This window comes from Streptomyces sp. NPDC037410, assembly GCF_055602235.1.
Genome location: NZ_JBVJWR010000015.1, coordinates 103,036 through 159,382, shown reverse-complemented (window position 1 = coordinate 159,382; position 56,347 = coordinate 103,036). Strand labels below are relative to the sequence as shown.

At 73.2% G+C, this 56,347-nt stretch carries 49 protein-coding genes and 1 pseudogene (1 of these 50 cut by a window edge); 33 read left to right on the top strand and 17 right to left on the bottom strand.

Annotation, left to right across the window (positions count from 1 at the left end; genetic code table 11):
* Positions 1-13 carry the 5' end (the start) of a hypothetical protein gene (locus tag ACZ7HT_RS24780; RefSeq protein ID WP_471169736.1) on the bottom strand. The gene continues 386 nt to the left of window position 1, outside the view, so 13 of the gene's 399 nt are visible here — the first part of the coding sequence; it begins with the start codon at positions 11-13; the stop codon falls past the left edge of the window.
* Between the two features lie 99 nt (positions 14-112).
* Here ACZ7HT_RS24780 and ACZ7HT_RS24775 point away from each other — a divergent pair, with 99 nt between their 5' ends.
* The 3 genes from ACZ7HT_RS24775 to ACZ7HT_RS24765 all read left to right on the top strand — a co-directional run bounded on the left by ACZ7HT_RS24775 (position 113) and on the right by ACZ7HT_RS24765 (position 3,250).
* Complete coding sequence (locus ACZ7HT_RS24775; protein ID WP_471169733.1) at positions 113-631, top strand: MTB12 C-terminal domain-containing protein; 519 nt, start codon at positions 113-115, stop codon at positions 629-631.
* Positions 609-1,901 carry an ABC transporter substrate-binding protein gene (locus ACZ7HT_RS24770; RefSeq protein WP_471169731.1) on the top strand — a complete coding sequence of 431 codons (1,293 nt, stop codon included), beginning with the start codon at positions 609-611 and terminating at the stop codon, positions 1,899-1,901. The genes ACZ7HT_RS24775 and ACZ7HT_RS24770 overlap by 23 nt, the downstream gene beginning before the upstream one ends.
* 74 nt (positions 1,902-1,975) lie before the next feature.
* On the top strand, positions 1,976-3,250 hold the full coding sequence (locus ACZ7HT_RS24765; RefSeq protein ID WP_471169728.1) for a glycosyltransferase family 4 protein: 1,275 nt from the start codon (positions 1,976-1,978) through the stop codon (positions 3,248-3,250).
* 78 nt (positions 3,251-3,328) lie between these two features.
* Here ACZ7HT_RS24765 and ctaD read toward each other — a convergent pair whose 3' ends face one another.
* Positions 3,329-5,002, bottom strand: a complete 1,674-nt coding sequence (gene ctaD / locus ACZ7HT_RS24760; RefSeq protein WP_471169725.1) for an aa3-type cytochrome oxidase subunit I — start codon at positions 5,000-5,002, stop codon at positions 3,329-3,331.
* A gap of 308 nt (positions 5,003-5,310) precedes the next feature.
* Here ctaD and ACZ7HT_RS24755 point away from each other — a divergent pair, with 308 nt between their 5' ends.
* Positions 5,311-5,526, top strand: a complete 216-nt coding sequence (locus ACZ7HT_RS24755; protein WP_471169722.1) for an I78 family peptidase inhibitor — start codon at positions 5,311-5,313, stop codon at positions 5,524-5,526.
* Between the two features lie 62 nt (positions 5,527-5,588).
* On the opposite strand, the gene ACZ7HT_RS24750 is transcribed toward ACZ7HT_RS24755, so the two are convergent.
* A complete protein-coding gene (locus tag ACZ7HT_RS24750) occupies positions 5,589-6,458 on the bottom strand; it encodes a phosphatase PAP2 family protein (protein WP_471169720.1) in 870 nt (289 codons plus the stop codon).
* Between the two features lie 406 nt (positions 6,459-6,864).
* On the opposite strand from ACZ7HT_RS24750, the gene ACZ7HT_RS24745 reads away from it, so the two are divergent.
* Complete coding sequence (locus ACZ7HT_RS24745; RefSeq protein WP_471169717.1) at positions 6,865-8,727, top strand: MFS transporter; 1,863 nt, start codon at positions 6,865-6,867, stop codon at positions 8,725-8,727.
* 43 nt (positions 8,728-8,770) lie between these two features.
* Here the strand turns inward: ACZ7HT_RS24745 and ACZ7HT_RS24740 are convergent, their stop codons facing one another.
* Positions 8,771-9,205 carry a cell division protein SepF gene (locus tag ACZ7HT_RS24740; protein WP_030315727.1) on the bottom strand — a complete coding sequence of 145 codons (435 nt, stop codon included), beginning with the start codon at positions 9,203-9,205 and terminating at the stop codon, positions 8,771-8,773.
* Positions 9,206-9,527: 322 nt separating this feature from the next.
* Here ACZ7HT_RS24740 and ACZ7HT_RS24735 point away from each other — a divergent pair, with 322 nt between their 5' ends.
* A complete protein-coding gene (locus ACZ7HT_RS24735) occupies positions 9,528-10,805 on the top strand; it encodes a DUF5685 family protein (protein WP_471169714.1) in 1,278 nt (425 codons plus the stop codon).
* 72 nt (positions 10,806-10,877) lie between these two features.
* Here the strand turns inward: ACZ7HT_RS24735 and ACZ7HT_RS24730 are convergent, their stop codons facing one another.
* On the bottom strand, positions 10,878-11,843 hold the full coding sequence (locus ACZ7HT_RS24730; protein ID WP_471169711.1) for an ABC transporter substrate-binding protein: 966 nt from the start codon (positions 11,841-11,843) through the stop codon (positions 10,878-10,880).
* A 554-nt stretch (positions 11,844-12,397) separates the two neighbouring features.
* Here ACZ7HT_RS24730 and ACZ7HT_RS24725 point away from each other — a divergent pair.
* From ACZ7HT_RS24725 to ACZ7HT_RS24700, 6 genes and pseudogenes are all read left to right on the top strand, one after another.
* Positions 12,398-13,246: an amino acid ABC transporter permease gene (locus ACZ7HT_RS24725; protein WP_471169709.1), complete on the top strand. Its 849-nt coding sequence runs from the start codon at positions 12,398-12,400 to the stop codon at positions 13,244-13,246.
* Positions 13,243-15,048, top strand: coding sequence for an FAD/NAD(P)-binding protein (locus tag ACZ7HT_RS24720; protein WP_471169706.1), 1,806 nt, complete (start codon positions 13,243-13,245; stop codon positions 15,046-15,048). Before ACZ7HT_RS24725 ends, ACZ7HT_RS24720 begins: the two co-directional genes overlap by 4 nt.
* Before the next feature lie 34 nt (positions 15,049-15,082).
* Positions 15,083-15,924, top strand: a pseudogene (locus ACZ7HT_RS24715) (amino acid ABC transporter ATP-binding protein).
* A gap of 47 nt (positions 15,925-15,971) precedes the next feature.
* Positions 15,972-16,760, top strand: coding sequence for a DUF1684 domain-containing protein (locus ACZ7HT_RS24710; protein WP_471169703.1), 789 nt, complete (start codon positions 15,972-15,974; stop codon positions 16,758-16,760).
* 202 nt (positions 16,761-16,962) lie between these two features.
* Positions 16,963-17,817, top strand: a complete 855-nt coding sequence (locus ACZ7HT_RS24705; protein ID WP_471169700.1) for a S1 family peptidase — start codon at positions 16,963-16,965, stop codon at positions 17,815-17,817.
* Between the two features lie 47 nt (positions 17,818-17,864).
* Positions 17,865-18,746, top strand: coding sequence for a S1 family peptidase (locus ACZ7HT_RS24700; RefSeq protein ID WP_471169697.1), 882 nt, complete (start codon positions 17,865-17,867; stop codon positions 18,744-18,746).
* A gap of 62 nt (positions 18,747-18,808) precedes the next feature.
* Here the strand turns inward: ACZ7HT_RS24700 and ACZ7HT_RS24695 are convergent, their stop codons facing one another.
* Positions 18,809-19,843 (bottom strand): DUF3533 domain-containing protein, encoded by a 1,035-nt coding sequence (locus tag ACZ7HT_RS24695; protein WP_471169694.1) that lies wholly within the window; start codon positions 19,841-19,843, stop codon positions 18,809-18,811.
* A gap of 149 nt (positions 19,844-19,992) precedes the next feature.
* Here ACZ7HT_RS24695 and ACZ7HT_RS24690 point away from each other — a divergent pair, with 149 nt between their 5' ends.
* The 3 genes from ACZ7HT_RS24690 to ACZ7HT_RS24680 all read left to right on the top strand — a co-directional run bounded on the left by ACZ7HT_RS24690 (position 19,993) and on the right by ACZ7HT_RS24680 (position 25,465).
* Positions 19,993-23,460, top strand: coding sequence for a DNA polymerase III subunit alpha (locus ACZ7HT_RS24690; protein WP_471169691.1), 3,468 nt, complete (start codon positions 19,993-19,995; stop codon positions 23,458-23,460).
* Positions 23,457-24,416: a DNA polymerase Y family protein gene (locus ACZ7HT_RS24685; RefSeq protein WP_471169688.1), complete on the top strand. Its 960-nt coding sequence runs from the start codon at positions 23,457-23,459 to the stop codon at positions 24,414-24,416. Before ACZ7HT_RS24690 ends, ACZ7HT_RS24685 begins: the two co-directional genes overlap by 4 nt.
* 155 nt (positions 24,417-24,571) lie before the next feature.
* On the top strand, positions 24,572-25,465 hold the full coding sequence (locus ACZ7HT_RS24680) for an esterase/lipase family protein (protein ID WP_471169685.1): 894 nt from the start codon (positions 24,572-24,574) through the stop codon (positions 25,463-25,465).
* Between the two features lie 29 nt (positions 25,466-25,494).
* On the opposite strand, the gene ACZ7HT_RS24675 is transcribed toward ACZ7HT_RS24680, so the two are convergent.
* Positions 25,495-26,163, bottom strand: a complete 669-nt coding sequence (locus ACZ7HT_RS24675; RefSeq protein ID WP_471169682.1) for a response regulator — start codon at positions 26,161-26,163, stop codon at positions 25,495-25,497.
* 133 nt (positions 26,164-26,296) lie between these two features.
* Between ACZ7HT_RS24675 and ACZ7HT_RS24670 the strand changes: the two genes are divergently transcribed.
* From ACZ7HT_RS24670 to ACZ7HT_RS24655, 4 genes are all read left to right on the top strand, one after another.
* Positions 26,297-27,280, top strand: a complete 984-nt coding sequence (locus ACZ7HT_RS24670; RefSeq protein WP_471169679.1) for a Bug family tripartite tricarboxylate transporter substrate binding protein — start codon at positions 26,297-26,299, stop codon at positions 27,278-27,280.
* Positions 27,277-27,813: a tripartite tricarboxylate transporter TctB family protein gene (locus ACZ7HT_RS24665; RefSeq protein WP_471169676.1), complete on the top strand. Its 537-nt coding sequence runs from the start codon at positions 27,277-27,279 to the stop codon at positions 27,811-27,813. Before ACZ7HT_RS24670 ends, ACZ7HT_RS24665 begins: the two co-directional genes overlap by 4 nt.
* 3 nt (positions 27,814-27,816) lie before the next feature.
* Entirely contained in the window at positions 27,817-29,343 is a 1,527-nt protein-coding gene (locus tag ACZ7HT_RS24660; RefSeq protein ID WP_471169673.1) for a tripartite tricarboxylate transporter permease, read from the top strand.
* 77 nt (positions 29,344-29,420) lie between these two features.
* Positions 29,421-29,834, top strand: a complete 414-nt coding sequence (locus tag ACZ7HT_RS24655; protein WP_471169670.1) for a DUF6299 family protein — start codon at positions 29,421-29,423, stop codon at positions 29,832-29,834.
* A 33-nt stretch (positions 29,835-29,867) separates the two neighbouring features.
* Here the strand turns inward: ACZ7HT_RS24655 and ACZ7HT_RS24650 are convergent, their stop codons facing one another.
* Positions 29,868-30,353 carry a ribonuclease FAU-1 family protein gene (locus ACZ7HT_RS24650; RefSeq protein ID WP_471169667.1) on the bottom strand — a complete coding sequence of 162 codons (486 nt, stop codon included), beginning with the start codon at positions 30,351-30,353 and terminating at the stop codon, positions 29,868-29,870.
* A complete protein-coding gene (locus ACZ7HT_RS24645; protein WP_471169664.1) occupies positions 30,334-31,257 on the bottom strand; it encodes a GNAT family N-acetyltransferase in 924 nt (307 codons plus the stop codon). Before ACZ7HT_RS24645 ends, ACZ7HT_RS24650 begins: the two co-directional genes overlap by 20 nt.
* A gap of 74 nt (positions 31,258-31,331) precedes the next feature.
* Between ACZ7HT_RS24645 and ACZ7HT_RS24640 the strand changes: the two genes are divergently transcribed.
* Positions 31,332-31,706 carry a GntR family transcriptional regulator gene (locus tag ACZ7HT_RS24640; protein WP_116161798.1) on the top strand — a complete coding sequence of 125 codons (375 nt, stop codon included), beginning with the start codon at positions 31,332-31,334 and terminating at the stop codon, positions 31,704-31,706.
* Between the two features lie 33 nt (positions 31,707-31,739).
* Here ACZ7HT_RS24640 and ACZ7HT_RS24635 read toward each other — a convergent pair whose 3' ends face one another.
* Positions 31,740-32,840: a DUF5925 domain-containing protein gene (locus ACZ7HT_RS24635; RefSeq protein WP_471169660.1), complete on the bottom strand. Its 1,101-nt coding sequence runs from the start codon at positions 32,838-32,840 to the stop codon at positions 31,740-31,742.
* Between the two features lie 208 nt (positions 32,841-33,048).
* Here ACZ7HT_RS24635 and ACZ7HT_RS24630 point away from each other — a divergent pair, with 208 nt between their 5' ends.
* On the top strand, positions 33,049-33,855 hold the full coding sequence (locus ACZ7HT_RS24630) for an SGNH/GDSL hydrolase family protein (RefSeq protein ID WP_471169657.1): 807 nt from the start codon (positions 33,049-33,051) through the stop codon (positions 33,853-33,855).
* On the opposite strand, the gene ACZ7HT_RS24625 is transcribed toward ACZ7HT_RS24630, so the two are convergent.
* The gene (locus ACZ7HT_RS24625; RefSeq protein WP_471169654.1) at positions 33,839-34,777 is read right to left on the bottom strand and encodes a protein kinase domain-containing protein; all 939 of its coding nucleotides are present in this window, start codon (positions 34,775-34,777) and stop codon (positions 33,839-33,841) included. The genes ACZ7HT_RS24630 and ACZ7HT_RS24625 overlap by 17 nt on opposite strands.
* A gap of 312 nt (positions 34,778-35,089) precedes the next feature.
* Here ACZ7HT_RS24625 and ACZ7HT_RS24620 point away from each other — a divergent pair, with 312 nt between their 5' ends.
* Positions 35,090-35,362: a hypothetical protein gene (locus ACZ7HT_RS24620; protein ID WP_116161802.1), complete on the top strand. Its 273-nt coding sequence runs from the start codon at positions 35,090-35,092 to the stop codon at positions 35,360-35,362.
* A 170-nt stretch (positions 35,363-35,532) separates the two neighbouring features.
* Here the strand turns inward: ACZ7HT_RS24620 and ACZ7HT_RS24615 are convergent, their stop codons facing one another.
* From ACZ7HT_RS24615 to ACZ7HT_RS24605, 3 genes are all read right to left on the bottom strand, one after another.
* A complete protein-coding gene (locus tag ACZ7HT_RS24615) occupies positions 35,533-36,729 on the bottom strand; it encodes a CaiB/BaiF CoA transferase family protein (protein WP_471169652.1) in 1,197 nt (398 codons plus the stop codon).
* Positions 36,730-36,806: 77 nt separating this feature from the next.
* On the bottom strand, positions 36,807-37,583 hold the full coding sequence (locus tag ACZ7HT_RS24610; protein ID WP_471169649.1) for an ABC transporter permease: 777 nt from the start codon (positions 37,581-37,583) through the stop codon (positions 36,807-36,809).
* On the bottom strand, positions 37,580-38,518 hold the full coding sequence (locus ACZ7HT_RS24605) for an ATP-binding cassette domain-containing protein (RefSeq protein ID WP_471169646.1): 939 nt from the start codon (positions 38,516-38,518) through the stop codon (positions 37,580-37,582). Before ACZ7HT_RS24605 ends, ACZ7HT_RS24610 begins: the two co-directional genes overlap by 4 nt.
* Positions 38,519-38,581: 63 nt before the next feature.
* Between ACZ7HT_RS24605 and ACZ7HT_RS24600 the strand changes: the two genes are divergently transcribed.
* Positions 38,582-39,340, top strand: a complete 759-nt coding sequence (locus ACZ7HT_RS24600; RefSeq protein WP_471169644.1) for a TetR/AcrR family transcriptional regulator — start codon at positions 38,582-38,584, stop codon at positions 39,338-39,340.
* 45 nt (positions 39,341-39,385) lie between these two features.
* On the opposite strand, the gene ACZ7HT_RS24595 is transcribed toward ACZ7HT_RS24600, so the two are convergent.
* The 3 genes from ACZ7HT_RS24595 to hmgA are packed head-to-tail and all read right to left on the bottom strand — an operon-like array spanning position 39,386 to position 42,746.
* Positions 39,386-40,594, bottom strand: coding sequence for a type ISP restriction/modification enzyme (locus ACZ7HT_RS24595; protein ID WP_471169641.1), 1,209 nt, complete (start codon positions 40,592-40,594; stop codon positions 39,386-39,388).
* Between the two features lie 48 nt (positions 40,595-40,642).
* Positions 40,643-41,392, bottom strand: a complete 750-nt coding sequence (locus ACZ7HT_RS24590) for a GntR family transcriptional regulator (RefSeq protein ID WP_471169638.1) — start codon at positions 41,390-41,392, stop codon at positions 40,643-40,645.
* A 40-nt stretch (positions 41,393-41,432) separates the two neighbouring features.
* Entirely contained in the window at positions 41,433-42,746 is a 1,314-nt protein-coding gene (gene hmgA, locus ACZ7HT_RS24585; protein ID WP_471169635.1) for a homogentisate 1,2-dioxygenase, read from the bottom strand.
* Positions 42,747-42,910: 164 nt separating this feature from the next.
* Here hmgA and ACZ7HT_RS24580 point away from each other — a divergent pair, with 164 nt between their 5' ends.
* From ACZ7HT_RS24580 to ACZ7HT_RS24535, 10 genes are all read left to right on the top strand, one after another.
* Positions 42,911-44,998, top strand: a complete 2,088-nt coding sequence (locus ACZ7HT_RS24580) for a right-handed parallel beta-helix repeat-containing protein (protein ID WP_471169632.1) — start codon at positions 42,911-42,913, stop codon at positions 44,996-44,998.
* Positions 44,995-45,870: a cupredoxin domain-containing protein gene (locus tag ACZ7HT_RS24575; RefSeq protein ID WP_471169629.1), complete on the top strand. Its 876-nt coding sequence runs from the start codon at positions 44,995-44,997 to the stop codon at positions 45,868-45,870. The genes ACZ7HT_RS24580 and ACZ7HT_RS24575 overlap by 4 nt, the downstream gene beginning before the upstream one ends.
* The gene (locus ACZ7HT_RS24570; RefSeq protein ID WP_471169626.1) at positions 45,867-47,201 is read left to right on the top strand and encodes a hypothetical protein; all 1,335 of its coding nucleotides are present in this window, start codon (positions 45,867-45,869) and stop codon (positions 47,199-47,201) included. The genes ACZ7HT_RS24575 and ACZ7HT_RS24570 overlap by 4 nt, the downstream gene beginning before the upstream one ends.
* A 128-nt stretch (positions 47,202-47,329) precedes the next feature.
* On the top strand, positions 47,330-47,992 hold the full coding sequence (locus ACZ7HT_RS24565) for a TetR/AcrR family transcriptional regulator (protein WP_471169623.1): 663 nt from the start codon (positions 47,330-47,332) through the stop codon (positions 47,990-47,992).
* A gap of 74 nt (positions 47,993-48,066) precedes the next feature.
* Positions 48,067-50,268, top strand: a complete 2,202-nt coding sequence (locus ACZ7HT_RS24560) for a molybdopterin-dependent oxidoreductase (RefSeq protein ID WP_471169619.1) — start codon at positions 48,067-48,069, stop codon at positions 50,266-50,268.
* A 132-nt stretch (positions 50,269-50,400) separates the two neighbouring features.
* Positions 50,401-51,813: a CitMHS family transporter gene (locus ACZ7HT_RS24555; RefSeq protein WP_471169617.1), complete on the top strand. Its 1,413-nt coding sequence runs from the start codon at positions 50,401-50,403 to the stop codon at positions 51,811-51,813.
* Positions 51,814-51,979: 166 nt separating this feature from the next.
* Positions 51,980-52,708 (top strand): hypothetical protein, encoded by a 729-nt coding sequence (locus tag ACZ7HT_RS24550; protein ID WP_471169614.1) that lies wholly within the window; start codon positions 51,980-51,982, stop codon positions 52,706-52,708.
* Complete coding sequence (locus ACZ7HT_RS24545; RefSeq protein WP_471169611.1) at positions 52,695-53,432, top strand: class F sortase; 738 nt, start codon at positions 52,695-52,697, stop codon at positions 53,430-53,432. Before ACZ7HT_RS24550 ends, ACZ7HT_RS24545 begins: the two co-directional genes overlap by 14 nt.
* 327 nt (positions 53,433-53,759) lie before the next feature.
* Positions 53,760-55,151, top strand: coding sequence for an aldehyde dehydrogenase family protein (locus tag ACZ7HT_RS24540; protein WP_471169608.1), 1,392 nt, complete (start codon positions 53,760-53,762; stop codon positions 55,149-55,151).
* Between the two features lie 20 nt (positions 55,152-55,171).
* Positions 55,172-56,251 carry a Zn-dependent alcohol dehydrogenase gene (locus ACZ7HT_RS24535; protein WP_471169605.1) on the top strand — a complete coding sequence of 360 codons (1,080 nt, stop codon included), beginning with the start codon at positions 55,172-55,174 and terminating at the stop codon, positions 56,249-56,251.
* Positions 56,252-56,347: the final 96 nt, after the last annotated feature.

Genomic DNA, 56,347 nt, shown 5'->3' with positions numbered 1-56,347 from the left:
GGGCTGTCGGCACGCGGGCCTCCCTCGTCTCTTCCTTGCACTATGCCCCGATCCGTCCCACCCTGGAAACACCAGCCGCTCCGGACTGGCGGGACACCCGGTGGTGAGCCAGATGGTCGATGTACGACGCGGTGGACGCTCCCGTCTCGCGGTCCTGGGGGCCGTCGCCGTCCTCGCCCTGGCGCCCGCCGTCGCGGCCTGTTCCGACAACGGCGGCGGAAAGAGCGGCGGCACGGTCTCGTCCTCCCCGTCCTCCCCGCCGACGGCCGACCGGCCCACCGACCCGGCCGCCGCCAAAGCCCAGATCACCAGGAACTGGACGGCGTTCTTCGACCCGAAGACCCCCGTCGCCGAGAAGGTGAAGCTCCTGGAGAACGGCGAGCAGATGCGGCCGGTGCTGGGCGCCTTCGCCGGCGACAAGAACGCGGCGATGACCTCCGCGAAGGTCACCGGCATCGCGTTCACCTCGGCCACCGGTGCCGACGTCACCTACGACCTGCTGGTCGGCGGCGCCCCCGCCCTGCCCGGCGCCCACGGCACCTCCGTCCTGCAGGACGACACCTGGAAGGTCTCCGTGAAGACCCTGTGCGGCCTGGTCGAGCTGAGCGGTGTCACCGTTCCGGGCTGCTGAGGCGGTCGCGGCGCTGCTCCTGGCCGTGCTGCTCACCCTCCTCACGGGCTGCGGCAGCCGGCTCCCGGAGCGCGCCTTCGAGACGCGGCCCACCGTCACCCCCTCCGGCGGTGAGCCGCTCCGCGTCGGGATCATCACCAGCACCACCAGCCCCGTCGGCGGACAGACCTTCACCGGCCCGCGCGACGGAGCCCGCGCCTGGTTCGACGCCCTCAACGCGCGCGGTGGCCTCGACGGACGCCGCGTCGAGGTCGAGACCTGCGACGACGGCGGCAGCGGCGTCGGCAACAACGCGTGCGTGCACCGTCTGATCGACGAGCGCGGCGTCTTCGCCCTCGTCGCCACCACCGCCCTGAACTACGCCGGCGCGCCCCTCGTCGCCCGCGCCGGCGTCCCCGACATCGGCGGCCAGCCCCTCACCCCCGCCTACGACACCCATCCGCACCTCTACGGCATCTACGGCAGCTCCGCCCCGCGCACCGGGCGCGCACCCGGCTGGGGCGGCACGCTGTACGGCGGGACCGAGGTCTACCACTACTTCCGCGCGAAGCTGGGCGCGCGGACCGCCGCCGTCGTCTCCTACAACCAGGCCGCCTCCGCCGCGTACGCCCGGCTGATCACCCGCGGACTGCGTGCCGAGGGCTACCGCGTCGTCGAGGAACAGGTCGACTTCGCCCTGCCCAACTTCCGCGCCGTCGCCGCCGATCTGCGGGCCGAGCACGCCGACGTCCTCTTCGACGCCATGGACACCCACGGCAACGTCCGCCTGTGCGAGGCGATGCAGGCGGTCGGGGTCCGGGTCGCCGCCAAGGTGACCAACGTGCAGAACTGGTCCTCGGCCGTCCCCCGCGACTACGCCCGCGCCCCCGGCTGCCGGGCCTCGCTGTGGGTGACCGGCTCCAGCCGCAACTACGAGGACACCGGGCAGCCGGCGGTCCGCGCGTTCCGCACGGCCATGGGCGACCGGCCCCTGTCGCAGTGGCAGCTCGAAGGATGGGCGGCGGCCATGTGGTTCACCGACGCCGCCCGCTCCTGCCTCGCCCGGGGCGCGCTCACCCGCGGCTGCGTCGAGGACTTCATGAACCGTCCGGAACCGTACACCGCGAACGGACTGCTGCTCCCCGTACGCTTCGAGCACCTGGCCCGGCCGCCCGCCACCCGGAACACCTGTCTGTCCGTGGCCCGTTGGCAGGACGGGCGGGGCTGGGTCAGCCAGGGCGAGATGACGAAGAACTGCGCGACCGTCCCCCAGCTCGGCTACCGGCCGTGAACGGGACCCCCGCACCGGCAGTACAGTCGGGCACCGACCGACTGACCGAACTGACCGGGGGGAACCGGCAGTAGATGCGTATCTCCTTTCTGCTCCACAACGGCTACCACTACGGCGGCACGATCCGGACCACGTTCACCCTCGCCGAGGAACTGGCGGAACGCCACGAGGTCGAGATCGTCTCGGTGTTCCGCCACCGTGACCGTCCGTGGCTGGGCCTGCCGGCCGGGGTGACCCTGCGCCACCTCGTCGACCTGCGCCGGGACAGCCCCGGATACGACGGCGACCACCCCGACTTCCACCGCCCCGCCGAGGTCTTCCCGCGCGGCGACGGCCGCTGGAAGCAGTACAGCGCGCTCACCGACGCGCGGATCGGGGAGTACCTGCGCGGCGTGGAGGCCGACGTCCTCGTCGCCACCCGCCCCGGGCTCAACGTGCACCTCGCCCGGCAGGCCCGGCGCGGTCCGGTCCTCGTCGGCCAGGAACACCTGATACTGACCGGCCACAGCTACCGGCTGCGCCGGGACATCGCCCACGAGTACGCGCTGCTCGACGCCGTCACCACGGTCACCGAGGCCGACGCCCGCGCCTACCGGAAACTCCGCCTGCCCGGCGTACGCGTCGAGGCCGTGCCCAACAGCGTGCCCGCGCCCGCCGTCGGGCCCGCCGACCCGGCGGCGAGGACGGTCGTCGCGGCGGGCCGGCTGACCCACGTCAAGCGGTACGACGTGCTGATCGACGCCTTCGCGGCCGTGGCCGCCGACCACCCCGACTGGAAGCTGCGGATCTACGGCTCCGGCGACGCCGTCCAGGACCTCAAGGCCCCGCTCGCCCGGCAGATCAAGGCCCTCGGGCTCGACGAGCAGGTCTTCCTCATGGGGACGGTCGGCTCGATGGAACCCGAATGGGTCAAGGGCTCGATCGCCGCGGTCACCTCGCAGCGCGAGTCCTTCGGCATGACCATCGTCGAGGCGATGCGCTGCGGACTGCCGGTCGTCTCCACCGACTGCCCCTACGGGCCGCGCGAGATCATCGAGGACGGGGTCGACGGGCGGCTCGTCCCCGTCGACGACGTGGCCGCGGTCGCGGCGGCGCTGCGGGCGTACGTCGAGTCCGAGGAACTCCGCGCCAAGGCGGGACGCGCCGCGCTCACGGCCTCCGAACGCTTCGACCCCGCGCGGATCGCCGCGCGGCACGAGGCCCTCTGGACGGACCTCGCCACCCACGGCGCGAGCCGCCGCACCCACGCGCCGGGGCGGGCGCGGGTGCATCGGGCTGTGGGGCGGGTGGTGGACGCGGTGTACACCGAGAAGGCGAGGGCGGGCCGCCTGGTACGCCGCTTCCGCTGACGCGCAGCCGCGCGGGCGCGGCGCCCGGTACCGCTGGGTGCCGCGCCCGCCCGGGCCGCGCCGCGCGACGGTCAGCCGTCAGGGGGTGTCCGGTGGGGTGAGGCGGGTGCGTTCGGGCGGGGCGAAGTCCGGGTGGTGGAGGTCGAACGCCGGCGCCTCCGACCGGATCCGCGGAACCCGCTCGAAGTTGTGACGCGGCGGCGGGCACGACGTCGCCCATTCGAGGGAGCGCCCGAACCCCCAGGGGTCGTCGACGTCGACCTTCTCCCCGTACCGCCACGTCCGCCACACGTTGTACAGGAACGGCAGCGTGGACGTGCCGAGCAGGAACGCGCCGATGGTGGACACCGTGTTGAGCGCGGTGAAGCCGTCGGCCTCCAGGTAGTCGGCGTACCGGCGGGGCATGCCCTCCGCGCCGAGCCAGTGCTGGACGAGGAAGGTCAGGTGGAAGCCGATGAAGAGCGTCCAGAAGTGGATCTTCCCGAGCCGTTCGTCGAGCATCCGGCCGGTGAACTTGGGCCACCAGAAGTAGAAGCCCGCGAAGGTCGCGAAGGCGACGGTGCCGAAGACCGTGTAGTGGAAGTGGGCGACGACGAAGTACGAGTCGGTGACCTGGAAGTCCATCGGCGGAGAGGCGAGGATGACGCCGGTGAGCCCGCCGAAGAGGAAGGACACCAGGAAGCCGACGGACCAGAGCATCGGGGTCTCGAAGGACAGCGAACCGTGCAGCATCGTCCCGGTCCAGTTGAAGAACTTCACGCCGGTGGGCACCGCGATGAGGAACGAGAGCATCGAGAAGAAGGGGAGGAGCACCGCGCCGGTCACGAACATGTGGTGGGCCCAGACCACCACGGAGAGGCCGGTGATCGCCATGGTGGCGCCGACCAGCGTCGCGTAGCCGAAGATCGGCTTGCGGGAGAAGACCGGGATGATCTCGCTGACGATCCCGAAGAACGGCAGCGCGATGATGTAGACCTCGGGGTGGCCGAAGAACCAGAAGAGGTGCTGCCAGAGCAGCGCGCCGCCGTTCTGGGGCTGGAAGACCACGGAGCCGAGGCGCCGGTCGGCCTCCAGGACGAGGAGCGCCGCCGCGAGGACGGGGAAGGCGACGAGCACCAGGATCGTGGTGAAGAGGACGTTCCAGGTGAAGATCGGCATCCGGAACATGGTCATGCCGGGCGCCCGCATGCCGACGATGGTGGCGAGGAAGTTCACCGAGGCGAGGATCGTGCCGAAGCCGGAGAGCGCGAGCCCCGTGATCCACAGGTCGGTGCCGACGCCCGGCATCCGCTCCAGGCTGTTCAGCGGGGCGTAGGCGGTCCAGCCGAAGGCGGGGGGTCCGGTGGGGGTGAAGAGGGAGCCGAGGACCATCAGGCCGCCGAAGAGGAACAGCCAGTACGAGAACATGTTCAGCCGCGGGAAGGCGACGTCGGGGGAGCCGATCTGCAGCGGTACGAGCTCGTTCGCGAAGCCGGCGAAGGTCGGTGTGGCGAAGAGCAGCAGCATGATCGTGCCGTGCAGGGTGAAGGCCTGGTTGAACTCCTGGTTCGTGACCAGCTGGAGTCCGGGGCGGGCCAGCTCGGCCCGCATCAGCATCGCCAGGAGCCCGGCGAACAGGAAGAAGACGAACGAGGTGGCCAGATACAGATGGCCGATCTTCTTGTGGTCGGTGGTGGTGAGCCAGTCGATCAGGATGCGGCCGTGCCGTTGCCGGGCCGATTCGGCGGTCGCGGTCGGTGTCCCGTTGCTCATCCTGCCTCCGCCTCGCCGTCGTCCCGGCTCCGCGTCTCCGGGCGTTCGGACAGCGTAAGCATTCTGTAAGGGAAGAGTGCGTGGCTCGCGTGCGCGTCGCCGTCGCAATTCGGGACGGCGTGCCGGAAGAAGGGAATTGAACGGGTCTCGGCGGCACTTCCGAGGTCTTCGTGCGAACGGCCGGGAGATGTTCTCAATTACTGGAGAAACGGCCGGAAACCGGGCCCGCGGCTGACGGTCGAACAGGTCAGACTTATGTCGAGAACTTGTGACACAAGCGTGACCGCAGAGGGACTAACGTGAGGTTCATGTCACCCACTTCGCGCACTCCCGAACCGCCCCGCGACGCTCCCGAGTCCTATGTGGGCCTGGCCGCCGAGGGGGCCGAGCAGCTCGCCAGGACCCGTGGCTGGCGCGTCGTCCGGTGCCTGCCGCCCGGCTCGATCATCACCATGGAGTACCTGTCCGGGCGCATCAACTTCGAGGTCGAGGACGGCACCGTCACCCGCTGCTGGCTCGGCTGACGGGCCGGACCGCACGCGAAAGGGCCCCGGCCGATGCGGCCGGGGCCCTGCTGCGCTGCGTGTCAGCCGCGGGTCGCGGGGGCGCGGCGTCCGCCGGCCACCCCCACGGGCTCCCGCACCGGCTCCCGTACGGGCTCGCGGACCGGGCGCGGCCCTCCCGAGGCCACGGGCAGCGAGGGCACGAGCCGGCGGCGGTCCCGCAGCCGCTCCCTGAGCCGGTCGCGCGCGGCGAGGATCCAGGCCTCGGCGACGGCCAGGACCGGCTCGCACCAGGGCAGCGCGAGCAGCACGAGCAGCCCGGCGGCCCAGCCGAGCAGCACGTCGCTCAGCCAGTGCGTGCCCAGGTAGACGGTGGTGAGGCCGACGCCGAGCGCGACCACCGCGGAGAGCGCCGACAGATAGCGCCGGGCTCTCGGGGTGGTCGCCAGGTAGGCGAGGATGCCCCAGGTCACGACCGCGTTGGCGGTGTGCCCCGAGGGAAATATGTCGCCGCCCCCGAAGAGCTCCGGGGAGCCGATCTGGGTGGCGTAGTGGGGCCCGAGGCGGCCGAGCCCGATCTTGACCGCACCCACCGAGACGTTGAGCAGCAGAAGCGCGGCGCCGAGGCACAGCAGGGGCCGCAGGGTGTGCTGGCGCCAGGAGCGCCAGCCCAGCCAGGCGGCCACCATGACGGCCGTGGGGCCGCGCTGGCCGAGGACGACGTAGTAGTCGAGGAAGCCGTGGATCTCGGGCCACTGCTGGTACGGCCGGAAGAGCATGATCTTCCAGTCGAGGGTCACCAGCCCCGTCGACAGCAGGACGGCCACGACGATGGCGAGATAGAACGCCGACGTCCCGCCGAAGAGGGCGAGACGCGTGCGGGTCATCCGCGGGACCTCTATCTTCGGCGGTTCCGGCTCCCGGTCCAGCCGGGCAAAGATGTCGGTACGCACCCAATCGACGTTACAGGGAGTGAGAAGCAGACCCGGTCGTTCCGCTCCCTTCGTGATGACCATGTGATGTGGAGTGGGTCTCAGTGACCGGTCCATTCCGGACGCCGGTCGGGAAATCAGATGACCTTCGGCGGTAATGCCGGACGGGGTGATTCCGGAAGCTTGTTTGAACGCGCGGGAATTTCCCCAAACAGACGTCCGTGCGGAATTCCATGCGACGCACGGCCCCCGCGGAGTGGCGTACGCCACACCACGAGCCCCGCCGAGGTGAGAGCTGCACCACGCGCTCGGGCCTTGAACTCGCGTACGCTGACGGCTCACTCGCCCGTCGATGCCGGGCCGCCCCAGGGGCATACGCCCTGGTCACAGCCCACCGAGCGCGAGAGCTTCACTGGGAGGTACGTACATGTCGCGGACGAACACGGCCCAAGAACGACCGCGTTCCCCCGTCGGCGGCGGCACCAACCGCTGGGTCGTCCTCGTCGTCCTCTGCGTCAGTCTTCTCCTGGTCGCCCTCGACGCGACCATCCTGCACGTCGCCGTCCCCTCGCTCACCGAGGACCTGCGCCCCAGCTCCACCGCGCTGCTCTGGATCGTCGACGCCTACCCCCTGGTCTGCGCGTCGCTCCTCATCCTCTTCGGCACCCTCGGCGACCGGGTCGGCAGACGGAGAGTGCTCCTCCTCGGCTACGCGCTCTTCGGCATCGCCTCGGCGGTCGCCGCGCTCGCCACCGAGCCCTCCGTCCTCATCGGGGCCCGCGCGCTGCTCGGCGTCGGCGGCGCGATGATCATGCCCGCCACGCTCTCCATCCTCCGGACGGTCTTCCCCGACCGCAGGGAGCGCGCCACCGCGATCGGCATCTGGACGGCCACCGCCGCGATCGGGGCCGCCACCGGGCCGGTGCTCGGCGGCTTCCTCGTCGAGAACTACTGGTGGGGCTCCGTCTTCCTCATCAACATCCCGCTGATGGCGCTGATCCTCCCGCTCGGCCGCCGCCTGCTCCCCGAGTCCCGGGGCGCCGCCGACGGCCCCTGGGACGTGCTCGGCGCGCTCATGGCCGCGGCCGGAGTGCTCGGCTGCGTCCTCGGCGTCAAGCGCGCCGGGGCCGGCGACCCGCTGCTCACCCTGGCGACCGCCGGGCCGCTGCTGCTCGGCGCCACGCTCCTCGTCCTCTTCGTACGGAGGCAGAAGCGGCGCCCGCACCCGCTGATCGACCTGAAGCTCTTCTCCCGGGCGGCCTTCACCACCTCGGTCGGCTGCATCGTCATCGGCATGCTGGCCCTGGTCGGCCTGGAGCTCATCGCCATCCAGTACCTCCAGCTGGTCCTCGGCCTCAGCCCCCTGGAGACCGGCCTCCGGCTCCTCCCGCTGACCTTCGCCGCCATGGCCGCCGGTGCCACCGGCTCGTACACCCTGCGCAGGATCGGGCCGCGCCGGATGGTCGGCTGGGGCTTCCTGCTCACCGCCGCAGCGGTGCTGCTGCTCACGTTCATGGGGCAGCACGACCGGCCGGCGCTGCTCACGGTGGGCTTCGTGCTGCTGGGCTTCGGCCTGCAGACCACGCTCTTCTCGGCGTACGAGTCGATGCTGAGCGAGGCGCCGCAGGGGAGCGCGGGCGGCGCGGCGGCGATCGGCGAGACCTCGTACCAGCTCGGCGCGGGCATGGGCATCGCGCTGCTCGGCAGTGTGATGAACGCGGCGTACGCCCCCGGGCTCGCCTCGGTGCCCGGGGTGCCCGCGGAGGCGAGCCGGGCCGCCGCGAACTCGCTCGGCGAGGCGTACGAGGTCGCCGGTCAGCTCGGCGGCACGGCCGGCGAGGCCCTGCACCAGGCCGCGCGGCACTCCTTCGTGACCGGCCTGCACGTCACGCTCTTCGTGAGCGCCGGCCTGCTGCTCCTCGGCGCGCTGATGGCCCAGCGGCTGCCGCGGATCATGGAATGCCCGGTGGACCCGGAGGAGGCCTTCGACGCCCGGGAGGCCGAGGGGGCGCGCGTGGCCGCGGTGGGCTTGGACCAGGGTGCGGAGATGTCCGGGACCGTACCCGGGATGGCGGAGGCGCCGGAAGCGGCACCCGCCGACCGGTCGGAGCGGGGCGGTGTCTCGGGAGCGGCCGGTTCTTCGGGGCGGGCCGGGTCGCCGGAGCGGAGCGGTGTCTCGGGAGCGCCCGGTGGCTCGGAGTCGTCCGGTTGCCCCGCAGGCGCCGAGCCGCGGGTGCCCGCGACTCGGGAAGCGATCGAGCCCGCCGGCTCGGGGCGTCCGGCGCACTGACCCGACCGCGTCGGGAGGTGCCCGGCCGGGCCGGCGGACCCGCTCAGCTCTGGTTGAAGAAACCGTCCTGCTGACGCCGACCGGTCTCGCCGGTGACGATCTGGGTGTCGGCGGGGGTCAGCAGGAAGACCCGCGTCGCCACACGCTCGATCGAGCCGCGCAGGCCGAAGGCGAGACCGGCGGCGAAGTCGACGACGCGCTTGGCGTCGTTCGGCTCCATCGCGGTCAGGTTCACGATCACCGGAACCCCGTCCCGGAAGAGCTCGCCGATGCCCCGGGCGTCCCGGAAGCCGTCCGGGGAGACGGTGGCGATCCGGCGGCCCCGGTCCTCGGCGGTGTCCGTGGCCACCCGGACCCGGGGGTCCGTCACCCAGGCGTCGCCGCCCTCGGCACCGTCGGCGTACTCGTCGTCGTAGTAACGCTCGTCGTTGTCCTCGACGAGTCCCAGCCAGGCACTCGCCTTGCGCACCGATCCCATGGACGCCTCCTTTCAGCGCGGTCACTTGTGGTTCCGCAATCCCTATCGTCGTCCATGATGCGGATCGCGCGCCAAGTGGATAGGCGCCGCGCAGAGGATTCGTGACGGTACTGGTGCAGAACGTGAGGAGCGTTTCCTGGCGATTCGTCAGGAAACTTGCGGTATGCGGGGCCTGATGGAGGGCCATGTAGCTGAAAATATGAAAGTCGGGTCACAAGGGTGACGATGGGCGCGTACGGGTGAACGGCCCCACTCGCTACGATGCCGCGGGGCCGCTCGGCGGACCTCCGCCCGCCACCGCCCACGACTCACGGGGGAGTCCTTGTTCGGCATCGTCAGACCCTGCACCCACCGCCTCACCGACGGGCTGAAGACCGAGTGGACGGCCCACCTCTGCGGCCTCTGCCTGGCGCTCCGCGCCGACCACGGCCAGTTCGCCCGGGTCGTCACCAACTACGACGGGCTCATCGTCTCGGTCCTGACGGAGGCTCAGACCGGCGTCACCGAAGCGGGCCGCCGCACCGCGGGACCCTGCGCCCTGCGCGCCATGAAGACCGCCCCCGTCGCCCGCGGCGAGGGCGCCAGGCTCGCCGCCGCCGTCTCGCTCGTCCTCGCCTCGGCGAAGGTACGGGACCACGTCGCCGACCGGGACGGCCTGTTGGCCCGCCGGCCCGTCGCCGCCGCGGCCCGCCGCGTCGCCCGCTCCTGGGACCGGGCGGGGGCCAGGACCGGGCGGGACCTCGGCTTCGACACGGCCGTCCTCGTCGACGCCGTCGACCGCCAGACCGGCATCGAGGCCCTCGCCGGACCCGGCACCCCTCTGCTCACCGTCACCGAGCCGACCGAGACGGCGACCGCCGCCGCCTTCGCGCACACCGCCGTCCTCGCGGGACGGCCGGGGAACGCGGAGCCGCTCGCCGAGGCCGGCCGCCTCTTCGGCCGGCTCGCCCACCTCCTCGACGCCGTCGAGGACCAGGCCGCCGACGCCGCGAGCGGCGCGTGGAACCCGCTCACCGCCACCGGCACCTCCCGCGAGGAGGCCCGCCGGCTCGCCGACGACGCCCTCCACGGCATCCGCCTCGCGCTGAAGGACGCCGAGTTCGCCGACGGCAAGCTCGCCCACGTCCTCCTCGCCCACGAGCTGCGCACCTCCGTCGACCGCGCCTTCGGCACGACCAGCTGCTCGCACGGCGCGCCGGGGGCGGCGCACGGCCCGGTGCCGGGGAACCCGTACGCCACCCCGAACGGACCGATGCCCGGCAACCCGTACGCCCCCGGCCCCGGCGGACCCGCCGGCCCGGGCGGGCCCTACGCCCCCGGCCCCGGCAGCCCGGGCGGCCCCGGCGGTCCGTTCCCGCCCGAGCCGCCCAACCGGCGCGGTCTGACAGTCGGCTGCGCCCTCTGGATCGGCATGGCCTGCACCTGCCAGATGTGCTGCGGGAGCTTCGAGGACCCCTGGAGCCGGCAGCGGCGCGAGGGGCTGTGCCAGCAGTGCAGCCCCGGTGACTGCTGCGACTGCTGTGACTGCTGCAGCAACTGCTCCTCCTGCTGCGACGGGGACTGCTGCTGCGGGGACTGCGACTGCGGCTGCGACTGCTGACGTACCGTCGGCATCCCGTAGACCCCCGGCCGGACTCCCGTCGGACTCCCGTCGGGGTCCCGCGCGCCGCCGCTACTTCTTCGGCGCCGGGATCTCCGGCGGGGAGATCCGCGACCGCTCGATGCCCGAGCCGGTCACCCCCCACTTCCTCAGGATCCGCTCGTACGTCCCGTCGGCCTTCAGGCCGTTCACCGCCGCCTGGAAGGCCGGTGCGAGCGGCGTGCCCTTCTTGAAGGCGAAACCGACGTCGAGCCGCCGGTACTCGTTGAGGAACTTCACGTTCCTCTGCTGCGTCACCGCGTACCGCACGCCGTTGATCGTGTTCATCACGACATCGCTGCGCCCCTGCTGGAGCGACATCCAGATCGCCCCGGCCTCGCTGTAGACGTTCACCTCGTACGCCGGCTTCCCGGCCCGCGCGCACCGGTCCTCGTTCTTCTCCAGGGTCCGCTCGAAGGTCGTGCCGGCGTTCACGGCCACCTTCAGGCCGCACAGCTGCGTGAGGTCGGTGACCGCCTTCAGGGTGCTGTCCGCCCGGGCGGCGAAGCCCTGCCCGTCGTTGACGTACGTCACGAAGTCGATGGTCTTGCGTCGCTCCTCGGTCACGCCGAAGTTCCCGGTGCCGACGTCGTACCTGCCGCTGTCGAGCGCCGGCAGGATCGCTTCAAAACCGACCACCTCGCGCTTCAGCTCCAGACCGAGGGCCTTCGCCACGGCGGCCGAGAAGTCGGCGTCCACCCCGACGACGGTCGTGCCGTCCGGCAGATAGGCCGAGCTGGGCGGCGTCCCCACCGAGGCGGCGAGCGTCAGGCTGCCGCGCTGCCGCACGTCGGCGGGGAGCAGCTTCGCCTCCGCCTCGTTCTTCCGCACCGCCGCCACCACGTCCTCGGTCGGGAGGGCGCCCCGCGCTCCGGTCGCCCCGGCCGGGGCGGTCGCGGGCTCGCCGCCCGAGCAGGCGGTGAGGCCGAGCGTGGCCGCGGTGATCAGGGCGAAGACGAGGGTGGTGCGTGCGGTGCCGGAACTCGTGCGCGTACTCATGGCTTCGGGTTCTCCAGGAATGTCTCGAACGGCAGCGGGCCGATCGACTCGGGACCGGCGGACACGTCGAAGAGCGGGCGGTAGCCGGTGCCTCACGAACGGCAGGAGGCGGCTGCCCGGTTCACAGGCCATGACGTGCCGTCAGGAGGGGAAGGGGCGCGGGGGTGAGGGGAGGGGAGGGCTCAGACGCTCACGCGGGACCTGGGTGTGGAGGCGCCACGGAAGCGGGGCGTGAAGGCGCCGCGGAGGACAGCACGCGGGCGGGGAGAAGCGGCGGGTCGGCTCAACAGGAAGAGGACCACACGCGACCGAAGTCGATGTGGGAGCGCGTGACCAGCTGCTGCGGATGCATGGCCACAGTTGAACAGGCATCCGGTCCCGCGTCAACCGCGATGAGACGTACGGCCCACAGTGCGGACACCCTTGACAGCAGCCCGTGTTGACCGCCTAGCCTCGAAGGGCGGATCGGGCTGAGGGGCCCGGATCCGCGGCTCAGCGCGTGTGAAGGCGCACCCCGTGTTCGATCCGCCCCCTGGCATCCACGGAGCCCTCGTATGTCCGCGACCCTCGTCAAGGCACCGTCCACGGCCCCGCCGGCCGAACCGCCCCCGCGCGTCGTCCCCGCCCGCCGCACCGGCCAGTGGACCGCCGCCGCCACCGTCCTGATCCTGCTCGCGCTCGCACTCGTCTCGGTCGTCCGCAACAAGGCCTTCCAGTGGGACGTCGTCGCCGAGTACCTCACCTCCGCGTCCGTCCTGCGCGGCCTCGGCCTCACCCTGTGGCTGACCGCCCTCGTCATGGCCCTCGGCTTCGCCCTCGGCACCCTGCTCGCCGTCCTCAGGCTGTCCGCCAACCCCGTGCTGCGTGCGGTCAGTTGGGGTTACGTCTGGTTCTTCAGGTCCACCCCGATCCTGGTCCAGCTGCTCTTCTGGTTCAACATCGGCGTGCTCTACCCGCAGATCCTCGGCGTGAACACGGTCAACCTCCTCGGCCCCGTCGCCGTCGCCGTCATCGGCCTCACCCTGCACGAGGCCGCCTACGCCGCCGAGGTCGTCCGCGGCGGCGTCCTCTCCGTCGACCGGGGCCAGATCGAGGCCGCCCAGTCCCTCGGCCTCGGCCGGTGGCGCCGGCTCACCCGGATCGTGCTGCCGCAGGCCATGCGCGCGATCGTCCCGCCCGCCGGAAACATGCTGATCGGCACCCTCAAGGGCACCTCCATCGTCTCCGTCATCGCCGTCCAGGACCTGCTCTACTCGACCCAGCTCGTCTACCACCGCACGTACGAGATCATCCCGCTGCTGCTCGTCGCCACGCTCTGGTACGTCGCCGTCACCTCGGTCCTCGGCATCGGCCAGTACTACGTCGAGCGGCACTACGCCCGCGGAACGGCCGGTGCCCGATGAGCCCGCGCCCGTCCGTCGTCGTCGTGGGCGCCGGGCCGCGCGGGACCGGCTTCCTCGAACGGCTCGCCGCCAACCTGCCCGAGCTGTACGGCGACGAGCCCCTCGACGTCCACCTCGTCGACCCGCACCCGCCGGGACCCGGCCGGATCTGGCGCACCGCGCAGTCCCCGCTGCTCTGGATGAACTCCCGGGCCGAGGACGTCACGATGTTCACCGACGAGACCGTCGACCTCGAAGGACCCGTCCACCCCGGACCCACCCTCGCCGAATGGGCCGGCATCGAAGGCCGCACCTTCCCCACCCGCCCCCAGCAGGGCGCCTATCTCCGCTGGGTGTACGAGCGGACCCGCGACGCCCTGCCCGGCTCCGTCACCGTCCACGAGCACCGCACCACCGCCCTGCGGATCAGCGGGCCCCGCGAAGGACGCCAGCGGGTCTGGCTGGAGGGCGCCTCCGCCCCCCTCCTCGCCGACCTCGTCGTCCTCACCGTCGGCCACGTCGGCGCCGAACCCGACCCGGAGCAGCGGCGGCTCGCCGGCTTCGCCGGGCACCACGGGCTCGTCCACCTCCCGCCCGACTTCACCGCCGACGCCGACCTCTCCGCCCTCCCCGCCGGCGAACCCGTCCTCGTCCGCGGCTTCGGCCTCGCCTTCGTCGACCTGATGGTGCTGCTCACCGAGGGCCGCGGCGGACGGTACGAGGGCGAGGGCGACGCGCTCGTGTACGTGCCCTCCGGCAAGGAACCGGTGCTGCACGTCGGATCGCGCCGGGGCGTCCCGTACCACTCGAAGATCGGTTACGTCCTCGACGGCGAACAGCCCCCGCTGCCCCGCTTCTTCGGCCCCGAACAGACCGACGCCCTGCTCCGGCGCACCGGGCCGCTCGACTTCCGGCGCGACGTCTGGCCGCTCATCGACAAGGAACTCGGCTGGGCCCACTACCACCGGCTCTTCTCCACCCACCCCGAGCGGACCTCGCTCGACTGGAGCGACTTCGAGAAGGCCTACGAGGCGGCACCGCCGCGCGGGGCCGAACTCGCCGCGGTCGTCGCCGCCGCCGTCCCCGACCCCGCCGACCGGCTCGACCTCGACGCCCTCGACCACCCCCTGGACGGCATCCGCTACGACTCCGCCGAGGCTCTCCAGCACGGCCTGCGCGGCTACGTCACCGACGACCTGACCCGCCGCCACGACCCCGCCCACAGCCCCGACGCCGCCGTCTTCGCCGGCCTGCTCTCCGTCTACGTCCAGCTCCTGCGCCTCGGCCGGCGCGTGGACCCCGACGGCTGGTGGCACGGCTTCTTCAGCTACCTCGCCTCCGGGCCGCCGGGACCCCGCCTCCGGCAGCTCCTCGCGCTCTCCCGCGCCGGCGTCGTCCGCTTCCTCGGCCCGCAGGTCACCGTCGAGACCGACGAGGAACGCGGCCTCTTCCGGGCCGCGTCCGCCGCCCTGCCGGGGGAGTGGACCGAGGCCCGCGCCCTCGTCGAGGCCCGTATCCCCGAACCCGCCCCGGAGCACACCGCCAGCCCGCTGCTCCGCGCCCTGTACGAGGAGGGGACCAGGGTCACCCCCGGCGGCCTCCTCGTGGTCGACCCCGCCGACGGGCGCCTCCTGGACCACGACGGGCGCCCGCACCCGCGCCGCTTCGCCCTCGGCCCGCACACCACCGCCCGCACCGGGGCGGGCTTCATCCGGCCCCGTACCGGCGGGGCCGGATTCCGGCAGAACGACGCCACCGCGCGGGCCGCCCTGGCCCTCCTGCGGGACCCGGCGTGCCGGCGCCCCGCCCCGCTGAGTGCCTGAAACCCGCTGCCCGACCCGTATCCGAGGAACCGCCATGTCTCTCACCAGCGATCCGCCCGTCACGAAGGAACCCGTCACCGCGCCGCGGACAGCGGTCGAGATCCGCTCCGTCCACAAGCGCTTCGGCGCCCTGCACGTCCTGCGCGGCATCGACCTCGACGTCCGGGCCGGCGAGGTCACCGTCGTCCTCGGCCCCTCGGGCTCCGGCAAGTCCACCCTGCTGCGGACCATCAACCACCTGGAGAAGGTCGACAGCGGCACGGTCGGCGTCGACGGCGTCCTCGTCGGCTACCGCCGCTCCGGGAACAGGCTCCACGAGCTGCGCGAGCGCGAGATCCTCAGGCAGCGCACCCGGATCGGCTTCGTCTTCCAGAACTTCCACCTCTTCCCGCACCTCACCGTCCTGGAGAACATCGTCGAGGCACCCGTCTCGGCCCTGAAGCGCCCCCGCGAGGACGCCGAGGCCACGGCCCGCGCGCTGCTCGAACGCGTCGGACTCGCCGACAAGGCCGAGGCCTACCCCAAGCAGCTCTCCGGCGGACAGCAGCTGGGGGTCCCCCCACGCCCCCAGGGCGTAGGGGGAGAGTCGCCATCGCCCGCGCGCTCGCCCTGGAACCGAGCCTGCTCCTCTTCGACGAGCCGACCTCCGCGCTCGACCCCGAACTCGTCGGCGAGGTCCTCGACGTCATCAAGGACCTGGCCGCCTCCGGCACCACCATGATCGTCGTCACCCACGAGATCGGCTTCGCCCGCGAGGCCGCCGACACCGTGGTCTTCATGGACGAGGGCCGGATCGTCGAGCAGGGCTCGCCGGCCGAGGTGCTCGACAGCCCGCGCCACGAGCGGACCCGCGCCTTTCTCTCCAAGGTCCTGTGACCTTTCCTCCCCGGCCTTCCCGATCCCGTATGGAAAGGTGACACACCATGAGCACGGATCCACAGCAGGACTGGCAGCACTGGCACGAGCAGCGCGAGGCCGCGGTCGCCTCCTCGTACGGCCCGCTCTCCCTCACGGGCACCCACTGGCTCGCGGACGTCCCCGAGGGGCGCGTTCCGGCCATTCCCGGTGAGTGGCGGGAGGACGGCGACGAGGTCCTCCTGACGGCGGCCGCCGAGGACGGGATCACCGTCGACGGCAAGGCCTTCGCCGGCACGGTCCGGCTCACCGCCGACCACGCCCCGATCCACGAGTCCCGGGTCGAGTCGGCGGGCCGGCGGCTCGTGGTGCTGCGGCGCGAAGGGCTGTGGGCCGTACGGGACTTCGACCCCGGCTCGGCGGCGCGCAGCGCCTTCCGGGGCATCGAGGCCACCCCGTACGACGAGCGCTGGGTGGTGCCCGGTGTGTTCCGTCCGTACGGGGAGACGCGCAGCGTACGGGTGGAGAACGCCGACGGCCGGGAGCGCGGTCTCGGGCTCGCCGGGGAGCTGGTCTTCGAGCTGCACGGAGGGGAGCACGTCCTCCAGGTGGCCGTCGAGGACGACGGCTCCCTGTGGGCGGTCTTCGCGGACGCCACCAGCGGGCGGGACAGCTACCGCTTCCGTTTCCTGCGGCCCGAGGCGCCGGCCGCGGACGGCTCGGTGACGGTCGACTTCAACCGCGCCCTGCTGCCGCCGTGCGCCTTCGCGGACCACTTCATCTGCCCCTTCCCGCCGCCCGGGAACACGCTCGACACCGCGGTGCCGGCCGGGGAGCGGCGACTGAAGCCGGCCTGACCAGGACTTTCTCCGTAGAGCTGCGGATGGCGGGCGCCCCCGGCCGCGACGGCCCGAGGCGCCCGTCCGTGCGGCGGTCTTGTGTGTCCGCTCCGGGAGGGCCACTATCACTGACGGTGCATGTCAGGGACACGTCACCTGATGGCACCTCACGGGCCCGACATCCACGGGCCCTCCGCTTTTTCCGAGAAGGAGGAGCACAGTGAGGAAAACCCGCACCCGCCTGCTCGCCGTCGCCGCCGGACTCGCCGCCGCGACCGCCCTCGGACTTCCCGGCGCCCAGGCCGCACCCGCGCCCGGTCCCGCCGGAGCCGCCCAGCTCGCCCGCGCCGACGCCGCCGTCGGGGCCGCCGGGGTCGGCGGCACCGCCTGGTACGTCGACCAGGCGTCGGGCCGGGTCGTCGTCACCGCCGACTCCACCGTCACCGACGCCGGCCTCGCCAAGATCCGGAGAGCGGCCGGCGCCGACTCCGGAGCCCTCCGCGTCCAGCGCACCCCCGGCGTCTTCACACCCCTGCTCGCGGCCGGTGACGCCATCTACGGCGGCGGCTACCGCTGTTCGCTCGGCTTCAACGTGCGCAGCGGCTCCACGTACTACTTCCTGACCGCCGGCCACTGCGGCAACGTCGCCAACACCTGGTACACCAACTCGGCGCAGTCGACCCTCATCGGCGCCACCGTCGGCTCCAGCTTCCCGGGCAACGACTACGCCCTCGTCCGCTACGACAACACCTCGCTCGCCCACACCGGCGGCTTCACCGCGGCCGACGCCTACGTGGGCGAGTCCGTCAAGCGCTCCGGCTCGACCACCGGCACCCGCAGCGGCACGGTCACCGGCCTCAACGCCACCGTCCACTACTCCAGCGGCGGCACGGTGAAGGGCCTGATCCAGACCAACGTCTGTGCCGAGCCCGGCGATTCGGGCGGCGCGATGTACGACGGCACCAAGGCGCTCGGCCTCACCTCCGGCGGCAGCGGCAACTGCTCCACCGGCGGCACCACCTTCTTCCAGCCGGTGCCGGAGGCGCTCGCCAAGTACAACGTCAGCCTCTTCTGATCCCCGTACGGACACCCACTGATCCCCCCCCACAGGAGGAACAAGAAGTGACCACCCCCACGAAGAAGTTCCGGCTGCTCGCCCTCACCGCCGGTCTCGTCGCCGCCGCCGCGACGCTCGCCGTCCCCACCGCGAACGCCGACTCCGCGCAGACGTTCAGCGCCGGCCGGCTCACCGCCGCGGCCGACGCCGTCCTCGCCGCCGACGTGGCCGGCACCGCCTGGCGCGTCGACCCCGCCACCGGCAGGGTCGTCGTCACCGCCGACTCCACCGTCTCCCAGGCCGAGATCGCGAAGATCAAGCACCGGGCCGGGGCCGACGCCGGAGCCCTGCGCATCGAGCGCACCCCCGGCACGTTCAACAAGCTGATCTCCGGCGGCGACGCCATCTACGCGAGCAGCTGGCGCTGCTCGCTCGGCTTCAACGTCAAGGACAGCGCGGGGAACTACTACTTCCTGACCGCCGGCCACTGCACCGACGGCGCGGGCACCTGGTGGTCCAACTCCACCCACAGCACGGTGCTCGGCTCCACCGCCGGGTCGAGCTTCCCGACCAACGACTACGGCATCGTGCGCTACACCAACACCTCGGTCACCAAGTCCGGCATGGTCGGCAGCGTCGACATCACCAGCGCCGCCAACGCCACCGTCGGCATGTCCGTCACCCGCCGCGGCTCCACCACCGGCATCCACAGCGGCACGGTGACCGGCCTGAACGCCACCGTGAACTACGGCGGCGGCGACATCGTCTACGGCATGATCCAGACGAACGTCTGCGCCGAGCCCGGCGACTCCGGCGGCCCGCTCTACTCGGGCAGCCGGGCGATCGGCCTCACCTCGGGCGGGAGCGGCAACTGCTCCTCGGGCGGGACGACCTTCTTCCAGCCCGTGACGGAGGCGCTGAGCGCGTACGGGGTCAACGTGTACTGATCCCCTGGTCCCCAGGCATGCAGAAGGCCCCCCGTTGCCGCGCGGGGGGCCTTCCTCGTGTTCTACGGATGCTCCGGGGCCTCCGGCGGGATCCGCTCCGCCGTCCGCTGCCACTTCACCGAGGACATCACCAGGGTGACGGCCGCGCCGACCATCGCCCAGACTGACAGGACCACCATCGAGGCGGTCATGTCGTTGCCCTTGAAGTACGCGATCGAGCGCGCCGCCCAGGTGCCCGCGCCCGGCGGCAGGTACGGGCCGATCGCCCGCCAGAAGGGCGGCAGCATCGGCAGCGGGAAGGCGCCGCCCGCGCTCGGGTTGCCGGCGATCACGATGAGCAGGATCGCCAGGCCGATGCCGACGATCCCGAAGACGGACTGGAGGGCGAGGGTGGCGGCGCCGACGGCGAAGACCACCAGGGTGCCCAGGCCCCACAGGGCCGCGACGCTGCCGGGCAGGGCGCCGAGGACCGGGCCGACGATGATCGCGCCGCCGAGGCCGCCGAGGGCCGCGTAGAGGGCGAGGGCCCCGAGGCGGATGATCGCGCGCTCCCGGTTCGCCGGCCGGGCGCCCGCGCTGATCGCCAGGATCGCGGCGCAGATGTAGCCGCCGACGCACCAGCCGATGACCAGGTAGAAGGCGGAGAGTCCGTTGAAGTCCTGGGAGGAGGACGGGGCCACGTCGACGGTCCGCACGAGGCGCTGGTCGGCGGCCTCCAGCTTCGTGATCATCGCCTCCAGGGTCGCGGAGAGCACCTTTCCGCCGCCCGAGGCGACGAGCAGGGTGTCGGTGCGGCCGCGCGGGTCGACGATCAGGGCCCCGTCGATCTCGCGGTTCAGCATCTGGTCCCGGGCCTCGGCCTCGTCCGCGACCACGCGCGGGTCGAAGGGATCGCCGGGCAGCTTCTCCAGCCGGTCCGTGAGGACGGTGGCGGCCTGCCCGGGGGCGACCACGCCGAAGGGGACGTCCGTGGGCTTCGGGTTGTGCAGGGCCCCGACGTACGAGGTGATGAACAGGAGCTGGAGGGCGAAGACGCCGACGACGAGCAGGGCGGCTCGGGGGGTGACGGCGCTTTTCAGTTCATCGACGAGGCTCATGCCCCCCAGGCTCCGGGGCGGAGGACGTTTCCGCAGGTGGGATGGGTCTGAACGAGTTATCGCACGAACGTTCGAAAGTGAGCTAAGGTGGGAACGAGGGGGTGGGAACGTGTGTACGAATTCGATGTGAGAGTGCGGGAGGTGCGGCCATGCCAGGTTTCACGCACCTGCACACCGCCTCGGGCTACTCCCTGCGCTACGGCGCCTCCCACCCCGAGCGCCTCGCCGCCCGCGCCGCCGAGCGGGGCATGGACGCGCTCGCCCTGACCGACCGCGACACCCTCTCCGGCACCGTCCGCTTCGCCAAGGCGTGCGAGAAGGAGGGGGTCCGCCCCCTGTTCGGCGTGGACCTGGCGTACGAGCCCCCCGGCGCCCCCGAACCCGAAGGCCGTGACTCCGCCGACCGGGGCTCCGCCCGCCGGGTGCCCGTCCGGGGCGGCGCCTTCGTCGACGAGTCCGCGCCCCGCGCCCTCTTCCTCGCCCGCTCCCGCACCGGCTGGGCCACCCTCTGCGCCATGGTCACCGCCGCCCACGCCGGGGCGGGGGAGCCGCGGGGAGGGCAGGCCCTGCTGCCCAGCGCCGCCCTGGCCGGCGACGGCGTCTTCGTCCTGCTCGGCCCCGGCTCCGACGTCGGCCGCGCCCTCGCCGCGGGCCGCCCCGACCGGGCCGCCCGGCTGCTCGCCCCCTGGCGCGAGCGGTACGGCGACGCCCTGTGCCTGGAGGCCGTCCACCACGGGCGCGCCGGCACCGGGCCCGGCTCCCTGCGGCTCGCCGCCCGTACCGTCGGCTTCGCCGCCGAGCAGGGCGTCCGGCCCGTCCTCGGCAACGCCGTCCGGTACGCCGACCCCGGCCAGGGCCCGGTCGCCGACGTCCTCGACTCCGCCCGCCGCCTCGTCCCCGTCGACCCCCGCAAGGAGCTCGACAGCGGGGAGGCCTGGCTCAAGGGCGCCGAAGGACCCGACGGCATGCTCGCCGCCGCCGAGCGGACCGTCGAGGCCGCGGGCTTCCGCCGGGACGCCGCCCGCCGGCTGCTCGACCGGACCGGGGAGGTCGCCGCCGCGTGCCTGGTCGACCCCGAGGACGACCTCGGCATCGGCTCCGCGCACTTCCCGGAGGCGTACCTCGTCGGCGCGGAGCACCGCACCGCCCAGCGCGTCCTCGCCTCCCGGGCCGCCGCCGGCATGGTCCTGAAGGGGTACGAGGGGCGGCGGGACCACTGGGACCGGATGCACCGCGAGCTGGACGTCATCGCCCACCACGGCTTCGCCACCTACTTCCTGACGGTCGCCCAGGTCGTCGACGACGTCCGGTCCATGGGCATCCGGGTCGCCGCCCGCGGCTCCGGCGCCGGCTCCCTCGTGAACCACCTCCTCGGCATCGCCCACGCCGATCCGGTCGAGCACGGCCTGCTGATGGAACGGTTCCTCTCCAAACGCCGCACCGCCCTGCCCGACATCGACATCGACGTGGAGTCCGCCCGCCGCCTGGAGGTCTACCGGGCGATCATCGACCGCTTCGGCACCGAACGGGTCGCCACCGTCTCCATGCCCGAGACCTACCGCGTCCGCCACGCGGTACGGGACGTGGGCGCGGCCCTCTCCCTGGACCCCGCCGAGACCGACCGGATCGCCAAGGCCTTCCCGCACATCCGCGCCCGGGACGCGCTCGCCGCCCTCGACGAATTGCCCGAACTGCGCGAACTCGCGGGCGAACGCGAGAAGTTCGGCCGGCTCTGGGAGCTGGTCGAGGCGCTCGACGCGCTGCCCCGCGGCATCGCCATGCACCCCTGCGGCGTCCTGCTCTCGGACGCCTCGCTGCTCACCCGTACCCCCGTCGTCCCCACCAGCGGCGAGGGATTCCCCATGTCCCAGTTCGACAAGGAGGACGTGGAGGACCTCGGACTGCTCAAGCTCGACGTCCTCGGCGTGCGCATGCAGTCCGCGATGGCCCACGCCGTCGCCGAGGTCGAGCGCGCCACCGGCACCCGGCCCGACATCGACGCGGTCCCGGAGGGCGACCCCGAGACGTACCGGCTCATCCGCTCCACCGAGACCCTCGGCTGCTTCCAGATCGAGTCCCCGGGCCAGCGCGACCTGGTCGGCCGGCTCCAGCCCGCGACCTTCCACGACCTCGTCGTCGACATCTCGCTCTTCCGGCCGGGCCCGGTCGCCGCCGACATGGTCCGCCCCTTCATCGAGGCCCGGCACGGCCGCGCCCCCGTCCGCTACCCGCACCCCGACCTGGAGGCGACGCTGAAGGAGACGTACGGCGTGGTCGTCTTCCACGAGCAGATCATCGAGATCGTACGGATCATGACCGGCTGCGACCGGGCCGAGGCCGACCAGGTCAGGCGCGGGCTCTCGGACCCCGGCTCGCAGGGCCGGATCAGGCTCTGGTTCGCCGGGCGGGCCGCGGCGCGGGGGTACGCCGACGAGGTCGTCGCCCGCACCTGGGAGATCGTCGAGGCCTTCGGCTCGTACGGTTTCTGCAAGGCGCACGCGGTGGCCTTCGCCGTGCCCACCTACCAGTCGGCCTGGCTCAAGGCGCACCACCCGGCCGCCTTCTACGCGGGACTGCTCACCCACGACCCCGGCATGTACCCCAAGCGGCTGCTGCTCGCGGACGCCCGGCGGCGCGGGGTCCCGGTGCTGCCGCTCGATGTGAACCGCTCGGCGGTCGCCCACCGTATCGAACTGGTGTCCGAGACGCCTGTGGTGTGGGGCCTCCGGCTCGGCCTCGCCGACGTCCACGGCATCAGCGAGGCCGAGAGCGCCCGCATCGAGGACGGGCAGCCCTACGCCTCCCTGCTCGACTTCTGGGAGCGGGCCCGCCCCCGCACCCCGGTCGCCGAACGGCTCGCCCAGGTCGGCGCCCTCGACGCCTTCGGCGCCAACCGCCGCGACCTGCTGCTCCACCTGACCGAACTCCGCCGCATCCACCGCGGAGCCGCCTCCCACGGCGGTCAACTCCCGCTCGCCCAGGGCGGGAAGACCGCCCCCGTCGGCCTGCCCGACCTCGACGAGACCGAACGCCTCAGTGCCGAACTCGGCATCCTCGGCATGGACGCCTCCCGCCACCTCATGAGCGACCACCACGCCTTCCTCCGCGAACTCGGCGTCGTCTCCGCCCAGCGGCTGCGCTCCGTGCGGCACGGCCAGACCGTCCTCGTCGCCGGAGCCAAGGCCGCCACCCAGACCCCGCCCATCCGCTCCGGGAAACGCGTCATCTTCAGCACCCTCGACGACGGCACCGGCCTGGTCGACCTCGCCTTCTTCGACGACGCCCACGAGGCCTGCGCCCACACCGTCTTCCACTCCTGGCTGCTGCTCGTCCGGGGCGTCGTGCAGCGACGCGGTCCGCGCAGCCTCAGCGTCGTCGGCTCCGCCGCCTGGAACCTCGCCGAACTCGTCGAACTGCGCGCCTCCGGAGGCCTGGACGCGGTGGGGGCGCGACTCGCCGAGACGACACCGGCCGGAGAGGACAACGACAACGGCCGGCGCATCACGATGCCCACCGGCTACGAGATGAACCCCTGGGCCGACCTCAAGCCCGCCGGGGAAGGCGCCGCCACCCCGGCGCGGAAGCTCTGGCACAGCAGCCCCGGGAGCGCGGGATGATCCTCTGCGTACGATTCCGCCTCGAACCGGCCGACGCGTCGGTACTGCCCCGACTGGTCGACCTGCTCGGCGAGTTCACCCCCGTCGTCGAAGCCGCCCCGCCCTGCGAGGCGCTCGCCGACGTGCGCGGCGCGCTGCGCTACTTCGGCCGGAGCCCCGCCGAACTCGCCTCCGTCATCCGGGTCCGCGCCCTCGCCCTGTACGGCGTCGACTGCGTCATCGGCGCCGGGCCCAACCCGATGCTGGCCCGGCTCGCGGCCCGCGAGGCCCGGCCCGGCGTCACCCTGGTCGTCGAGGACCCGGCGGCCTTCCTGCGCGAGCGGCCGGTCACCGCCCTCGACGGCGTCGGCCGCGCCACCGCCCGTACCCTCTGCGGCTACGGACTCGACTCCGCCGGACGCGTCGCCGACGCGCCGCTCGCCGTGCTCCAGCGGCTCGTCGGCGCGAAGGCCGGCCGCGAACTGTGGGAGCGGGCACGGGGCATCGACCGCACCCCCGTCGTCCCCGGCGAGGTCTCCCGCTCCCTCGCGGCCGAACGCTCCTTCCCGTACGACGAGCTGGACCCCGCAGCCCACCGCAGGGCGCTGCTCTCGCTCACCGCCGAACTGGGCGCCCGGATGCGCACCGAGGGCCAGGTCTGCCGCTCCCTCACGGTGACCGTCCGCTACGCCGACCGCACCACCTCGAGCCGCACCCGCGCCCTGCGCGAACCGACCGCCCACTCCCGCGACCTCACCGCCCTCGCGTACGCGATCCACGACTCCTTCGGCCTCCAGCGCGCCCGCGTCCGCGGCCTCGCCCTGCGCGCCGAGGGCCTCGCCCCCGCCGAACACGCCGCCCATCAGCTGACCTTCGACCCGACCGACGACAAGGCCCGCCGCATCGAGGCGGTCGCGGACCGCGCCCGGGCGAAGTACGGCCCGAAGGCGGTGCTGCCGGGCTCACTGGCGGCCTGAACGCGCCGGCGTGACGCTATAGCACTTTTTACCGACGCGTAACTTCCCACCGAAGCTACCCGTCCGTAATTTGGCTGGAGAGCATCCCCACTTGTGGTCCGGACCGCAGGGCACAGCACCCCCACCTTCCCCTTGAGCCGCAAGGAGATCGCCCGATGCTGCCCCGGAAGTCCCGCCGCCAGTCCCGCCGGCCCTGGAAGCACGCCGTCAGAACGCTGTCCGTGCTCCTCCTGACCGCCGCCGCCACCCTCGCCCCCACCGCCGCCGCCCAGGCCGCCACCGCCGCCCCCAGCCGTGGCTGGAACGACTTCACCTGCAAGCCGTCCGCCGCCCACCCGCGCCCCGTCGTCCTCGTCCACGGCACCTTCGGGAACGCCGTCGACAACTGGCTGGGCCTCGCGCCCTACCTGGTCGACCGGGGCTACTGCGTCTTCTCGCTCGACTACGGCCAACTGCCGGGCGTGCCCTTCTTCAACGGGCTCGGCCCCATCGCCGCGTCCGCCGGACAGCTCGACACCTACGTCGACCGGGTCCTCGCCGCCACCGGCGCCCCCGAGGCCGACCTCGTCGGACACTCGCAGGGCGGCATGATGCCCCGCTGGTACCTCAAGTTCCTCGGCGGCGCCGCGAAGGTGAACACGCTCGTCGGCATCGCCCCCGACAACCACGGCACCACCCTGTCCGGCCTCACCAAGCTCCTGCCGTACTTCCCCGGCGCCGAGGACCTCATCAGCGCCAAGACCCCCGGCCTCGCCGACCAGATAGCCGGCTCGGCCTTCATCACCCAGCTCAACGAGGGCGGCGACACCGTGCCCGGGGTCCGCTACCACGTCATCGCCAGCCAGTACGACGAGGTCGTCACCCCGTACCGCTCCCAGTTCCTGACCGGCCCGAACGTCACCAACGTCCTCATCCAGGACAAGTGCGCGCTCGACCTCTCCGAGCACGTGGCGATCGGCACCGTGGACCGGGTCACCTTCCACGAGGTGGTCAACGCCCTCGACCCGGCCCACGCGACCCCGACCACCTGCCTCTCCGTGGTCGGCTGACCCAGGAACCGGAACCGGCGGCGGAACAGCTACCCCACTCGCCTGTACCGCCGCTCCGGCCGGCCCGTGCCGCCGTAGCGCAACGTGACTTCCGCCCGGCCCGTCTGGGCGAAGTACTCCAGGTAGCGGCGCGCGCTCACCCGGGAGAGGGAGCCCGCTTCGGCGCATTCCGTCGCCGACACGCCCTCCGGGTGGGCGCGCAGGACGGAGTCGACCAGATCGGCCGTGTGGGCCGCCAGGCCCTTCGGGAGCTCCCGGGAGCCGCGGGGCCGGGCGCCGAAGATCTGGTCGACATCCTCCTGGCGGGCCTCGTCCAGGCCGTCGAGGCGGTGGCGGAGGGCGGCCACGTGCCGCAGCTGCTCGTGCAGCGCCGCCGGCGTGAACGGTTTGATCAGGTAGTGGAGGGCCCCGGCGCGCAGCGCCGAGCGGATCGTGCCCACGTCCCGCGCCGCCGTGATGAAGAGCGCGTCCATGCCCAGACCGGCCGCGCGCAGCTCCCGCAGCACCCGGACACCGTCCATGTCGGGCAGGAAGACGTCCAGGAGGATCAGGTCGGGGCGGAGCCGCCCGGCCTGGCGGAGCGCCTCGGCGCCGTTGTGCGCGACCCCCGCCACGGTGAAGCCCGGCACCGCCGACACATAGCGGCAGTGCAGCCTGGCGACCATGAAGTCGTCGTCCACGACCAGCACCTTCGTCACGCCGACCCACGCTAGGTCCCGACCACAACGACCACAACGTCCGTTGATTGCGGAAGAGAGACAGCTTCTTAACGCCGGAGCAACATGTGGGCCAGCTCACACCCCATCCCCTTCCAACTGAGAGGCGGCACACGTGCGTCTGCGCACCCCCTTCGCCCTCCTCGGGGCGGCCCTCCTGGTCCTCGTCGGCCCGCCGCTGCTCAGCCCGGGCACCGGCTCCGACACCGGCACCGCGATACCCGGCCTGCGCTTCATGGTCCCCAACACCCCCGGCGGCGGCTACGACATCACCGCCCGCACCGCCGCGAAGAACGCCGAGGAAGCCGGCCTCACCGGCGACGTCGAGGTCTTCAACCTGCCCGGCGCGGGCGGCACCGTCGGCCTCACCCGGCTCGTCGGCGAGCGGGGCAACGGCCGCCTCGCCATGTCCATGGGCCTCGGCGTCGTCGGCGCCGTCCACACCAACAAGACGCCCAGGACCCTCGCCGACACCACCCCGATCGCCCGGCTCACCGAGGAGCAGGACATCGTCGTGGTCGGCAAGGACTCTCCGTACAGGACCATCCAGGACCTCCTCGCGGCCTGGCGGAAGGACCCCGGCAAGCTGCCCGTCGGCGGCGGCTCCTCGCCCGGCGGCCCCGACCACCTCGCCCCGATGCTGATGGCGCAGGCCGCCGGGATCGCACCGAAGGACGTCAACTACGTGCCCTTCGACGGCGGCGGCGAACTCCTCGCCTCCATCCTCGGGAACAAGGTCGGCTTCGGCGTCTCCGGCGTCGGCGAGTACCTCGACCAGATCAAGGCGGGGGAGCTGCGCCTCCTCGCCGTCACCGGACCGAAGCGGGTCCCCGGCCTCGACGCCCCCACGCTCCGCGAGGCCGGGCTCGACACCGAGTTCACCAACTGGCGCGGCATCGTCGCCCCGCCCGGCCTCTCCGACGCCGAGCGCGACAAGCTCGTCACCCTCGTGACCGGGCTGCACGACTCCCCGCAGTGGCGCGAGTCGCTCAAGACCCACGGCTGGAACGACGCCTTCCTGCCCGGCGCGGAGTTCGGCACCTTCCTCACCGAGCAGGACCGCCGGGTCGGCTCCGTCCTCAAGGAGCTGGGACTGTGACCACGAACCTCGAAGACCGGCCGGTGCCGACCACGACCGTACGGACCTGGCTGCGCGGACGGTCCGAACTCGGCGTCGGCGCCCTCCTGTTCCTCCTCGGCGTCCTCGTCCTCACCGACGCCCTCACCCTCGACGCCGACGTCGCCGGACGCGGCCCGGTCGGACCGGAGACCGTCCCCCTCGTCGTGGGCTGCGGCCTCCTCGTCGTCGCCGTCCTCCTCACCGTCGACGTGCTGCGCGGCGGCCGGGGAGAGGCCGAGGGCGGCGAGGACGTCGACCTGGCGGAACCCGCCGACTGGCGCACCGTCCTGCTCCTCGCCGGCGTGTTCCTCGCCTTCGCCGTCCTCATCGGCCCCCTCGGCTTCCCCGTCGCCGGCGCCCTCCTCTTCTGGGGCGCGGCCTACGCCCTCGGCAGCCGCCACCTCCACCGCGACCCGCTGATCGCGGCCGTCCTCTCGCTCCTCACCTACGCCGTCTTCGACCAGCTGCTCGGCGTCCCGCTGCCCGGCGGCCCGCTGATGGGAGTGATCTGACCGATGGATTCCCTGAACTCCCTCATCGACGGCTTCGGGACCGCCCTCACCCCGATCAACCTGCTGTGGGCCGCCATCGGCGTCCTCCTCGGCACGGCCATCGGCGTCCTGCCGGGCATCGGCCCCGCCATGGCCGTCGCCCTGCTGCTCCCGGTGACCTACGGACTCGAACCGACCGGCGCGTTCATCATGTTCGCCGGCATCTACTACGGCGCCATGTTCGGCGGCTCCACCACCTCGATCCTCCTCAACACCCCCGGCGAGAGCGCGGCCGTCGTCGCCGCCATCGAGGGCAACCCGATGGCCAAGTCGGGGCGCGGCGCACAGGCCCTCGCGGCCGCCGCGATCGGCCACTTCGCCGGCGGCATGATCGGCACGACCCTGCTCGTCGTCCTCGCCCCCACCGTCGCCGCGCTCGCCGTCGACATCGGCGCCCCCGACTACCTCGCCCTCATGGTCCTCGCCTTCATCGCGGTGACCTCCGTCCTCGGCTCCTCCCGCATCCGCGGCCTCGCCTCCCTGCTCATCGGCCTCACCATCGGCCTGGTCGGCCTCGACCAGATGACCGGGCAGCAGCGCCTCACCTTCGGCTCGCTCCAGCTCGCCGACGGCATCGACGTCGTCATCGTCGCGGTCGGCCTCTTCGCGATCGGCGAGGCCCTGTGGGTCGCCGCGCACCTGCGCCGCACCGCGGGGGAGGCCATCCCGGTCGGCCGCCCCTGGCTCGGCAGGGACGACGTGAAGCGCACCTGGAAGTCCTGGCTGCGCGGCCCCGTCATCGGCTTCCCGTTCGGCGCGATCCCGGCCGGCGGCGCGGAGATCCCGACCTTCCTCTCGTACGTCACGGAGAAGCGGCTCTCGAAGCACAGGGACCAGTTCGGCAGGGGCGCCATCGAGGGCGTCGCCGGACCCGAGTCCGCCGCCTCGGCCTCCGCAGCCGGCACGCTCGTCTCCATGCTGACCCTCGGGCTGCCCACGACCGCCGTCGCCGCCGTGATGCTGGCCGCGTTCCAGCAGTACGGCATTCAGCCGGGACCGCTCCTCTTCGAGCGGGAACCCGAGCTCGTGTGGGGCCTCATCGCCTCGCTGTTCGTCGGCATGGTGCTGCTGCTCGCGCTCAACCTGCCGCTCGCCCCCGTCTGGGCCAGGCTGCTGCGGATCCCGCGCCCGTACCTGTACGCCGGCATCCTCTTCTTCGCCGCCGTCGGCGCGTACGCGGTGGGCGGCGAGGCGCTCGACCTGGTCGTGCTGCTCGTCATCGGCCTGATCGGCCTCGGGATGCGGCGTTACGGCCTTCCGGTGCTTCCGGCCGTCATCGGCGTCATCCTCGGCCCGGCCGCCGAGCAGCAGCTGCGCCGCGCCCTCCAGATCAGCGACGGCTCCCTGACCGGCCTGGTGAACACCCCGTTCTCGGTCACCGTCTACACGGTCGTCCTGGTGCTGCTCGCCTGGCCGCTGGTGAGGAGGGCGGCGCACCGACCGTACGACGGTATGAGTGCCGCCGGTCCCAACTCGCCCCCGATGGGGTGAGTTTCGGTCAGTCGGCGGCCGGATCCGGTATCCCTGGCGGGCAGCATCTTCCCCCCACCCCCGAAGGGACACCGTCCATGCGCGTCCGACTCGTCCTCGCCGCAGCAGCCCTGCTCACCGCCGCCGTCGCCCCTCTCGCCCACGCGGAAGGGGCCGACGGCCTCACCGTCGACGCGTACGGCACCGTCGCCGCCGACAGCACGGTCACCGTCTCCGGCACGTACCGCTGCCTCGACGACAGCGAAGGACCCGTCTTCGTCAGCTCCACCCTCAAGCAGGGGACCCGCTCCACCGGCATCGGCGGCACCCGCGCCGTCTGCGACGGGCACCTCCACACCTGGAGCAACAGCGCCGTGGTGAAGGACGACCCCGCCTACCAGCCGGGCGCCGCCCACGTCGAAGCCACCCTCGTCCAGCTCACGGCCGGCCCGTCGGGCCTGCCGCTGCCGGGCTTCCTCGCCAGGGAGCAGGCGGACGTCGAACTGCGCTGAGGCTTCTCCAGTCCCTGATCCGCCGGACAGGCCCTAACCCCGGCGCAGCAGGTCGATCAGGCCTTCCCGGCCGAGCAGTTCCAGCTCGTCCAGGGCCACCACGGCGCGGGCCGCCGCCTCCGGGTCGGAGGCGGCGAGGCCGCTCGCGGCGAACTCGTCCTCGTCGAGCCGCAGCACCTCGCTGCCGTCCGCCGACACCCACAGGTCCAGGTCCAGGTCCTCGACCACCACACCGGAACCGTCGATCACCGCCGGCCGGGTGACGTCGCAGTACCAGCCCTTCAAGGAGCCGTCGGCCGACCACACCTCCTTGACGGTGAACCAGCGGTCGCCCCAGTAGTGCTCCACGAGCACGTCACCGGGCTCGAAGCGCACGAAACCGAAGTCCCGCACCCCCTCGGCCGCCCACGGGGCCCGCACCGAAAGCCGGGCGCCCTCCTCCGTCAGCACCTCCGCCGGGTAGCGGATCTTCGTCCGCCCCGCCTTCGTCAGGGTGATCTCAACCGATCGTCCGGACATGCCGTACCTCCGTCGCGCCGATCTCGTAACCGAACCATGTGTTGATCGCCAGCATCGGTCCGTTGCCGGCGTCGTTGCTCGTGAACGCCGCCACGCAGCCCGCGGCCCTCGCCCGGTGCAGCGAGGCGGCCTTGGCCAGCTTGGCGAGCCCCCGGCCCCGGTACGCCGGCGCGGTGCCGGTCATCCCGGAGCAGTACCGGCCCAGACCGTCCGTCTGCGCCGCGCTGAACGCCGCCGGCACCCCGTCCACCACCACGACCGTCGTCAGCGCCCGGTCGAGGTGGGGGTGCTCCCAGGTGGTCGCCCGCCAGTGCGCGTAGTCGTCGAGCTCCGCGCCCACGTCCCCCGGCTCGTCCGCCGTCGTCACCGCGTCGAGCTCGAACAGCGGCCGGGGATCGGCCGCGAAGTCCTCGGCCGTGCGCAGCTCGACACCGGGCGGCGGGTCCTGGAGCGGCGGCAGCGCGGCCCGCGCCAGGTCGAGCCGCAGGAAGTGGGCGGAGCGGCTGGGGGAGTAGCCCCGCCGCCCGGCCCAGGCCCGGTCCTCAGGCGTGTCCAGGACCCAGCTGTACAGCGTCCGCGCGCCCCGCTCCTCCAGGTGCTCCTCGGCGGCGCGCAGCAGCAGCGTCCCGGCGCCCCGCCCCAGGTGCGCGGGGTCCACGTACACGTTGACGGAGCCGATTCCGGGCTCCGGGGCGTCGTGGGCGATCCTCAGCTGGGCCGTCCCGACGATCGCGCCGTCCCCGGCCACGGCGACCAGCGGGCGGTCGTGGCTGTCGGGATGGGCGTGCGCCCAGTCGAACGCCACCTGCTCGGCGGTCGCGAGCATGAACGGGAGCGCGGCCCGCCGGACCCGGGCGAAGCCCTCGGCGTCCGAGGGCCGTACATCACGGACGATCACAGTCATGTGGTGGGACGCTACGGGCGCGGGACGCACCACCGCCTCCCATTTTCCGGTGGGGTGGGGGCAGAATCGGCGGGGTGACACTCACCATCGCCGTGGACCACGGATCCACCACCGCTCCTTACGAACAACTGCGGGCCCAGATCTCGGAACGGGCCCGGTCGGGCAGACTGCCGGTCGGATACAAGCTGCCGACGGTACGGGGGCTCGCGGAGCAGCTCGGCCTCGCCGCGAACACGGTCGCCAAGGCGTACAAGGCCCTGGAGGCGGACGGAGTCATCGAGACGCGCGGGCGGCACGGCACCTTCGTCGCCGCCGCCGGTGACGCGGCGACCCGCCGGGCCGCCACCGCCGCCGCCCAGTACGCCGAGGAGGCCCGCCGCCTGGGGCTCACCCGCGAGGCCGCGGAAGCGGCGCTGAACGAGGCCCTGCGGGCGGCGTACGACGACTGACGGGTCCGTACGGAGCCAGACCGTACAAGCCCCCTACAGGTACAGCCCCGCCCCCGTCGTGCGGGGCGCCGGGAGGTCCGTCGAGGGCGTGCCGCGGCGCAGCGCGAACAGTTCCGCCAGCGTCGCGCCCTCGCGCGGCACGTCCTCCTCGCGGCCGAGCCACTCCACCGACTCGGCCCGGCTCAGCGGCCCGACCTCGATGCGGGCCAGGCAGCGGCCTGGCCGCACCACCGCCGGATGCAGCCGCTCCAGGTCCTCGTTGGTGGTGACCCCGACCAGGACGTTGCGCCCCTGGCCGAGCAGCCCGTCCGTCAGGTTGAGCAGCCGCGACAGGGCCTGCCCCGCCGCGTGCTTCGCCCCGCCCCGGATCAGCTCGTCGCAGTCCTCCAGGAGCAGCAGCCGCCAGCGCTCCTTCGACGTGCCGTCGTCCTCGCCGATGGCGATGTCCATCAGATAGCCGATGTCGTTGAAGAGCCGCTCCGGGTCGAGCACGCAGTCCACCTGGCACCAGTCCTGCCACGCCCGGGCCAGCGTCCGCAGGGCCGAGGTCTTGCCGGTGCCCGGCGGGCCGTGCAGCAGCAGGAGCCGGCCGGTGACGTCCTGAGGGGTGACCTTCATCAGGCGGTCCATCGCATCGGCCACCGGCGCCGAGTAGTTGGGCCGGACCTCCTCCCAGGTCCCGGCGCTGATCGCCCGGGTCATACGACGCGGGCCGCGCTGCGGAGCCACGTACCAGAAGCCCATCGTCACGTCGTCGGGCTCGGGCTCCGGCTCGTCCTTCGCCCCGTCCGTGGCCTCGGCGAGGATCCGCTTCGCCAGCTCCGGGTCGGTCGCGGTGACGGTCACGTCCGCGCGCCGGTTCCAGCGGGAGGAGAGGATCGTCCAGCCCTCGCCCTCGGCGAGCACCGAGCTGCGGTCGTCGTCCTTCGCGGCCCGCAGCACCCGCGCCCCTTCCGGGAGCAGCGTCGCGTCGGGCTTCGTCCGGTCCAGGCTGGTGCTGTGCGCGTGCGGCTGCTCGCCGGTCGCGAAGCGGTCGAGGAACAGCGCGTCCAGGACGTCGCCCGGTGAGTCGCTGTCGTCCAGGTTGACGATGACCGGCAGCGTGGCGGGCGGTACGGACGGGGTGTCAGACATGCGCCCATGATCGGGCAACCGCCGGGGCGGCGCACCGGGTTTTGCGGTCGGAGGGGCGGAAGATCCGCTTCCTGAAGTGGCCGGATCTCGACGGTTCCTGACGGGGGGTCGGATCACTCCTGGCCCCACTTTTGACATGAACACTTCCGGCCGGGCCGATCCGATGCTACTACCTGGTAGCGCAGAGATCCTGCTACAGGGAGGTTCCATGAGACTGCCCCGTTTTGCCGCCCTTTCGTCCTCGCTCCTGCTCGGCGTCGTCCTCACCCTCACCGGGGTGGGTGCGGCACAGGCCGCCGAGACCGCCGCACTCGACTACGTGGCCCTGGGGGACTCGTACTCCTCCGGTGTGGGCTCGGGGAGTTACGACAGCGCCAGCGGCGACTGCAAGCGCTCCACGAAGGCGTATCCGGTCCTGTGGAAGAACGCCCACGCCCCCTCCTCGTTCGCCTTCACCGCCTGCTCGGGCGCCCGAACGGGTGATGTGACCGCGAATCAGCTCGGACCCCTCTCGGCCGCCACCGACCTGGTCTCCGTCACGATCGGGGGAAATGACGCAGGTTTCGCCGACGTCATGACGACCTGTGTGCTCCAGTCCGAGGTCACCTGTATCAACCGCGTGAATCAGGCCAAGGCCTATGTGGACTCCACGCTCCCCGGCAACCTCGACTCCGTCTACAACGCCATCCGCGCCAAGGCGCCCGCCGCCCATGTGGTCGTCCTCGGCTACCCGCGCTTCTACCAGCTCGGCGGCAGCTGCATCGCCGGCCTGAGCGAGAACGAGCGCAGCGCCATCAACGGCGCCTCCGACTACCTCAACGCGGCCACCGCCAAGCGCGCGGCCGACCACGGCTTCACCTTCGCGAGCGTCGTCCCCGCCTTCACCGGCCACGAGATCTGCTCCAGCTCGTCCTGGCTGCACAGCGTCAACTGGCTCAACATCGGCGAGTCGTACCACCCGACCGCCGCCGGACAGTCCGGCGGCTACCTGCCCTCCTTCAACGGGGCGGTGTAGCCGTCCCCTTGCCGGTCCCGGCCGGAGCGGTGCTCGTGACACCGCCCGGCCCGGGCCCGGTGCCCGGTCCGTCGTCCCGTACCGCCTGATACGTCAACGCACCCGCGATCAGCAGCGCCCCGACGATCCCGGCCACCAGGACGGGCAGCCGGCGGGGTGCCGCCCTCGGCGGCGCTTCCGGCAGCTGGGTCGGCGCGGTCCCGGCCCGTGTCCCGTCGCTGTCGCCCCTGCCGGTCCGGGCCGGGGGCGAAGCTTCCGCCTCCGTCCCCGGCGTGCCGCCCGCGGCCAGCCCGCGCAGCTCGCGCTCGGCCTGATCCGCCGTCACGGCGAGGTCCTCGTCCGTCAGGCGGCCGACCAGAGGGCTCAGCGGCCCGGGCCGGTCGTCCGCCACCGTCCCCAGGAGCGCCCCGAGGGCGCGCAGATCCGCCTCCGGGCCGGTGGGGTCGTCAGGAGCGCCGCCGAAGCCGGTGACCACGACCCGCCCGTCGTTCGCAAGGAGAACCTGTTCCGGCCGTACGCCCCGGTGCGGTACGCCCGCCTCCCGGGCGGCCCGCAGACCGGCGAGGACCTCCGCGCCGACGCGCGCGGCCTCGCGCACGGGCAGCCGCCCGTCCGCGTCCACGGTCTCGGCGAGGGTGAGGCCCCGGACCAGCTCCGTCACGACCCACGGCCGACCGTCCTCCGTGGCCACGCCGAGGACCCGTACGACAGAGGGGTGGGAGATCCGCGCGGCGGCCCGCGCCTCGCGCTCCCGCCGCGCGTACACCAGGGGAACCTCGTCCGCCGGCAGTCCGGCCGGGGCGCGGCACTCCTTGAGCGCCACCTCGCGGCGGTCCGTCTCGTCCAGGGCGCGCCAGACGGTGCCCGTCGCCCCCTCGGCGAGCACGTCGAGCAGCCGGTAACGACCCGCGATCACCGTCATGGATCCACGGTAGCCGAGGGGCGTCTCCAAGGCTCCGGTCGCGCGGTGCGCGCGCTCGCGACCATCTTGGTGGTGGAGATCACACCCGCCCTCGTGACCGTGGACGGCGGTCCGGAGTGCAGGATGGTTCGTGATGGTTCGGCAGGTGTTCGAGTGCTGTCCAACTCGCCCTGGAATCAGATGGATTCGGACAGTCACCGTCAACCCCCGTACGAGTGCGGTGAATCCCGCCGGTGGGATACACGGGTGTCACGATGGAGCGATAGGGTTAATCTGCCCGGGCCGGGTGCCCTTGTACGGGTGGGGAGTGACATGGAACAGATAGCAATGCGCAGCAGGCCGCGAGTGCCTGCCATCACCTGCGGGAGCAGCGCGACCAGTTCGCGACTCGACCGCCATCTCGCAGTGCTCGGCGGTCCCGCCGTGCCCCAGCGCGAGGTGGCCGAGGCGACGCTGCTCATGCGGGAACTGACGACGCGTACGCGCGAGGTGCCGGTGCACAGCCACCGCAGCCGCAGCGCGCGGGTCTCGCTCTTCGCCCCGCTCCGCCGCCTGCGCCGCTCGCTCTTCGGCACGCGCCACTGATCCGGACGGCACCGCCGCCCGCACGCCCCCGACCGCGACCCCGCCGGACGTGTCCCCGCCCGTCCGGCGCTCCGTCGTGCCCGGGGGTTCTCACGTAGAGCGGGGCCCGCTCAAGCGCCCGGGACTTCCCCCGTACCCCAAACGCCCGCCCCGTTCCCCGGCAGGCGAGGTCAGGCGATCACTCCCGCGCTCCGCAGCTCCTTCCGCTCCGCCTCCGGTACGCCCAGCTCCGTGAGCACCTCGTCCGTGTCCTGGCCGAGGGACGGGATCCGGTCCATCCGGGGCTCCGGCGCGTCCGGGAAGACGATCGGCGGCAGCAGCGCGCGCAGCGGCCCCACCGGGGACTCCACCTCCCGCCACCGGTCACGGGCCGTCAGCTGCGGGTGATCCGCGAGCTCCGCGACCGAGTTGAGCCGGGCGCAGGCGATGCCCGCCGCGTCGAGCCGGGCCAGCGCCTCCGCCGCCGTCAGCGGGGCGAGCGCCGCCGCGACCACCGCGTCCGTCGCCCCGCGCCCCGCCACCCGCGCCGTGTTCGTCGCGAACCGCGGGTCCCCGGCCAGCTCGGGCCGGCCGAGGACCTGCTCGGCGAGCCGCCGCCACTCCCGGTCGTTCTGCACGGAGAGCAGGACGAGACCGCCGTCCGCCGTCGGATAGGCGTCGTACGGGGCGATCACCGCGTGCGCGAGCCCCGTGCGCGCCGGTGCCGTGCCCCCGTGCATCCCGTGGTGCAGCGGATGCCCCATCCACTCGGCCAGCGAGTCGAGCAGGGAGACCTCCACCGGACCGCCCCGGCCGGTCGTGCCGCGCCGCACGAGGGCGGCGAGGACGCCGGAGAACGCGTACATCCCGGCCGCGATGTCGGCGGCCGGGATCCCGGACTTGACCGGCCGCTCGGGCGTGCCGGTCACCGACACCAGGCCGGCCTCGCACTGGACGAGCATGTCGTACGCCCGCTTGTGCGCGTACGGTCCCTCCGCCCCGTACCCCGAGACGTCCACCGCGATCAGCCACGGGTGCGCCGCGCACAGGGTGGCGGCGTCGAGGCCGAGGCGGGCCGCCGCGCCCTGCGCGAGGTTCTGCACGAAGACGTCGGCGCCCGCCACCATCCGGCGGACGAGCGCCAGGCCCCGGGGGTCCTTGAGGTCGACCGCCACCGACTCCTTGCCGCGGTTGCACCACACGAAGTGGGAGGCGAGCCCCTGGGCGGCGGTGTCGTACCCCCGGGCGAAGTCGCCGCCGTCGGGGCGCTCGATCTTGACGACCCGGGCGCCGAGGTCGGCGAGCTGGCGGGTGGCGAACGGCGCGGCGACGGCCTGCTCGACGGCGACGACCGTGACCCCGGCGAGGGGGAGTGGCTGAGTGCTCATGACCGCACTGCCTATCGTGCGCGTACTCCTCCTGTCATCAGGGGGTACGTCACCCCAGGGGCCACCAGGGGGGTACGTCACCCCCGGGCGTACCTGCGCACCGCGAGGGGGGCGAAGACGGCGACGAGGCCGAGGGACCAGAGCAGCGCGCCGGCGACCGGGTGGGCCACCGGCCAGGCCGCGTCCGGGGGGATCGGCGCGTTGCCGAAGAGCTCCCGCACCGCCGTGGTGACCGCCGAGATGGGGTTCCACTCGGCGACCGTCCGCAGCCAGCCGGGCATGCCGTCGGTCGGGATGTACGCGTTGGAGAGCAGCGGCAGCATGAAGGTGGCACTGCCCAGCTGCCCTGCCGCCTCCTCGCTCTTCGAGGCCAGGCCGAGCAGGATGCCGACCCAGGTCGTCGCGAAGCGGAAGAGGAGCAGCAGGCCGAAGGCGCCCAGGGCCTCGGGGAGCGTGCCCTCGATCCGCCAGCCCATGGCGAGGCCGACCAGGATCAGCGGGACCGTGCCGACGGCGCTCGCGAGCAGGTCGGCGAGGGCCTGCCCGAGGGGGACGGCGGCCCGGCTCACGGGCATGGTCCGGAAGCGGTCCATGACGCCCCGGTGCGAGTCCTGCGCGGCCTGGAACATGCCCGTCATCAGGCCGCCCGCGGCCGTCGCGACGAGCATGCCGGGCACCAGGAAGGCCCGGTACCCGGCCCCGGGGGCGGCGAGCGCGCTGCCGAAGACGTACCCGAAGAAGAGCAGGAAGACGATCGGCATCGTCTGCGTCATGACGGTGATCGCGGGCGCGTGCCTGATCCGCTGGAGGTGGCGGCCGAGGACGGCGGTCCCGTCGTGCACGAGGGCGCTCACGCGACGAGCTCCTTCCGGTCGGTGAGGCGGAGGAACACCTCGTCGAGGGTGGGCGGGCGCAGGGAGGCGTCGACGATGTGGACCCCGGCGGCGTCGATCTCCCGGACGATCCGGGGGAGGGTGAGCGTGGTGTCCGTGGTCACCGCGCCGACCGTGCGCCGCTCGGCGTCGAGGACCGGCGCCGAACCGGTCAGCTGGTCGAGGACGCACGCGGCCGCTTCGAGGGCGGACGGGTCGGCGACGACGACCTCGGCGTAGCTGCCGACGAGCGCCTTCAGTTCGGCCGGGGTGCCGCGCTGCGCGGCCCGTCCCTCGTCGATCAGCACGATGTCGTCGGCGAGCTGGTCGGCCTCCTCCAGGTACTGGGTGGTCAGCAGCACGGTCGTGCCCTGCCCGGCCAGTTCCCGTACGGCGTCCCAGATCCCGTTCCGGCTGTGCGGGTCGAGTCCGGTCGTGGGCTCGTCGAGGAAGAGCACCCCCGGCGGCACGAGCAGGCTCGCGGCCAGGTCGAGGCGGCGGCGCATGCCGCCCGAGTAGGTGCGGGCGGGCCGTCCGGCGGCCGCGGTCAGGCCGAAGCGGTCCAGGAGCTCGTCGGCGCGGGAGCGCGGGGCGCGCAGGAGCCGGGCGAAGAGCCGCAGGTTCTCGGCGCCGGTGAGGTCGCCGTCGACCGAGGCGTACTGCCCGGTGACCGCGATCCGCTTGCGTACCCCCGCGGGGTCGCGCACCACGTCGTGGCCCGCGACCCGCGCGCTGCCGCCGTCGGGCGCGACCAGGGTGGTGAGGACGCGGACGGCGGTGGTCTTGCCGGCGCCGTTGGGGCCGAGGACGCCGCAGACCGTGCCCTCGGGGACGGCGAGATCGAGGCCGCGCAGGGCGTGGACGTCGCCGTAACGCTTCCGCAGACCCTCACTAAGTACAGCGTACGTAGTCGTCATGGCGCGACCATACCCCACTACGTACGGCGTACGTAACTACGATGGTGAGCGAGGTGATGATCCATGGCGGGCCGAGCGGCCGAACCGGAAGTGATCTGGGCGCGGCCCGAGCGCACGGGACGCGGACCGAAACCGGCCTACAGCCGGCGTGACATCGTGGACGCGGCCGTCCGCATCGCCGACGCGGACGGCATCGACGCGCTCTCCATGCGCCGCGTCGCCGCCGAGCTCGGCTGCGGCACCATGTCGCTCTACAACTACGTCCCCCGCAAGGAGGACCTGTACGAGCTGATGGTCGACGCGGTCAGCGGCGAGTACGAGCTCCCCGAGGAGCCCAGCGGCGACTGGCGCGCCGACATGAGCGGCATCGCGTACCAGACCCGCGCGATCATGTACCGCCATCCCTGGCTCGCCCGGGTGATGACCACCGCCTACGGCTTCAGCCCCAACGCCCTGCGCTTCCTGGAGTGGTGCCTCGGCTGCCTCGAACCCCTGGACGCGCCCCCCGGGCTCAAGATGCAGCTGATCGCCATGGTCAACGGCACGGTCATGGCGACCGTCGCCAACGAGCAGGCCATCGCCGAACGGGCCCGCGGACTGCCCTGGTCCGAGGCGGAGGAGCAGGCGGTGCGCGGCGCCTACCTCATGGGGCAGGTGGCGACGGGCCGCTACCCGCACCTCGCCAGACTGCTCGCCGAGGCCCCCGCCGCGCCCGTCGACCCGGACGTGATCTTCGCGATGACCATGAACCGGCTGCTGGACTCGTTCGACCCCCGGGCCTCGGGGGAGCCCGTGACGGGGGATCAGGTCACAGGCGCCTGAACTTCGGCCCCCGGGCCGCGAGGGAGCCCGTCTCCGGGGAGCGGGTCACAGGAGCATGAACTGGCCCTCCGGGCCCTCCTCCTGGTGATCCAGTACGGAGGCGGGGCGGCGGGACGCGGACGGCGGGGGCAGGATTCCGGCGGTGCGCAGTTCCTCCCGGCCCGCCGACCCGCCCGCGAAGGCCGCCCGCTCCGGCTCCCGCGCCCCGAGCAGCGCGAGCACCGTGACCAGGTCGAGCAGCTCCGAGGTCCACTCCTGAGGCCAGGCGGACGGCCCGATCGCCTCCAGGGAGCCGGGCTCCGCCGGGGCCGTCCGGTGCGCGAACCACTGCTCCAGGACCCGCACCCCGCCGACCCGGTACTCCCAGGCCTCCGCCGGCACGGGCGAGATCAGGCCCCCGCCGACATCGAGCACCTCGCCCTCGGAGTCGTACGTCATCGTCGTCGGCCGCGCCGGGACCGCCGCCCGCACATAGGGCCGCCGCCCGCCCGGCAGCCGGGGCCTCGTCCCGCTCAGGGCGCCGCGCAGCTGCACGTCGGCGAGCTCCCGGCCGAGCGCCACACCCGCCGCCCACACCTCGGGGTCCTCCGGGAGCGGGAGACGGCACCCGGCGGGGGAGGGGAGGGCCGCCGCCACCGTCCACGCCAGCCAGTCGTGGGCGTCGACCTGGCACCCGTACCGCTTCCCGAGGAAGTCGAGGAGACCGGGCGCGAGATTGGGCTCCCGGCCCCCGGGGCGCCGGAACAGCGGCCGGATGCGGCCCGGACGGCCCGCCGGGGAACGGCCCTCCGGCAGCGCCGCCGTCACCAGGAGCGCCGGACCCGCCGCCCCCGGCACGTACCCCTGCTCGACGGCGAACAGCTGCGGCTCCCCGGCGACCCGCCACAGCTCCGGGCGGGCGGTGTCGATCAGCCGGTGGTCCGGCAGCAGCCACTGCTCGTCGAACGGCCCGGACGCCACCCGCACCGGGTCGGGGCACGACCCCGACTCGCGCGCGAAACGCGTGGTGCCGGTCCGCTGCCCGGGCAGCGCGCCCACCGCGCTCGCCGGCGTCCGCGCCCGGCTCGGCCGGAACAGCGCCTCCCGCTCGGCACCCTCGGCGGCCACCAGCCGCTCCCAGCGCGCCCGCAGGGTGCGGACGTGGGGCGCGACGATCCACGACCGCCCGAACCGCAGCGGAGCCACGGACCACGGCATCAGCTCGTCGAGAAGCGGCAGCTCGTCGAGGCGTACGTCTTCCGTCACGCCCCGCATGCTAACGACGGCGGTCCGTGCGCTACCAGCGTCAGTGCGCCCGCACCGTCAGTGCGCCTCCACCGTGACCGTGAAGGAGAAGCGGTCGCCGCGGTAGCGGATGCGGGCCACGTCGACGACGCGGCCGTCCTCGTCGTAGGTCACGCCCGTGTAGTGGAGGATCGGGGAGAGCAGCGGGACCTGGAGCAGGCCCGCCGTCTCCGGGTCCGCGAGGCGGGCCTCGACCGTGTCCGTGATGCGGCTGATGCGCACCCCGACGACGTCCCGCAGCACCTTCGTCATCGGCCAGCGCTCCAGATCCGCCGGGTCGATCGCCGCGGCGAGCTCGGGCCGCACCGCGTTCTCCGCCCAGTTCGTCGGCTCGCCGCTCTCCCCGTCGCTGCGCAGCCGCCGGTACGCCACGACCTCCGGCACGTCCGGGAAGAACTCGGCGAGCTCCCCGGGCACCGGCTCGGTGGTGTGCCCGAGGACCGTCGTCCGCTCGCCCGACTGCTGGGCCACGATCGCGTCGATCGAGCCGAGCAGCCGGCGCGGGGTGGACCGCCGGGCGCCCGGCTCGATGAAGGTCCCGCGCCGCCGGTGCCGGCTGATCAGGCCCTCCTCCTCCAGTTCCTTGAGGGCCTGGCGCATGGTCAGCACGCTCACGCCGTAGTGGGCCGCGAGCTGCTCCTCGGTGGGCAGCCGCAGCGAGGCGTCGGGCGTGCGGCCCAGTATCGAGGCGCGCAACGACTGCGAGACCTGATACCAGAGCGGCAGCTTGCGGTTCAGGACCAGCGAGTCGGGAGCGAAGGCGGTCACGGGTTCTCCGTACGAAGGCTACGGGCTTACGGACGCGACATTACGGCCGGAAGTGGCGCTCAAGACCCTGCCATACATCGTCGTATCCCTTCTGCAGGTGGTCGGCGGTCGCGGCCTGCGGGGTCGCGGTCACCGGCCAGCGGGTCTCGAACATGAAGGCGAGACCGTCGTCGATCTTCTGCGGCTTCAGCTCGGCGGCGCTGGCCTTGTCGAAGGTCTCCCGGTCGGGGCCGTGCGCGGACATCATGTTGTGCAGCGAGCCGCCGCCCGGCACGAAGCCTTCCGCCTTCGCGTCGTACGCGCCCTCGATGAGGCCCATGTACTCGCTCATCACGTTCCGGTGGAAGTACGGCGGGCGGAAGGTGTCCTCGCCGACCAGCCAGCGCGGGGCGAAGACCACGAAGTCGACGCCGGCGAGCCCCGGAGTGTCGGAGGGCGCGGTGAGGACCGTGAAGATCGACGGGTCGGGGTGGTCGTACGAGATCGTCCCGATGACGTTGAAGCGGCGCAGGTCGTAGACGTACGGGGTGTGGTTGCCGTGCCACGCGACGACGTCGAGCGGCGAGTGGCCGTACGTCGCCGACCAGAGGTTGCCGCAGTACTTGTTGACCACCTCGACCGGGCCCTCGACGTCCTCGTAGGCGGCGACCGGGGCGCGGAAGTCACGGGCGTTGGCGAGGCCGTTGGCGCCGATCGGGCCGAGGTCCGGCAGCTGGAACGGGGCGCCGTAGTTCTCGCACACGTAACCGCGGGCCGTCTCGTCGAGCAGCTCGACGCGGAAGCGGACGCCGCGCGGGATCAGCGCCATCTCGCCCGGGTACGCGGCGAGCAGGCCCAGCTCGGTGCGGAGGAGGAGGCCGCCGCGCTCCGGGACGATCAGCAGCTCGCCGTCGGCGTCGCCGAAGACCCGCTCCATGGAGGCGTTGGCGTGGTAGAGGTGCACGGCCATGCCGGTGCGCTGCGTCGCGTCGCCGTTGCCGCCGAGGGTCCACAGGCCGGCCAGCCAGTCGGTGCCCGGCGCCGGCTCCGGCAGCGGGTTCCAGCGCAGCCGGTTGGGGTCGGGCACGGTCTCGGTGAAGGGGGCCCCGGCGAGGGCGCCGTTGTCGATCCGGGTGAACGGCGGGTGCGCGGCCGAAGGACGGATCCGGTAGAGCCAGGAGCGGCGGTTGTGGGACCGCGGCTCGGTGAAGGCGCTGCCGCTGAGCTGCTCGGCGTAGAGGCCGAGGGGTGCGCGCTGCGGCGAGTTCCGGCCGTCCGGCAGTGCGCCGGGGACCGCCTCCGAGCTGTGCTCGTTGCCGAAACCGGTGCTGTAGCTGAGCGCCTCGGCCGTCTTCCTGGCCTGCTCCGTGGTCATCGACCGCTCCTGTCCTGAGCCCGCAAGGGAATCCTATGGGTGACCGTAGGATTCCGCGCGCGCCACGTCAACGGGGCACCGGTGGTCCGCGCCCGGACGGGTGCGCGCACATGGGGCTGCGCGAGGGGGTCAAAAAAGATGAGCAGTGCTCTACTCTCTCGCGCATGTCGTGGACCCGAAGGTTCGTCTCCGTGCTCTCGGTCGTGCTCGTGGCGCTCGCCGCGGCCCTGTTCACCGCTCCCCTCGCCCAGGCCCACGAGGAGCGGCCCGTCACCCTCCCCGACGGAACCGGCAGCGTGCCGGAACTCCGCACCGGCGAACCCGACCTCCTCGTCTGCAAGACCGACCGCGCCGACTTCGAACGCCGGATCTCCGGCTTCCCGGCCGCCCTCAAGGCCCGCAACCTCGCCCTCTTCGCACGCTGCGCCCGAAGCGGGTACCGCCACCTCCAGCAGGCCGTCGACGCCGTCGACCGGCCCGGCCTCACCATCGCGGTCCTCCCCGGCCTCTACGAGGAGGAGCCCTCCCTGCCGCCGCCCACCGGCGCCTGCGCCGGGCTCAAGGCCCGCACGTCCGCACTCGGCTACCAGATCCTCAGCTACGCCCAGCAGCGCCAGTGCCCGCACAACCAGAACCTCGTCGCCATCCTCGGCAAGAAGAACCTCCAGGTCGAAGGCACCGGCGCCTCCCGCCTCGACGTCGTCATCGACGCCAAGTACCGGAAACTCAACGCCATCCGCGCCGACGGCTCCGACGGCGTCTATTTCCGCAACTTCACCGCCCAGCGCACCACCTTCAACTCGCTGTACGTGCTCGCCGCCGACGGCTTCGTCATCGACGACGTCCTCACCCGCTGGAACGACGAGTACGGCTTCCTGACCTTCGCCTCCGACCACGGCCTCTACAAGAACTGCGAGTCCTACGGAAACGGCGACTCCGGCATCTACCCCGGCTCGGCCTCGAACATCAACGACGGTCACGGCTACGACGTCCCCCGCTACTCCATCGAGATCACCGGCTGCCGCAGCCACCACAACATGGTCGGCTACTCCGGCACCGCCGGAGACTCGGTCTGGGTCCACGACAACGAGCTCGACCACAACATGGGCGGCGCCTCCATGGACTCAGCCTTCCCCGGCCACCCCGGACTCCCGCAGAACCACGCCCGCTTCGAACGCAACCTGATCCACGACAACAACCAGAACTACTACCCCCACGTCGCCGACGGCACCTGCGCCAAACCGCCCGTCGACCGCGGCTACGAACAGGGCGTCGTCTGCCCCCAGATCTCCATGCCGCCCGGCACCGGCATCATCACCGCCGGCGGCAACTGGAACCTCTACGAGAACAACTGGGTCTACGGCCACCAGCGCGCCGCCTTCTTCCTCAGCGCCGTCCCCGCCTTCATCCGCGGCGAGTCCGCCTGGGGCAAGCAGACCGACACCTCCCACCACAACCGCTACGCCCGCAACCACCTCGGCGTCGACAAGGCCGGGCACTCCCGCCCCAACCGCACCGACGTCTGGTGGGACGGCCAGGGCGGCGGCAACTGCTGGCAGTCCGACGCCGGCGCCGGCACGCCCGGCGCCCTGCCCGGCTGCGGAGCCCGCCGCGGCGACGTCTCCGGCCCCACCGACCGGCTCGTCGGCGAACCCGTCAAACTCGCCCAGCTCCTCGTCTGCGCCGACTACAACGTCCAGGCACGCCGCCTCCCGGCCGGCTGCGACTGGTACGGCGCCCGGGGCCTCCAGCGCGTCGAGACCCAGCTCGCCCTCGGCAACGCCCTCGTCCTCGCCCTCGCCGGCGGCGCCCTCTGGTGGCGCCGCCTCCGCGGCAACCGGCTCGCCGGCGCGGCCGCCCTCCTCGGCCTCGCGGGCCTCGCCCTCGACGTCGCCGGCTCGACCCTCGCCCTCACCCCGACCGCCCTCCCCTCCCTCGCGCTGCTCCTCATGGGCGCCTGGTGGACCCTCACCGGCCTCGCCCTGCGCCCCACCCGCCCCGTCCTCGCCTGGACCACGGCGGTCCTCGGCGCCCTCACCCTCCTCGACGCCTTCGACAAGGCCGTCCTCATGCTCCCCGGCATCCCCGTCAGCCCCGCCTGGCTCCGCCTCCTGCTCGGCATCGTCTGGGTCCTGTGGGCAGTGATCGCCGCGGGCGCGCGCACCACGCGCCCGGCCGAACTCCCTGCCGAACTCCCTGCCGAGCCCCCGGCCGACCCCCCGGCCGACCACCCGGAAGGGGTGACGGCGTGACGGCCGGACGCGCCGCCGTACGCCCCCTCGGAGTCGTCCGCCTGGTCGGAGCCGTGCGTCCGGTCGTCGTCCTGGTCGTCGCCGCCCTGCTCCTCGTGGGCTGCGGCGGCCGGGCCACCACCCATCACAAGCCCGGCACCAGCCACCAGGAGGCCACCGGCAGCAGCGGCACCCTGCTCACGGCCCGCGACGAGGGCGGACACCGGCTCCGCGAGCTCCCCACGGCGGACGCGCCCACCGTCGGGGTCGAGGCCCGCCCCGACTCCGAGGGCGGCTGGAACGTCCACCTCACGGTGGAGAGGTTCCGTTTCACCCCGGAGAGCACCGGCGGCGCGGCCATCCCGGGCCGGGGCCACGCCCGCCTCCTCGTCGACGGCCGGGAGACCGCCCGCCTGTACGGCCCCTGGGGCTACGTGCCCCCGGGCGCCCACACCCTGACCGTCCGGCTCCACGCGGACGACCACACCGTCTGGGCCGTCGCCGGCGCCCCCGTCCAGGCCACCGTCCGCCTCGGCGCCACCCCCACCACCTCGGCCCCCTCCTCCGCCCCGGCCGCGTCCGCCTCCGCCCCGGCCGCGTCCGCCCCGTCGAGCCCCACGCCCGCCGACCCCGGCCGCACCGTCACCCTCACCATCATCGGAACGGCCGTCCAACCACCTCCCTCCCGCATCGAGTTGAAGAAGGGCGAGCGCCTCACCCTCCGTATCACCGGCGACCGCGCCGACACCGTCCATGTGCACGGCTACGACCGCGAACTGCCCCTCTCTCCCGGCGCCCCCGCGACGCTCACCCTCACCGTCGACCGCACCGGCCTCTTCGAGGTCGAGGCGCACGAGTCCGGACTCGTGCTGACCCAACTCGTCGTCCGATGACGGCCGTCGCCGCCGCCCACGTGGCGGCCGCCGCCCACGTCGCGGTCCCCGCCCACGCCGAACCCCGCCGGCTCCCGCTCGCCCACGGCGTGGGCTCCCAGCACGACCTTCCCCTCTCTCCCTTCTACGCGTACGCCGGCGCCTTCACCGCCCTCCTCGTCTCCTTCCTCGCCCTCGGCCTGCTCTGGTCCTCCTCCCGCTTCCGTGGCGACCTCTCCGGCCGCCCGCTTCCCTTCGCCCTCCAGCGGATCGCCGACGCCCCCGCCACCCGTACCGCCCTCCGGCTCCTCGGCGTCGCCGCCGCCGTCCTCTTCCTGGTCCACCTCCTCCTCGGCCCCGACGACCCGGACCGCAATCCCGCGCCCGGCGCCCTCTACGTCCTCCTCTGGGTCGGACTCGTCCCCGCCTCCCTCCTCCTCGGCCCCGTCTGGCGCCTCCTCAACCCCCTGCACGCCGTCCAGGCCTTCCGCCCGCCGCGGAACCCGCGCCCCCTGCCCGCCGCGCTCGGCATCCGGCCCGCCGCCGCCGGACTCCTCCTCTTCACCTGGCTGGAGCTCGTCGCCCCCGACAACACCTCCACCACCACCCTCCTGACCGCCCTCGCCGTCCACACCGCCGTCCAACTCCTGGGCGCCGCCCGGTACGGCGACCGGTGGTTCGCCCACGCCGACCCCTTCGAGGTGTACTCCTCCCTTCTCGCCCGGCTCTCCCCCCTCGGCCGCCGCGCCGACGGCCGACTGGTCCTGCGCTCCCCCTTCCACGGCCTCGACTCCACCCCGCACACCCCCGGACTCGTCGCCACCGTCTGCGTCCTCCTCGGCTCCACCGCCTACGACGGCCTCTCCGGCAACCCCCGCTGGATCACCACCCTCCAGACCTCCTCCCTCGGCCCCGTCCCCACCGCCACGCTCGGCCTGCTCGCCGCCGTCTCCCTCGCCGCCGCCTGCTACGGCCTCTGCGCCGGCGCCCTGCGCCTGATGAATCCCGAACTCACCACTCCGCTCACCTCCTTCGCCCACTCGCTCCTGCCCATCGCCCTCGGCTATCTCGTGGCCCACTACTTCTCACTTCTCGTGACGGAAGGACCACGTACCGTCATCTTGGCAGGGGGCACTGACAACGCCCCCTCGCCCGCTCCACCACTGGGTCCCGGGGGCCTCGCCACCCTCCAGGTCGCCGCGATCGTCACCGGTCACGTCCTCGGTGTCGTCGCCGCGCACGACCGGTCCGTGCGCCTCTTCCCGCCCGCCCGGGCCGTCGCCGGCCAACTCCCGCTGTTCGTGCTGATGATCGCGTACACCCTCGGCGGCATCGGCCTGCTGATCGCCTGAGCGCGCGCCCCGCCGATCGCCCCGCCGACCGGGCCACCCGACCCGGTGATCGCCCAAAAGCCCACACGCCCCACCGACTGCCCCCACGCCCCACCGACCGATCGCCTCATCCCGACCGGAGCGGCATCATGGACCCCGTGCCCCAGACCCGCCTCCGAACCCAGCCGGCGCTCCGCCGCGCCCCCGTGCAGCAGCGCAGCGCCGAGCGGCTGGCCCGGATCCTCGACGCCTGCGCCGTACTCCTCGACGAGACCGGGTACGAGCAGCTGAGCACCCGCGCCGTCGCCGCCCGTGCCGGCGTCCCCATCGGCTCCGTCTACCGCTTCTTCGGCAACAAGCGGGCGATGGTCGCCGCCCTCGCCCACCGGAACCTCGACCGGTACGCCGAGCGGGTCTCGGAGCGGCTCGCCGGGGCGCCGATCCTCGACGCGCACGGCGCCATCGACGGCGTCCTCGACGAGTTCATCGAGATGAAGCGGACCGTCCCCGGGTTCGCGCTCGTCGACTTCGGGCTGCCCGCCGCCGCGCCCGGAGAGGCCGCGGCGGACGGCGCGGCCGAAGCCGCCGCCGAGGACCCCAACCGGCTCGTCGCGGAACGGATCTGCGCGCTCCTCGCCGCCCACCTGGGCCGCGCCGCGGACGAGGAGCTGCACCGGAAGGTGCTCGTCGGCGTCGAGACCGCCGACGCCCTGGTCCGGCTGGCCTTCCGCGCGGACCCCGCCGGGGACCCGGCGCTCGTCGCCGAGACCCGGTGCCTGCTCCACGCGTACCTGGCGCCCTCGCTCTCGTAAGCTCGCGCAACCCCTCCCGCCCGTGCCTACCGGTCGGTAGGCTCGGCGTCACCCGACGCACCCAGGGAGACGCCATGTCCACCGCCCTGCGCATCTGCCCCCTCTGCGAAGCGACCTGCGGACTCGCCCTGACGCTCGACGGGAGCCGCGTCACCGGGGCGCGCGGCGACCGCGACGACGTCTTCAGCAAGGGGTTCATCTGCCCCAAAGGGGCCTCCTTCCCCGCCATCGACGCCGACCCCGACCGGCTCCGCGCCCCGCTGGTCCGCAAGGACGGCAGGCTCCAGGAGGCCACCTGGGCCGAGGCGTTCGACACGATCGCCGCCCGAATCCGTCCGCTCATCGAGGAGTACGGGCCGGACTCCGTGGGTATCGTCCTGGGCAACCCCAATGCGCACACGGTCGCCGGCGCCCTCTACCCGCCCCTGCTGATCGCCGCGTTGCGCACCCGGAACCTGTTCACGGCCTCCACGCTCGACCAGATGCCCAAGCACGTCTCCAGCGGCCTGCTCTTCGGGGACCCCTTCGCCGTCCCCGTGCCGGACCTGGACCGCACCGACCACCTGCTGATCCTCGGAGCCAACCCCCTGGACTCCAACGGCAGCCTGTGCACCGCCCCCGACTTCCCCGGCAGGCTGAAGGCGCTGCGCCGGCGCGGCGGCACCCTCACCGTCGTCGACCCCCGGCGCACCCGCACCGCCCGCCTCGCCGACCGGCACGTCGCGATCCGCCCCGGCGCCGACGCGCTGCTCCTCGCCGCCCTCGTCCACACCCTCTTCGACGAGGAGCTCACCGACCTCGGCCCGCTCGCCGCCCAGGTGGAGGGCGTCGAGGAGGTACGGGCCGCGGTACGGGAGTTCAGCCCCGAGGCGGTCGCCCCCGCCTGCGACGTGGACGCGGACACCATCCGCGCCCTCGCCCGGGAGCTCGCCGCCGCGCCCACCGCCGCCGTCTACGGGCGGATGGGCAGCTCCACCGTGGCGTACGGCAGCCTCGCCAACTGGCTCGTCGACGTCCTCAACGTCCTCACCGGCAACCTCGACCGGCCCGGCGGCGCGCTCTTCCCGCTCTCCGCCACCGCGCCCGCCCCGCGGCCCGCCGGACCGGGCAGGGGCTTCGCCCTCGGCCGCCGGCACAGCAGGGTCTCGCACCACCCCGAGGTCAAGGGCGAGTTGCCGCTCGTCGCCCTCGCCGAGGAGATCGAGACGCCGGGGGAGGGGCGCATCCGCGCGGTGATCACCGTCGCCGCGAACCCGGTCCTCTCCGCACCCGACGGGGACCGCCTCGACGCGGCCCTCGGCTCCCTCGACCTGATGGTCGCCGTCGACCCGTACCTCAACGAGACCACCCGCCACGCCGACGTCCTGCTGCCCCCGCCGCCGCCCTCCCGGAGCGCCCACTTCGACTTCGCCTTCAACTCCTTCGCCGTCCGCGACCAGGCCCGCTACACGCCGGCGGCCGTCCCCCTCGAAGCGGACCGCATGGACGAGTGCGAGATCCACGCCCGGCTGATCCTCGCCGTGACGGGGATGCACGGTGCTCCGCCGTCCGCCGTCGACGACCTCGCCATCGACACCACCCTCGCCAAGGCCGTGACGCAAGAGCACTCGCCCGCGTACGGAGCGGACCCCAAGGAGTTCGCCACCCGGCTCTCCGGGACCAGCGGAGCCGAGCGGCGACTCGACCTGATGCTGCGGCTCGGCCCGTACGGCCTCACCCTCGACGAGCTGAAGGCGCACCCGCACGGCATCGACCTCGGGCCCCTGAAGCCGCGCCTGCCCGCGCTGCTCAAGACCCGCAGCGGGCGGATCGAGCTGTTCCCGGAGCCCCTCGCCGCCGACCTGCCCCGGCTGCGGGCCGCGCTCGACGCCGTACCGGAGCCGGGGACCCTCCAGCTCGTCGGACGCAGGCACCTGCGCTCGAACAACAGCTGGCTGCACAACACGCCCACCCTGGGCGGAGGTTCGAACCGCTGCACCCTCCAGGTGCACCCCCGGGACGCCGAGCGGCTCCGGCTGACCGACGGCGGCACGGCCAGGGTGAAGGGGGAGGGCGGCGAGCTGGAGGTGCCGGTGGAGGTCACCGACGGCGTGCGGCCGGGCGTCGTCAGCCTCCCGCACGGCTGGGGTCACGACCGGCCGGGCACCCGGCTCGCCGTGGCGTCCACGCGCCCCGGCGTCAACGTCAACCAGCTGCTCGACGGCTCCAGGATCGACCCCCTCTCCGGGACGGCCGTCCTGAACGGCTTCCCCGTGGAGGTGTCACCCCTGCCCTAGCCTCACTTCTCTGACCTGGGGTTTTGCTCGTATTGCTCACGCGTCAACATCTTGTTAACGGCAGAAGGGGGCACCTACCGTCATCCGGACCGCCGCTCGGCGGGGTTCAAGGGTGAACGTGAGGTGTCCTCCATGCTGACCGTCCTCGGCTTCGCCATGATCGCGACCTTCCTGGTTCTGATCATGCTGAAAAAGATGTCGCCGATCGCGGCGCTCGTACTGATTCCCGCGCTGTTCTGCGTCGCGGTCGGGCAGGGGGCCCAGCTCGGCGACTACGTCATCGAAGGCGTCGGCAAGCTGGCGCCGACGGCCGCGATGCTGATGTTCGCGATCGTCTACTTCGGTGTCATGATCGACGTCGGCCTCTTCGACCCGATCGTCCGGGGCATCCTGCGCTTCTGCAAGGCCGACCCCGTGCGGGTGGTCGTGGGTACGGCGGTGCTCGCCGCGATCGTCTCCCTGGACGGCGACGGCTCCACCACCTTCATGATCACCGTCTCGGCGATGTATCCGCTGTACAAGCGGCTCAAGATGAGCCTGGTGGTCATGACGGGTGTCGCCGCCACGGCCAACGGCGTCATGAACACCCTGCCGTGGGGCGGTCCGACCGCCCGCGCCGCGACCGCGCTCAAGCTCGACGCCGCCGACATCTTCGTGCCGATGATCCCCGCGCTCGGCGTGGGCCTGCTCTTCGTCTTCGTCCTGGCGTACGTGCTCGGGCGCCGTGAGCGCAAGCGCATCGGCTACCTGACCCTCGACGAGGTGCTCGTCCCGGAGACCGACGCCGTCCTGGTCACGGCGGGCGGCAAGGGCGAGGGCAAGGGCGAGGGTAAGCAGGCAGCCGGGGCCGGTGGCGACGCCGGCGACGCGCAGGCCGGTACGGGCGCCGGTGAGGGCGACGGGTTCCAGGGGCTCGACCCGCAGCGGGCGACGCTCCGTCCCAGGCTGTACTGGTTCAACGCAGGCCTCACGGTCGCGCTGCTGGCCGCGATGATCCTCGAACTGCTGCCGATCCCGGTGCTGTTCCTCCTCGGTGCCGCCCTCGCGCTCACCGTCAACTACCCGAAGATGGACCAGCAGAAGGCGCGCCTCGCCGCCCACGCGGACAACGTCCTCAACGTCGCCGGCATGGTCTTCGCCGCCGCCGTCTTCACCGGTGTCCTCACCGGCACGGGCATGGTCAAGCACATGGCCGACTGGCTCGTCGGCGCCATCCCCGCGGGCATGGGCCCGCACATGGCCCTGGTCACCGGCGTGCTGAGCCTCCCGCTCACGTACTTCATGTCGAACGACGGCTTCTACTTCGGCGTGCTGCCGGTCCTCGCGGAGGCGGGTGCCGCGCACGGTGTGTCGTCCCTGGAGATCGCCCGCGCCTCGCTGGTCGGCCAGGCCCTGCACATGTCGAGCCCGCTGGTGCCCGCCGTGTACGTCCTCGTCGGCATGGCGAAGGTGGAGTTCGGCGACCACACCAGGTTCACGGTGAAGTGGGCCGCCCTGACCTCGCTGGTCGTGCTCGCGGCGGGGATCCTCTTCGGGATCATCTGACCCGGCCGGCCCGAGCCCCCGTCACCCGTGGTGCGGGGGAGTGAGCCGGACGAGTGGAAGTCGGAGGGTGGTGCGCCGGGTCGCCACCCTCCGTGTCCTTGTTGTGACAGATAGTCGGATTATCGCAGTAAGCGTCCGATGAGCTCACGACTGGAGGACCTCCACCATGACGACACCCCCCACCCGCGCCCTGCTCCGCGCGGCGCTCGCCACCATGGCGCTCAGCGCCGTCACCCTCGGGGGTGCACAGGCGGCCTTCGCCGCGCCCGGCGACGACGGTGACGTCAAGGTTCACCAGGCGGCCACGGGCGACACCGACCCCGTCAACGAACCCCGTGTCAATTGCCCCTTCAAGTTCGCCGCCCTCAACTTCGACGGTCTGTCGAGCATCACCTACTCGGTCTTCCCGCAGCCGGGTCAGCCGGGCAACGGGGACCAGCCGGTGCTCGGGCCCGCAGCCGTCTCCATCGACCCCGTCACCGGTGACGGGGCCACCGGGCTGCTCCGCCTGCCGATCGGCATGTACAAGGTCGAGTGGACGTGGGAGGGCAAGAACGGCGCCCCGAAGTCGAAGGTCTTCAACGTCCTCACCGCTTGCGACAACGGCGGCAACGGCGGGAACGGGAACGGAGGCAACGGGAACGGAGGCAACGGGAACGGAGGCAACGGGAACGGAGGCAACGGGAACGGGGGCAACGGCAACGGCGGCAACGGCGGCGGCCACGGCCACAAGCCCCACGGCCCGGTCGGCGCGGGCGGCGGCGGCAGCGCGCAGATCGCCGCCGAGGACTCCTCCGCCTTCGGCGTCGGGGCGGCCGTCGCCGCCGGCCTCGCCGGCACGGCCGGACTCGTCCTGATCCGCCGCTCGCGCCGCCGCGACAATGGCGCCGCGTAGGTCCCGCTTCACGCGCAGGCAGCGGCGCCTGCTCCGGCTCGCCAGGACCGTGGCGGTGACCACGGTCCTGGTGACCGGAGGCGTCTGGTGGGTCGGTGACGGGGAACCGGCCGACCCGCCGCTCGCCGCCGCCCCGGCCGCCCACGGCCGGGTCGGCCCGGCGGCCGGAGCGCCCGCCGCGCTGGCCCACCGGGCGAAGCCGCGGGCCGTGCCCAAGGCCGCGCCCGCGCCGCGGCCCGCGCCCCCGCCGGCCCCGATGGCCCGGTCGCGTCCCGTCACCGTCGCCGTCCCGGCCATCACCATCGAGGCCCCCGTGGTCGAGCTCGGCCTCGACGCCACCGGACGGCTCGGCACACCGCCCGTCGACGACCCCCGCGTCGTCGGCTGGTACGCCAAGGGGCCCGCCCCCGGCGAACGCGGCACCGCCGTCGTCGTCGGCCACCGCGACACCCGCACCGGGCCCGCCGTCTTCCTCAACCTCAACTCGCTCAGCCAGGGCAACACCGTCCGGGTCGCCCGCGCCGACGGCAAGGTCGCCGTCTTCACGGTCGACCGCGTCGAGACGTACGCCAAGAACGACTTCCCCGACAAGGAGGTGTACGGAGACACCGGGCGGCCCGAACTGCGGCTGCTCACCTGTGGCGGAGCCTTCGACCGGGGCAAGGGCTACGAGGCGAACATCGTGGTCTTCGCCCACCTCACCGAGATCGCCCAGAAGATCTGACCACCGGCTCCCGGGCCCCGCAGCCCGGCCTGCCGAACCCGAACCCGAACCCGCCAACGGCCCCGCAGCCCGGCCTGCCGAACCCGAACCCGCCAACGGACCCGCAGCCCGGCCTGCCCAACCCGCACGCGCACCCGCCCCCCAACCCGCACCCGAACCCGCGCCCCGCCCGACGGACCCAGCCGCTCCGCCGAACGGGGCGTGCGGCGCGTGCCGCCCCGGTGAGACCCGGGGCACTCCGGCAGGCCCTGGCGCCGGAAAATTAACATCGCTAGTTTGGGTTCCGCCCACTCGGACGACGCACCCGGCAAGCGGAGGAGACAGCGGATGAAGGCCCACGACGCGATGTACATCGGCGGGGAGTGGCGCCCCGCCTCCTCCACGGACACCATCCCGGTCGTCAACCCCGCCGACGAGCAGGTCATCGCCCACGTCCCCGCGGGCACCGCCGAGGACGTCGACGCCGCCGTACGCGCCGCCCGCGCCGCGCTCCCCGGCTGGGCGGCCACCCCGCCCGCCGAGCGCGGAGCCCGTATCGCCGCCCTCCGCGACGCGCTCGCCGCCCGCGCGGAGGAGATCGCCGCCACCGTCACCGCCGAGCTCGGCGCCCCGCCGCAGCTCGCCGCCGCCGTGCACGCCGGACTGCCGATCGCCGTCGCCGGCAGCTACGCCGAACTCGCCGCCACCCACCCCTTCGAGGAGAAGGTCGGCAACTCCACCGTCTACGCCGAGCCGGTCGGCGTCGTCGCCGCGATCACCCCCTGGAACTACCCGCTCCACCAGATCGTCGCCAAGGTCGCCCCGGCCCTCGCCGCCGGCTGCACCACGGTCCTCAAGCCCGCCGAGGACACCCCGCTCACCGCCCAGCTCTTCGCCGAGGCCGTCCACGAGGCGGGCCTGCCGGCCGGCGTCTTCAACCTGGTCACCGGCCTCGGCCCGGTCGCCGGGCAGGCGCTCGCCGAGCACCCGGACGTGGACCTCGTCTCCTTCACCGGCTCCACCGCCGTAGGCAAGAGGATCGGCGCCCTCGCCGGCGGCGCCGTCAAGCGGGTCGCGCTCGAACTCGGAGGCAAGTCCGCCAACGTGATCCTGCCGAGCGCGGACCTCCCCAAGGCCGTCGCCGTCGGCATCGCCAACGTCATGTCCAACTCCGGCCAGACGTGCAGCGCCTGGACCCGGATGCTGATCCCGGCCGACCGGTACGAGGAGGCGGTGGCGCTCGCCGCCGAGGCCGTCGCCAAGTACGTGCCCGGCGAGCGCGTCGGCCCCCTCGTCAACGCCAAGCAGCGGCAGCGCGTCCGCGGCTACATCGAGAAGGGGATCGAGGAGGGCGCCCGGCTCGTCGCCGGCGGCCCCGGGGCCCCGCACGAGACCGGCTACTACGTCTCCCCGACCGTCTTCGCCGACGTCACCCCCGACATGACCATCGCGCAGGAGGAGATCTTCGGCCCGGTGGTCTCGCTCCTGCGGTACGAGGACGAGGAGGAGGCCCTCGCGATCGCCAACGGCACCGTCTACGGCCTCGCCGGCGCCGTCTGGGGCGAGCCCGAGGCGGCCGTCGCCTTCGCCCGCCGCATGGACACCGGCCAGGTCGACATCAACGGCGGCCGCTTCAACCCGCGGGCCCCCTTCGGCGGGTACAAGCAGTCCGGGGTCGGCCGGGAGCTCGGCGCGCACGGCCTCGCCGAATACCTCCAGACCAAGTCCCTGCAGTTCTGAGCGCAGAAGGAGCGAACAGCGTGATACGCGCCGCCGTCCTGCCCGCCATCGGGTCTCCGCTGGAGATCACCGGCATCGAACTCCCCGAGCCCGGACCCGGTCAGGTCCGGGTCCGGCTCGCCGCCGCCGGGGTCTGCCACTCCGACCTGTCCCTGTCCGACGGGACGATGCGCGTGCCCGTCCCGGCCGTCCTCGGCCACGAGGGCGCGGGCACCGTCGTCTCCGTCGGCGAGGGCGTCACCCACGTCGCCCCCGGCGACGGCGTCGTGCTCAACTGGGCGCCGTCCTGCGGCAGCTGCCACCCCTGCTCGCTCGGCGAGGTCTGGCTCTGCGCGAACGCCCTGACCGGCGCCGCGAACATCCACGCCCGCACCCAGGACGGCAGGGACGTCCACCCCGGCCTCAACGTCGCCGCCTTCGCGGAGGAGACGGTCGTCGCCGCGAACTGCGTCCTGCCCGTCCCCGACGGCGTCCCGCTCACCGACGCCGCCCTCCTCGGCTGCGCCGTCCTCACCGGCTGGGGCGCGGTCCACCACTCGGCCCGAGTCCGGGAAGGCGAGACCGTCGCCGTCTTCGGCGTCGGAGGCGTCGGCCTGGCGACGCTCCAGGCCGCCCGGATCGCCGGCGCGTCGACGATCGTCGCCGTCGACGTCTCGCCGGAGAAGGAGGCCCTGGCACGGGCCGCCGGGGCCACCGAGTACGTCGTCGCGTCCGAGACCACCGCCAAGGAGATCCGGAAGCTGACCGGCGGGCAGGGCGTCGACGTCGCCGTCGAGTGCGTCGGCCGCGCCGTCACCATCCGCACCGCCTGGGACTCCACCCGGCGCGGCGGCCGCACCACGGTCGTCGGCATCGGCGGCAAGGACCAGCAGGTCACCTTCAACGCCCTGGAGATCTTCCACTGGGGCCGCACCCTGGCCGGCTGCGTCTACGGCAACTCGAACCCGGCCGAGGACCTGCCGGTGCTCGCCGAGCACATCCGGGCCGGCCGCCTCGACCTCGGCGCCCTCGTCACCGAGCGGATCACCCTGGACGGCATCCCCGGCGCCTTCGAGAACATGCTCGCGGGCAAGGGCGGCCGCGCCCTCGTCGTCTTCTGACGGTGGCGGGGGGGGGGGGGGGGGGAGGGGGGGGGGGGGGGGGGGGGGGGGGGGGGGGGGGGGGGGGAGGAAGGGGGGGGGGGGGATAAAAGAGGA

Excerpts from the sequence above, each read along its gene's own strand:
- ACZ7HT_RS24775 (WP_471169733.1), top strand. The coding sequence starts at position 113 with ATGGTCGATGTACGACGCGGTGGACGCTCCCGTCTCGCGGTCCTGGGG.
- ACZ7HT_RS24765 (WP_471169728.1), top strand. The coding sequence starts at position 1,976 with ATGCGTATCTCCTTTCTGCTCCACAACGGCTACCACTACGGCGGCACG.
- ctaD (WP_471169725.1), bottom strand. The coding sequence starts at position 5,002 with ATGAGCAACGGGACACCGACCGCGACCGCCGAATCGGCCCGGCAACGG.
- ACZ7HT_RS24755 (WP_471169722.1), top strand. The coding sequence starts at position 5,311 with ATGTCACCCACTTCGCGCACTCCCGAACCGCCCCGCGACGCTCCCGAG.
- ACZ7HT_RS24745 (WP_471169717.1), top strand. The coding sequence starts at position 6,865 with ATGTCGCGGACGAACACGGCCCAAGAACGACCGCGTTCCCCCGTCGGC.
- ACZ7HT_RS24740 (WP_030315727.1), bottom strand. The coding sequence starts at position 9,205 with ATGGGATCGGTGCGCAAGGCGAGTGCCTGGCTGGGACTCGTCGAGGAC.
- ACZ7HT_RS24730 (WP_471169711.1), bottom strand. The coding sequence starts at position 11,843 with ATGAGTACGCGCACGAGTTCCGGCACCGCACGCACCACCCTCGTCTTC.
- ACZ7HT_RS24725 (WP_471169709.1), top strand. The coding sequence starts at position 12,398 with ATGTCCGCGACCCTCGTCAAGGCACCGTCCACGGCCCCGCCGGCCGAA.
- ACZ7HT_RS24720 (WP_471169706.1), top strand. The coding sequence starts at position 13,243 with ATGAGCCCGCGCCCGTCCGTCGTCGTCGTGGGCGCCGGGCCGCGCGGG.
- ACZ7HT_RS24710 (WP_471169703.1), top strand. The coding sequence starts at position 15,972 with ATGAGCACGGATCCACAGCAGGACTGGCAGCACTGGCACGAGCAGCGC.
- ACZ7HT_RS24695 (WP_471169694.1), bottom strand. The coding sequence starts at position 19,843 with ATGAGCCTCGTCGATGAACTGAAAAGCGCCGTCACCCCCCGAGCCGCC.
- ACZ7HT_RS24690 (WP_471169691.1), top strand. The coding sequence starts at position 19,993 with ATGCCAGGTTTCACGCACCTGCACACCGCCTCGGGCTACTCCCTGCGC.
- ACZ7HT_RS24685 (WP_471169688.1), top strand. The coding sequence starts at position 23,457 with ATGATCCTCTGCGTACGATTCCGCCTCGAACCGGCCGACGCGTCGGTA.
- ACZ7HT_RS24680 (WP_471169685.1), top strand. The coding sequence starts at position 24,572 with ATGCTGCCCCGGAAGTCCCGCCGCCAGTCCCGCCGGCCCTGGAAGCAC.
- ACZ7HT_RS24660 (WP_471169673.1), top strand. The coding sequence starts at position 27,817 with ATGGATTCCCTGAACTCCCTCATCGACGGCTTCGGGACCGCCCTCACC.
- ACZ7HT_RS24655 (WP_471169670.1), top strand. The coding sequence starts at position 29,421 with ATGCGCGTCCGACTCGTCCTCGCCGCAGCAGCCCTGCTCACCGCCGCC.
- ACZ7HT_RS24650 (WP_471169667.1), bottom strand. The coding sequence starts at position 30,353 with ATGTCCGGACGATCGGTTGAGATCACCCTGACGAAGGCGGGGCGGACG.
- ACZ7HT_RS24645 (WP_471169664.1), bottom strand. The coding sequence starts at position 31,257 with ATGACTGTGATCGTCCGTGATGTACGGCCCTCGGACGCCGAGGGCTTC.
- ACZ7HT_RS24635 (WP_471169660.1), bottom strand. The coding sequence starts at position 32,840 with ATGTCTGACACCCCGTCCGTACCGCCCGCCACGCTGCCGGTCATCGTC.
- ACZ7HT_RS24630 (WP_471169657.1), top strand. The coding sequence starts at position 33,049 with ATGAGACTGCCCCGTTTTGCCGCCCTTTCGTCCTCGCTCCTGCTCGGC.
- ACZ7HT_RS24625 (WP_471169654.1), bottom strand. The coding sequence starts at position 34,777 with ATGACGGTGATCGCGGGTCGTTACCGGCTGCTCGACGTGCTCGCCGAG.
- ACZ7HT_RS24620 (WP_116161802.1), top strand. The coding sequence starts at position 35,090 with ATGGAACAGATAGCAATGCGCAGCAGGCCGCGAGTGCCTGCCATCACC.
- ACZ7HT_RS24615 (WP_471169652.1), bottom strand. The coding sequence starts at position 36,729 with ATGAGCACTCAGCCACTCCCCCTCGCCGGGGTCACGGTCGTCGCCGTC.
- ACZ7HT_RS24605 (WP_471169646.1), bottom strand. The coding sequence starts at position 38,518 with ATGACGACTACGTACGCTGTACTTAGTGAGGGTCTGCGGAAGCGTTAC.
- ACZ7HT_RS24600 (WP_471169644.1), top strand. The coding sequence starts at position 38,582 with ATGGCGGGCCGAGCGGCCGAACCGGAAGTGATCTGGGCGCGGCCCGAG.
- ACZ7HT_RS24595 (WP_471169641.1), bottom strand. The coding sequence starts at position 40,594 with ATGCGGGGCGTGACGGAAGACGTACGCCTCGACGAGCTGCCGCTTCTC.
- hmgA (WP_471169635.1), bottom strand. The coding sequence starts at position 42,746 with ATGACCACGGAGCAGGCCAGGAAGACGGCCGAGGCGCTCAGCTACAGC.
- ACZ7HT_RS24580 (WP_471169632.1), top strand. The coding sequence starts at position 42,911 with ATGTCGTGGACCCGAAGGTTCGTCTCCGTGCTCTCGGTCGTGCTCGTG.
- ACZ7HT_RS24570 (WP_471169626.1), top strand. The coding sequence starts at position 45,867 with ATGACGGCCGTCGCCGCCGCCCACGTGGCGGCCGCCGCCCACGTCGCG.
- ACZ7HT_RS24565 (WP_471169623.1), top strand. The coding sequence starts at position 47,330 with ATGGACCCCGTGCCCCAGACCCGCCTCCGAACCCAGCCGGCGCTCCGC.
- ACZ7HT_RS24560 (WP_471169619.1), top strand. The coding sequence starts at position 48,067 with ATGTCCACCGCCCTGCGCATCTGCCCCCTCTGCGAAGCGACCTGCGGA.
- ACZ7HT_RS24555 (WP_471169617.1), top strand. The coding sequence starts at position 50,401 with ATGCTGACCGTCCTCGGCTTCGCCATGATCGCGACCTTCCTGGTTCTG.
- ACZ7HT_RS24550 (WP_471169614.1), top strand. The coding sequence starts at position 51,980 with ATGACGACACCCCCCACCCGCGCCCTGCTCCGCGCGGCGCTCGCCACC.
- ACZ7HT_RS24545 (WP_471169611.1), top strand. The coding sequence starts at position 52,695 with ATGGCGCCGCGTAGGTCCCGCTTCACGCGCAGGCAGCGGCGCCTGCTC.
- ACZ7HT_RS24540 (WP_471169608.1), top strand. The coding sequence starts at position 53,760 with ATGAAGGCCCACGACGCGATGTACATCGGCGGGGAGTGGCGCCCCGCC.